Origin of the sequence: Cupriavidus sp. IDO, assembly GCF_000812465.1 — a bacterium.
GTDB lineage: Bacteria > Pseudomonadota > Gammaproteobacteria > Burkholderiales > Burkholderiaceae > Cupriavidus.
The window spans coordinates 56,513-112,965 of record NZ_JWMA01000001.1 but is presented as its reverse complement, the minus strand read 5'-3'; the positions used below and the strand labels follow the sequence as shown (position 1 = coordinate 112,965).

Below are 56,453 nucleotides of genomic sequence, written 5' to 3'. Positions count from 1 at the left end.
AGTGCCAACCCCTGTCGGCGGGCTTTTGCCAGTCGACGCCAGAACATTCCACGACCGCCGCCATGTCTCAGGATCTGGATCAAATTGTCGCCGACGCCCAGGCCGCTTTCGCTGCCGCCAACGACAACGCCACGCTGGAAAACGAAAAAGCCCGCTTCCTGGGCAAGACCGGTGCGCTGACCGAACTGCTCAAGGGTCTGGGCAAGCTCGACCCGGAAACGCGCAAGGCCGAAGGCGCCCGCATCAACCAGGTCAAGCAGCAGGTGGAAGCCGCGCTGCAGGCACGCCGCCAGGCACTGTCCGACGCGCTGATGAACGCGCGCCTGGCTGCCGAAGCCATCGACGTCACGTTGCCCGGCCGCGCGGCCAGCCGCGGCAGCCTGCATCCGGTGATGCGCACGTGGGAGCGTGTCGAGCAGATCTTTGGTTCGATCGGATTCGATGTGGCCGATGGCCCCGAGATCGAAACCGACTGGATGAACTTCACCGCGCTGAACAACCCGGACAACCATCCGGCGCGTTCGATGCAGGACACCTTCTATGTGGACGGCCGCGACAGCGACGACAAGCTCCTGCTGCTGCGCACGCACACCAGCCCGATGCAGGTCCGCTACGCGAAGATGCACGTAGAAAAGTATGCCGGCAAGGCGATGCCGCCGATCAAGGTGATCTGCCCGGGCCGCACCTACCGCGTGGACAGCGATGCCACCCACTCGCCGATGTTCAACCAGGTCGAAGGCCTGTGGATCGGGGAAGACGTGAGCTTTGCCGACCTGAAGGGCGTGTACACCGACTTCCTGCGCAAGTTCTTCGAGCGCGACGACATCCAGGTGCGATTCCGCCCGTCGTACTTCCCGTTCACCGAGCCGTCGGCCGAGATCGACATGGCCTTTGGCAGCGGGAAATGGCTGGAGATCTCCGGTTCGGGCCAGGTGCATCCGAACGTGCTGCGCAACATGGGCCTGGATCCCGAGCGCTACATCGGCTTCGCGTTCGGCTCCGGCCTGGAGCGCCTGACGATGCTGCGCTATGGCATCAACGACCTGCGCCTGTTCTTCGAGGGCGACGTGCGCTTCCTGCGCCAGTTCGCCTGACGCGCCGCCGTTTCCCGGCCATCGTCCCATTCGTCACCGACTACACAGAATACTTACCGGATCAGAAGCGCCATGCAATTCTCGGAATCCTGGCTTCGCACCTTCGCCAACCCTGAAAAGATCTCCACCGACGCGCTGTCGCACAGCCTGACCATGGCCGGGCTGGAAGTGGAAGAGGTGGGCCCGGTTGCGCCGCCGTTCGACAAGGTGGTGGTCGCGCACGTGCTGTCGACCGAACGCCATCCCAACGCCGACCGCCTCAATGTGTGCCAGGTCGATGCCGGCACCGGCGAGACCCTGCAGATCGTCTGCGGCGCGCCTAACGTCAAGCCCGGCATCAAGGTGCCGTGCGCGCTGGTCGGCGCCGTGCTGCCGCCGGCCGAGGATGGCGGCAAGCCGTTCGAGATCAAGGTCGGCAAGCTGCGCGGCGTGGACAGCTACGGCATGCTGTGCTCGGCACGCGAACTGAAGCTGTCGGAGGAACACGGCGGCCTGCTGGTGCTGCCGGAAGACGCGCCGGTCGGCCAGAACATCCGCCAGTACCTCGATCTGGATGACCAGGTCTTTGTCATCAAGCTGACACCGAACAAGGCGGACTGCCTGTCGATCCACGGCGTCGCGCGTGAAGTCGCCGCGCTGACCGGCGCCGCGCTCACGCTGCCGGCAATGAAGCCGGTGGCGGTGACGATCGAGGACAAGCTGCCGGTCAAGGTGTCGGCGCCGGATCTGTGCGGCCGTTTCTCGGGCCGCATCATCCGCGGCGTCAATGCACGTGCGGCCACGCCGGCATGGATGGTCCAGCGCCTGGAGCGTTCGGGCCAGCGCAGCATTTCGGCGCTGGTCGACATCTCGAACTACGTGATGCTCGAACTCGGCCGTCCGTCGCACGTGTTCGACCTGCACAAGATCCATGGCGGCCTGGACGTGCGCTGGGGCCGCAAGGGCGAGCAGATCAAGCTGCTCAACGGCAACACCGTCGAGGTGGACGAGCAGGTCGGCGTGATCGCCGACGACAAGGAAATCGAGAGCCTGGCCGGCATCATGGGCGGCGACAGCACCGCCGTGACGCTGGACACCACGGATATCTACCTTGAGGCTGCGTTCTGGTGGCCGTCCGCGATCCAGGGCCGTGCGCGCCGCTACAACTTCTCGACCGATGCCGCGCACCGCTTCGAGCGTGGCGTGGATTACGCGACGACGGTCGAGCACATCGAACGCATTACCGCGCTGATCCTCGAGATCTGCGGCGGCCAGGCTGGCCCGGTCGATGACCACGTGGTCAACCTGCCCGTGCGCAAGCCGGTCTGCCTGCGCGTGGCACGCGCCGAGCGCGTGCTCGGTATCGAGCTGTCGCCGGCGGCCATTGCCGATGTCTTCCAGCGCCTGCAGCTGCCGTTCACGCGCAAGCAGGGCGCCGACGGTGAAGTGTTTGAAGTTACGCCGCCGAGCTACCGCTTCGACATCGAGATCGAGGAAGACCTGATCGAGGAAGTCGCGCGCATCTACGGCTTCGAGCGCATTCCCGCCCGCCCGCCCGTGGCCGAGAGCGAGATGCGGCCAACCAACGAAGCGCGCCGCTCCACCCACACGGTCCGTCATGCGCTGGCCGCGCGCGATTACCAGGAAGTCATCAACTTTGCCTTCGTGGAAGAGAAGTGGGAGCGTGACTTCGCGTCGAACGACAACCCGATCCGCCTGCTGAATCCGATCGCGAGCCAGCTGGCCGTGATGCGTTCCACGCTGATCGGTGGCCTGGTCGACAAGGTGCGCTACAACCTGAACCGCAAGGCGGCGCGCGTGCGCCTGTTCGAGGTGGGCCGCGTGTTCCATCGTGACAGCGATGTGAAGGACGGCGGCCTGACCGTGGCGGGCTATCGCCAGCCGATGATGGCAGCGGGTATCGCTTACGGCCCGGCGTTCGAAGAGCAGTGGGGCATCGCCACCCGCAACGTCGATTTCTTCGACATCAAGGGCGACGTGGAAGCCCTGTTCCATCCGCGCGTGGCGCGCTTCGAGCCGGTTTCGCATCCCGCGCTGCATCCGGGCCGCGCCGCGCGCGTGCTGGTAGACGGCAAGGCGGTTGGCGTCGTCGGTGAACTGCATCCGCGCTGGCTGCAGGAGTATGAGCTCGCACACGCGCCGGTGCTGTTCGAACTGGAGCTCGACGCGTTGCGCGACGTCGGCCTGCCGGCATACACCGAAGTGTCGAAATTCCCGGCGGCCGTGCGTGACCTGGCTGTGGTGGTGAAGCAGTCGGTACGCGTGCAGGACCTGATCGACGCCATGCGTGCGGCGCTGGAAAAGCAGGGCTTCGGGCGCTACTGCCAGAGCCTCGTGCTGTTCGACGAGTTCCGTCCGAAGGCGGCTTCCGCGGCCATTGGCGCTGACGAGAAAAGCCTTGCGTTCCGGGTGACCTTGCAAGATACTGGGTCGACCCTTCAGGACGAAACGGTCGACAGCGCCGTGCGCTGCATGGTCGACGCGCTGGGCGAGGCCTTCCAGGCCCGTCTGCGCGGCTGAACCGACGGCCGATACGATGAACGGGCGCCCGGGCAGAGTACCCGGGCGGATCGCCAGACAGAACCACATCGAGCGATCTACATGAATGATCGAGACGCGAATTCCATGACCGCTGCAGCACTGGGTGAGATGAGCGACCGGCAATCTTCCTCACTTGACGACGCTACGCCGGATGCCCGCGCGACCGAGGTGCCCACCCTGACCAAGGCCGAACTTGCCGAGATGCTGTTCGACCAGGTGGGCCTCAACAAGCGTGAATCGAAGGACATGGTCGAAGCCTTCTTCGACGTCATCCGCGAGGCCCTGGAGCAGGGCGACAGCGTCAAGCTGTCCGGCTTCGGCAACTTCCAGTTGCGCGACAAGCCGCAACGCCCGGGGCGCAATCCCAAGACCGGCGAGATCATCCCCATTACCGCGCGCCGCGTGGTGACATTCCACGCCAGCCAGAAACTCAAGGGGCTGGTCGAGGAGCGTGCCGGCCTGGCGCTGCCCGGCTGAGCGCAGTCACCCGAATGGCGGATTGCCGGCGGTAGCGGGCGGCTGTATCCTTCTGCGCGCGCAAGCCGCGCGCCAACCACGACCGGCCGGCATGGCCTGACGCCTGTCACCACCACAAATGTCGGACAAATCCAGCGAACGCATCGCGTTGCCGCCGATCCCCGCCAAGCGCTACTTCACCATCGGTGAGGTCAGCGAGCTTTGCGCCGTCAAGCCGCACGTACTGCGCTACTGGGAGCAGGAATTCACGCAGCTCAAGCCCGTCAAGCGGCGCGGCAACCGGCGCTATTACCAGCACCACGAAGTCCTGCTTATCCGCCGGATTCGCGAACTGCTGTACGAGCAGGGCTTCACCATCAACGGTGCGCGCAATCGCCTCGACGAAGGCCGTCATCACGCGCATGCGGCCGCTGGTGCGGAGCCCGAAGAGCGGGTCGAGCCGGCGTCTGAGGCACCGCTGCTCTGCGTGGATATTACGAGCCTGCGCGGTGAATTGCTCGAAGTGCAGCACCTGCTCGCCCAGCTTCGCGAGATCGTGCGGCACTCATAATTTCTGCGTGTGCCGCTGGTCATTTTGGAAATGCTTCTGTTATAATCTTTTGCTTCGGGGCGTAGCGCAGCCTGGTAGCGTACCTGCATGGGGTGCAGGTGGTCGGAGGTTCAAATCCTCTCGCCCCGACCAGATCGAAACCCGCACAGTCATTGGCTGTGCGGGTTTTTTGTTGTGCGTTCGGGCGCGTGGGCATGGGTTTGCGGCGCGCCGAATACATCGGATCACGTGGCAAGCCTGTCCCGTCAGGCCGCATGTCATGCGCATGCGGTCTGGCACGCAATGCAAGCCCGCAGTCTAGTTGCAGACAGTCCCGGGAATAGGTTTGCCGGACGCCGTTGCGCCTTGGCAGGTGTCGCCTGGACTGGGTGTTCCGTCACCGGGCTGGCCGGGGAGGAGTCTCAGCTTTCCGGCAACCGTGCAGCAGCGCTGAACGCCGGCGGGGGGCTGAGCCTTGCTGCTGGTGCTGGTGCTGGTGCTGGTGCTGGCTGCGGACTTCGCAGATGCCGGTTCCACCTGCTCGTCCGCGTCGGGGGAGACGCACTGGCCTTGCTGGCAAATCCGTTCTCCTTTGCACTGCATGTCGTATTGACATCCGGCGGCCACCGAGAGCGATGGCCATGCAATTGCCAGCGAAGCAGCCAGCAGTAACTCCGGTGTTTTCATGTTGGCTCCTGCGTATCGCAGCAACACTGTCGACGCTGCCAGCACGGCCGGGTACATGCTGAGGGACAACTCACGATCATCCCTCAGCCGGCGTGTGTGATCGACATCTTCAGAATATGCCAACGCCCGCGGCAAGGGGAAGGATGCGAGTGTGCCGGAGGTGCGGTTTCTCACTCGCCTGTCTGGTGGGTTGCAGGCAGAGGCGGCGGTGTGCACGCGATTGATGTCTGACTTGCATGCGCGGCAGGTCTGGCTGAGGCCGCCTACGCGGACTTCGGTGCCAGCCGCCGGATCAGCGCAGCATGGTTGGGATGGGCTGCGAGTAGTGCTGCCGTATCGCCCAGTTCGAATTCGCTGAATTCGAAGCCGGGCGCAACCGTGCAGCCCAGCAATGCGAAATCTTCGCTGCCAATGTCCTGCACGCGCTCGGCAGCGAACCAGTGATTGGCGGGCACCAAAGCCTGGAAGACGGCTCCGGCATGCGCCAGCGGATTGCCCAGGCGGTGTGTGACTACGCTGCCGTTGTCGCCGAGCACATGGACGTCCAGCGGCGTGCCGGCATGGAAGTGCCAGAGCTCGTCGGAGCGGATGCGGTGCCATGCGGAGTAGTCGCTGGACTGCAGCAGGTAGTAGATCGCAGTCGATGCGCTGCGCTCGCGATTGTCGGAGCGCAGGATCCGTTCCGGGCTGCGATAGGTCTCCCGGAAATAGCCGCCTTCAGGGTGGGGCTGGAGGTCCAGCGCCTGGATCAGCCGGCTTGTTGCTGAATCGGGAATCGGCACGGGCGAGGGCTCCTCGGTGTCAGGCGCGGATCAGAGCAGGGCAAACCGTGCTTCGCCCGGGCCGACCGCAGCAGGGCGGCTGACGGGGTAGCGGTAATGCGTGCCGCCGGCATCAAAGGAGAGGAAATCCGGGGTCCAGCGCATGGATTGCAGGTGCCTGAGTTCGACGCCGTGAACGACGATGGCGCCCGCTCCCACGGTGACGTGCTCGCATGGTAGGCGCAGGCATTCCGAATCGTCACCGAAGTAGTGGGCTTCCAGGAGGATGGAATCGGAGTGGTAGAGGGGCATACGGCGTCAGGCAATGAATACTGTATGAATATACAGTATAAACGGCTTTTGGCGAACGGTCACTCTCGTTTTGGCCTCGTCTCGAGCCAGCCGTTATTGCGTTCCGCGTCGTTCGCGTTCCTTCCTGGCCAGGAACTCTCCGATCTCTTCCTTGCTGACCGCGCCCCGCTTCGCCGTATCGATTTCATCGAAGTGCTTGAAGATGTTGGGCATGCCGGCTTTGGCTTCTTCGCGGCTAAGCTTGCCGTCGTGGTTGGCATCGGCGGCATTGAAGCGGGCATCGAAGCGTTCCCGCGCCTGCTCGCCGCGGCCTGGTTCCTGGGCGCCGGCGAGGCTCGCCGCGCAGAACAGCGCCAGGACGGTACAGGGGAGGCAGACAAGGCGTGTGGACATGCAGGGCTCCTTGGTGTGCGTTGACGCAGCCCTCGGAAACAGGCGCCTGAAAAGTATAGCGGCCAGCAAGGCGCTCCTGTCGCGCTGGCGGGGCTTTGGTATAACCTGAACCAGATGCCGGACACAGAGGGCTCCCGCATCGTTCCCCGGAGACCGTCATGGCGCATTGCGATAGCAGGGCCTGCTGGTTTGGAACCGGCCTGCTGCTCGGTGCCGCGGCGGCGGCCCTGTGCGCCATGCTGGTGCGCGCTGAACGGCACGGCGCCATGTCCGTTGGGGGGACTGCGGGAAGACTCGACGAACCATCTGCCGAATTTGATCCGCAGCCGGAGGTGGCAACGGATGTGGTCGAATACCGCGGCTTTGTGATCCATGTGTTCTGCCACGCGCTGGGTGCGGGGCGCTACAAGGCCAAGTGCGACATATGGGAATCGGGGGCCGTAGCGCTGGAAGGCGGCTCGCCGCCGGCGATCTACGCCACGCCCAGCGAGGCGCGGGTGGCAGCGGTCGCATGGGCCCGGCACTGGGTGCAGAACAACGGCTGACGGGCTGTGCCGCCGTCATTGCCTCGTCTGAAGCGGCAACAACGGGAGATATTGATGCACGCCTGTGACCTTTGCCATCAACTCGTGGGAGAACCTTCGACCGTGCCGCCGCACGAGAACCTGGCGGCTTCCGGCATCGGTGCCATGAGCAATCGCTGCAAGGTGGACAGCCGCTGGCATTGCACCGGTTGCGGCGCCTGGATGTACCAGAGCACAGCGCTGGGCGAGCCGCCGAATATGTGGCGGATGGGCGCCCGGCCGGCCGACTGGCCGGAAAACCGTAGCTGAAAACCGGCGGCCGCATGCCGCGATGTGGCATGCTGTCCGGTTTTGTCTTGCGCTGGTCTTGCCAGTCACTTAATTTACAGGAGTCAGGATGTTTGTTTGTGGGAATCAGGCCTGCGGAGCTCGTTGGAAACCGTCCGAGGTGGAAATTCGGAACGAGGGGCAGGGCCCCATCTTCCGGTGCCCGCAATGCGGCGCACGCAATGCGGTGGTGGGCCGCACCAGGCGCGACGGCTCGCTGGAGTACCGGCAGGTGCAGGCAAAGCACCAGGGTACGGCCGCGAAATAGGGCGAAACAGCACGAAACCCTACGCAGGTAGGGGTAATCCTGCGCCGTAGTTGCCTAAAGGCGGCTATTAAGGGACCGTTAAATACGAATGGACATTAGCGACCTCCCACAAGATTCAGCCTCCAACGCCGAACTCATCGGTTGGGCGGGGGCATCGCCGCAGGTCATCGCGAAGGTATTGAACGCGGCGCTGGACGCGCAGGATCTGTCCGGATTCGCCGCGCTGCTTTCGGATATCGCGCGCGACCGCGGCCTGAAAGGCCAGCGCGCCGGCCATCAGTCGATCTACGACATGCCTTACGCGAGCCTGCTGCCACGGCAGACGCACCTGCTCGCCGATGCATTCGAGCTGCTGATCCTGCTCGGCCTCGAGCTGCAGCCGCGCCAGCCGGATGCCGATGACTGACGCGGGATCAGCCGCGTTCCAGCATCCCGATTTCCCGGACCGCCACTGACAGCATCGACAGCCCGGCCGCGCCCGACGCACGCTGGTCTGCCAGCATGCGCGAGAAGCGGTCGAGCGTGGCATGGCGGTTGCCGCGCCACGCTTCGATCAGCGCTTCCGGCGCATCGATGCCGGCCGATTGAGCGAGCACGCTGGTCGTCAACGCACGCTTGAGCCGGCCGAGGTCGTCCAGCGTGGTAGTGCGGGCGAGCAGGTCCCAGTGCGTGTCGGCGGGCAGCGCCAGCGCTCGCTCGCGCAGCCAGCTGAAGTTGAGGTGGCTGTCCAGGGCGAAGTAGACGCCCGCCACCAGCTCCAGGCTCCGGTCGCAGGCCGCGGCCACTTCAGCAATATCGAGTGCGGCCGCGGAAATCTCGCTGCTAGCCACGCGCTGCGCCAGTTCTGCATCGACGCCTGCGTCGGTGAACGCGCGTGCGCGCTCGGCCAGCGCCGCTGCATCGGCCTGCGGCAACAGCTTCGGCAGCTGCGGCGTGAGCCATTGCGCGGCTTGCGCAAAGCGGGCGGTGCTGGCGTCGGCCTTGCCGCCGGTGCGCAGGTATCGGATGAACCACAGGCTGGCACGTTCCAGCAGCAGGCCCACCGATCCGAACATGCGGGCCTGTTCAACGTCGGCTACGCGGTTGTCGAGCGCATCGATGGATTCCCACAGCGCCGTGAGTCCGAACACGTCCCGCGCGATCAGGCAGGCCCGCACGATATCGGCCGGGCTGGCATCGGTTTCTTCCATCATGCGATGCACGAAGGTGGCGCCGATGCGGTTGACCAGCATATTGGTCAGGTGCGTGGCCAGGATTTCCCGCCGCAGCGGGTGGCGCTGCATGGCGTCGCCGTAGCGCTGGCGCAAGGGCACGGGAAAGTAGTCGGCCAGCAGGCCGCCGACCAGCGGGTCTTCCGGCACGTCCGAGCCCAGCAGCTCGTCATAGAGCCACATCTTGCTGTAGGCCAGCAGGACCGCGCGTTCGGGCGATGTCAGGCCTTCACCGGCAGCCTTGCGCTCGGCGATATCGTCTTCGGAAGGCAGGAACTCCAGCGCGCGATTCAGGCGGCCGGCGCGCTCCAGCCAGCGGATCTGCCGTGCTTCGCCGTCAAGCAGCGCTGTACTGCTGCGGCCCGCCACCGAGAGCGCCTGGGTCTGATAGTAGTTGTCCTGCAGCACCAGCAGGCCGACTTCGTCGGTCATCTCGGCAAGCTGCTTGTTGCGCTGCTTTTCCGTCATCTCGCCATCGGCCACCACCAGCCCGAGCAGGATCTTGATGTTGACCTCATGGTCCGAGCAATCCACGCCGGCCGAGTTGTCGATCGCATCGGTGTTGATGCGTCCACCCTTGCGGGCGAACTCGATGCGGCCGAGCTGGGTAAAGCCGAGATTGCCGCCTTCGCCAACCACCTTGCAGCGCAACTCGGCGCCGTTGACGCGCACTGCGTCGTTGGTGCGGTCGCCGGCCTGCTGGTGGGATTCCTGGCTGGATTTGACGTAGGTGCCGATGCCGCCGTTGTAGAGCAGGTCCACCGGCGCCATCAGGATGGCGTGGATCAGCTCGGTCGGTGCGAGCGAGGTGGCGGTGATGCCGAGCACTGCCTGGACCTGCGGCGAAAGCGGGATGGTCTTGGCGGTGCGCGGATAGATGCCGCCGCCCGCCGAGATCAGCTTGCTGTCGTAGTCCGCCCAGCTTGAGCGTGGCAAGGCAAACAGCCGCGAGCGCTCCTGCAGGCTGCTGGCTGTATCCGGGTCGGGATCGAGGAAGATGTGCCGGTGGTCGAATGCGGCCACCAGCCGGATGTGGGGCGAGAGCAGCATGCCGTTGCCGAACACATCGCCGGACATGTCGCCGATGCCGGCCACGGTGAAGTCCGTGGTCTGGGTGTCGATGCCCATCTCGCGGAAATGCCGCTTGACCGACTCCCATGCGCCGCGGGCGGTGATGGCCATCTTCTTGTGGTCGTAGCCCACCGAGCCGCCCGAGGCGAAGGCATCGCCCAGCCAGAAGCCATACTCGGCGGAAATGGCGTTGGCGTAGTCGGAAAACGTTGCCGTGCCCTTGTCGGCCGCCACCACCAGGTAGGGGTCGTTGTCGTCCAGGCGCACCACGTCTGGCGGCGGCACCAGTTCGCCGGCGACCAGGTTGTCGGTGAGATCGAGCAGGCCGCGCAGGAAGGTCTGGTAGCAGGCCACACCCTCCTGCAGAAAGGCGTCGCGATCCGCCGGCGGTGGCGGACGCTTGACCACAAAGCCACCCTTGGAGCCGACCGGCACGATCACCGTGTTCTTGACCATCTGCGCCTTCATCAGGCCGAGCACTTCCGTGCGGAAATCCTCGCGCCGATCCGACCAGCGCAGGCCGCCGCGCGCTACCCGGCCGCCGCGCAGGTGGACGCCTTCCACGCGCGGCGAATACACCCAGATTTCGAACATCGGCCGCGGTTCCGGCAGGCCGGCCACCAACGCCGGATTGAACTTGAACGACAGGTAGGGGCGCGGCTTGCCGTCGGTGTCGCGATGGAAATAGTTGGTCCTCACCGTCGCATTGATCACACCAAGGAAGAGCCGCAGGATGCGGTCTTCGTCCAGGTTCGGCACCTGGTCCAGCGCCGCTTCGATGTCGGCCAGCAGGCGCTCGCAGCGCGTTTCGCGCGTGCTGGCGGTGGCCACGTCGAAGCGGGCGACGAAGAGCCCGACCAGCATCGCCGCAATGGCCGGGTTGCCGGTCAGCGCCCGCTCGATATACGCGTCGCTGAAGGTTGACCCGACCTGCCGCAGGTACTTGGCGTAGGCGCGCAGGATGGTGACGTCGCGGGCGGCCAGCTCGGCGCGCAGCACCAGGCGGTTGAAGTCGTCGTTCTCGATCTGGCCGTCCCAGGCGCGCGCAAAGGCGTCTTCGAAGAGCGCCTTGATGCGTTCGATGTCGACGTCGGCTTGCGTGCCGGACTGGTCGGCGATCTCCAGCCCGAAGTCATGGATCCACACCGGCGTGCCATCGTCTGGCTCGATCAGGTACGGGCGTTCTTCGTCCACGCGCACGCCCAGGTGCTCGAGCATCGGCAGGCTGAGCGACAGGGCGATGGGCTCGCCGGCCCGATACACCTTGAAACGGAACGCGCCTGGTTCCGCTTCGATCGGCCGGTAGAGGTTCATGGCCATGCCATTGCCGTGCAGGGCGTGTTCCATGAGATCAATGTCCCGCACGGCAGTACGCGCCGGATAGTCCTCGCGATAGCCGGCCGGGAACGATGCGCCGTATCGCCGCAACAGGCGGTTGCCATGTTCCTCGCCGCGGCTTTCGTGGAGGGCCTCGGCCAGGTCGTCCTGCCAGCGGCGCGTGGCCTGAACGATGCGCTCTTCGAGTTCGTGCGTATCGACCTCGGGCATGGTGCCCGGCTCGCCGCGCACGGTGATCTGGATGCGTGCCAGCGGGGATTCGGACAGCAGCGGGTTGAACTCGCAGCTCGTGCCGTGGAAGGCGCCGGTCAGCAGCTTCTGGATGCGCTGGCGCAGGTCGGTGTTGTACTTGTCACGCGGCACGAACACCAGGCAGGAGACAAAACGGTCGAAGCGGTCGCGCCGTACGAACAGCCGCGTGCGTTGATGTTCCTGCAGCCGAAGGATGCCGATGGTGATGTCGAACAGCTCGTCCTCGTCGGCCTGGAACAGCTCGTCGCGCGGGTACTGTTCGAGGATGGTGACCAGCGACTTGTACAGGTGCCCCTTGGTGAGGAAGCCCGCACGCGTCAGGATGTTGGCGCACTTGCGCCGCACCAGGGGAATCTCCGCGATTGGCGCCGTATATGCGGTGGAGGTGTACAGGCCCACAAAGCGCCGTTCGCCGAACAACTTGCCGTTGGCGTCGAGCAGCTTGACGCCCACATAGTCGAGATACCCCGGCCGGTGCACGGTCGCGCGCGAGTTGGCCTTGGTCACGAAAATCGGCGAGCTGCCTTCGATGATGCTGGCGGCGGCGGCCGGCAACGGCGTCAGGTCCCCGGATTCCGGCTCGCGCAGGCTTTCGCGCAGAATGCCGGCGCCGGAGCCTGGCACGCCGCGCAGGAAGTAGCGGCCGTCCTGCGCGACGAGTTCGTAGTCGCGCTGGCCAAGGAAGGTCAGGTGGTCGTCCAGCATCCATTGCAGGAAGGCCCGTGCCTCGGTGCTGTCAGGGCTTGCGGCGTTCGGCACGCGTTCCATGTCGGTGATGGTGGCCTGCGTGATATCGCGCATCGGCTGCCAGTCCTCGACGGCGGCACGCACGTCGCCCAACACATTCGCGATACCGTTGCGCAGGGCCTCCAGCCGAGCCGGTTCGCCACTGCGGTCAATCTCGAAGTGAATGAAGGATTCCAGCCGGGAGGCATTGCCACCTTCGCCTTCGCCGCCGAGCGCTATCTTCTCGATGCCGCCGCGCGCGCCGCGCCAGACGCGGAACACCGGATGGATCGCCGAGTGCAGGGCCAGTCCCAGCCGGTTGATTTCCATCGTCACCGAGTCGACCAGGAAGGGCATGTCGTCGTTGACGATCTCGACCACGGTGTGGTCGGAGTGCCATCCGTGCTCTTCCAGGTTGGGGTTGTAGACCCGTACCCGCGCCGTGCCAGGAACGAATTTCTGTGCCGTCTGCCAGTGCGCCATGACCGCACCGTACAGATCCGCCACATCGCGCTGGAGCAGGACTTCGGCGTCAGTCTGGTCGTAATAGTGGCGCAGAAACGGCTCGACCACGGCGAAGCCGGCCGATGGCAATCGTTCTCGTGCGAAGGCGACCAGTTCTTCCAGCAGGTGGGCGACTTTCTCTTCGTTCTCCTGCGGCATGATCCCTCCTTGCGGGTCAGGGTTGGCCGGCAGCCCCCTGGCTATCCCGAACGGCGAGCGAGCAAGGGGGCATGTGCTGGCACATGCTCATACTTTAGGAAAAAACGGCGCACTGGGCGTGACAAAGTGATGATGCTGCGCGCAAGAGCCGGAGCATCGCCAGCCGGACCGGCAAGCGATACCAGGCTGGGTTCAGGCGTGTGTGCGGTGATTGCTGCCGGGCGGTGTGGTCCGGCAGGCCGCGGCCGCCTCCGCGCTTGCCGCGCATTCGCTCCGGCTGCGGCGTGCGGAGTGGTCGCTCAGCGTCAGTTGCATGCGCTGAAGCAGGCTGCCGAGAGCCACGCGCTCCTGGGAGCTGAACGGTGCCACCGACACGGAATGCAGCGCCTTGACGGCCTGCCAGGCGCGCTCCACGCGCGTCGAGGCGGCCTCGGCGATACGGGGTGCGACGGTATCCGAGTATTCCACCCAGCCGTCCTGCGCCAGCTCGCTCAGCATGCGCTCGGAGCAGGCAACGTCGATCGGCATCGCGCCAAGGAATGGTTGATGGCGAACGAACGCGTTCTGCCTGATGGCGCGCAGCAGGAGCCATTTGGCATAGCTCAGTCCGGATACGGACAGGGTTTGTTCCAATGCACCCTGCCAGGCGGTAACGGCATCGACCAGGGCAAGGACAACCGGCTCGTTGGGCTCGAGTGGTTTTGGCTGCATGTAATGGCGTCTCCTTGTGTGTGTTTTGCCGCCATTGCAACGCTGTCGGGCCGGTGCATTGCCGGCCCGGGCGGCACAGGCGCCGCGCCCTCATTGCCGGGGCCAGTCGTCCTGATGTCGCAGACACTAACAGAAAGCCGCGGCGACTGTATGTCAGCAAGCAATTTCCCTGCAGCCGCACAGGGACATAGTGGCGTCTGCGCCACCAATTGCCGCGAGCGCGCCACAGCCGGGCGAGTGAATGCCTTCGGTCGCCTTTGTGCATTCCTTCGTGTTCCATGAGAAAAGCGACTCGGAACCATGACTTTAAATCCATGTGGGAATAGGCGGGGCTGGCTACACTGCCTTTCCAACACCCGATGCCAAGAGCGAAGGGGGCGCACGGCGCGGGTTGGGCCCGCGGCCGGCAGAACGGAGATCATGATGTACAAGGAACGCATTCGCCTGGCCAGGCTCCTCGATAAAGTCGTGTCGGCCGACGAAGCCGCTGCACTGATCCGCGACGGCATGACGGTAGGCATGAGCGGCTTCACCCGGGCAGGCGACTGCAAGGAAGTGCCCTTCGCGCTGGCGCGCCGCGCCGCGACCGAACCGCTGCGCATCACGCTGATGACCGGCGCGTCGCTGGGCAACGATATCGACAAGGTGCTGGCACAGGCCGACGTGATCGCGCGCCGCCTGCCGTTCCAGTCAGACGAAACGCTGCGCCGCAAGATCAATGCCGGCGAGGTGATGTTCATCGACCAGCATCTGTCCGAGACGGTAGAGCAGTTGCGCTCCGGACAGATTGCCCCGGTCGATGTGGCCGTGGTGGAGGCAGTGGCCATCACCGAGCAGGGCGGCATCATACCCAGCACGTCAGTGGGCAACTCGGCCAGCTTCGCGATGCTCGCGAAGAAGGTGATCGTCGAGATCAACCTGAACATGCCGCTGGAGCTGGAGGGCCTGCACGACATCTACTTCCCGGTGCAGCGCCCTTACCGCCAGCCGATTCCGCTGATTTCCGCAGAGCAGCGCATCGGCCTGCCCTACATCCCGATCGATCCGGAGAAAATCGCCGCGATCGTGATCACCGCCAAGGACGACAGCCCGTCCAATGCACTGCCGCCGGATGCCGGCACGCGCCAGATCGCCGGCCATCTCAATGGATTCCTCGCGCGCGAGGTCAGCGCAGGGCGCCTCTCGCCGGCGCTGCAGCCGCTGCAGGCGGGTATCGGCACAATCTCCAACGCGGTGCTGCACGGCCTGGTCGACTCGCCGTTCCATGACCTGAAGATGTATTCGGAGGTCCTGCAGGACAGCACCATCGAACTGCTCGACTCTGGCCGGCTGGCGTTTGCCTCGGCCTCGTCGGTGACGCTGTCAAAGCAGGTCTACCAGCGCTTCCTGTCGAACCTGGAGCAGTACCGCTCGCGAGTCCTGCTGCGGCCGCAGGAGATCAGCAACCATCCGGAGATCCTGCGCCGGCTGGGGCTCATCACCATCAATACGGCGCTGGAGTGCGACATCTACGGCAACGTGAATTCCACGCACGTCAGCGGTACGCACATGATGAACGGCATCGGTGGCTCGGGCGACTTTGCGCGCAATGCGCACCTGTCGGTGTTCGTGACGAAGTCTGTCGCCAAGGGCGGGAATATTTCGAGCATCGTGCCGATGGTGGCGCACGTCGACCATACCGAGCACGATGTCGACATCATCGTCACCGAGCACGGCCTGGCCGACCTGCGCGGGCTGGCGCCGCGCGAGCGAGCACAACAGATCATCGCCAATTGCGCCGACCCGGAGTATCGCGAGCTGCTGTGCGATTATTTCCGGCGCGCCGCACGCAATGGCGGCCATACGCCGCACCTGGTGGAAGAAGCGCTGTCCTGGCACCTGCACTACCGTGATCAAGGCACCATGCGACCGGCCCAGCCAGTCCAGCCTCTGGCAGCCTGAGCCGCCTGCCTCGGCCGTGCAGCAATGTAAACAGCCCGCCGAAGCGGGCTGTTTTCTTGACAGTGGTGAGAACGCCTTACTTGGCCTTGTCGGCGTCAGCGGCCTTTGCGCCGTCGGTGTAAGTGTCGAACTTGCCGGACTTGGCACCGTCAGTGTTCGGATCAAACTTCTTGCCGCTGGCGTTCAGGTCCGATTGGGTCGACTGCTTGGCGCCGTCGGTGTACGGATCGAACTTGCCGGACTTGGCTGCGTTCTTGTGCGGGCTTGCCTTCTTTGTGTGGCTGCCGCTGTAAAGGTCGCCGCCCTCCGTGTAGTTCTTTTGCGCATACGCAAGCTGCGCGGTGCCGATGGCCGCGAGCGCAGCCACGATCAGGGTCGGAACGGTCTTTTTGAGCATCTTCATCCTCGCGTGTGACGGTCGCGCAGCGCCTGTGCGATCCGGTTGAGCCGAATTGAGCGGAATCCCCGGTTAATGTACCGAGCCGGCGCTTGTCCGCAAAGTGAAAGTTTCTTCTACTTGTATTTAACGCGTCCTGCGCGGTCCGGAACCTGTCCTGGATCAAGATATCGCCAGAGGCCTGATTCCGGTTCGAGCCAATGCGCAGTGGCCGGCTCACCAATAAAAAATGCCGGCAGCCACGTGTGGCAACCGGCATTTTCGCCCACTGAAGCGCGCCAGGCGATCTTATTCCAGTGTGATGTTCTGGTCGTGTGCGATCTTCTTGCGCAGGTCAAGCTCGCGCTTGATCTGCGCCGCAAATTGCGCCGACGTGTTGCCGTCGGTATAGGCGCCGCTGTCAGCCAGGCGGCGCCTGGCGTTCGGGTCCTGCAGGGCCTTTACCGCGGCATCGTGCACGCGCGTAATGATCGCGGCGGGGGTGCCGGCCGGCGCCACCAGGCCGTACCAGGCCATATTGTTCATGTCCTTCATGCCGGCCTCGGCGAAGGTCGGCACATCAGGCAGGCCTTCTACGCGCTTCGGCGCCGCCACAGCCAGCGCGCGCAGCTTGCCGGCCTGGATATGGGGCATCGACGACGGCAGGTTGTCGAACTGCGCGTTGACCTGACCGGCCAGTGTATCGTTCAGCGCCGGGCCCGATCCGCGGTACGGGATATGGACCATGTCGGTCTTGGTGATGTCCTTAAACAGCTCGCCGTCCAGGTGCGAGATGCTTCCCTTGCCGGCCGAGGCGTAGCTGTATTTGCCAGGATTGGCCTTCAGCAGTGCAACGAAATCCTTCAGGGTCTTGGCCGGCACCTTCGGGTTCACGGTCAGTACATTGGGCACATTGACCAGGTTGGTGACCGGCGCAAAGTCCTTGATCGGGTCGTACGGGTTCCTGGCGTTGGTGGCGGGGTTGGTCGCCATGGTGCTCACGGTGGCAATGCCCAGCGTGTAGCCGTCCGGCGCGGACTTGGCCAGGGCGTCGGCACCGATTACGCCGCCGCCGCCGCCGCGGTTTTCCACCACCACAGGCTGGCCGAGTTCGCGGCCCAGCGCGTCGGATACGGCGCGCGCCACGATGTCGGTGGTGCCGCCGGCCGCAAACGGGACGATCAGCCGGATCGGCTTGTTCGGGTAGGCCTGGGCCTGGGCCTGGGCCAGGCCGGGCTGCGTCAGGCCAAGGGCGATAATGCAGGCGGCGGTGCCTGCGTGGATAAATGCTTTCAAGGGTGCCTCCGTTCTTCTTTCACTGATTCCGGCCAGCAAGCGGCTGCAGGCGTTCTGTGGGGCGATGCGATCGCCCGGCGCCGTCAGTGTCTGCCCGCTGCTGGCACAACCGGGCCGCCTGGCCATTTTGCGGGAAGGCGGCCGGCACACCGTGGTTTGTTCCGCGATACGGAACCATGTTCCACAATGTGCGCCGGTGGCCATTCAACAGGGAAAGGGCGGGAAACGGAATTGGTGAGAACCCGCGTATCAAGAAATGCAGGGCAATGCCGTGCGCCGATGGCGCGCGCAAATGAAAAAGGCCAACCTGTGCAGGCTGGCCTTTTCGGGAATTCGCTGGTGGGGCGTGAGTGACTCGAACACTCGACCTACGGATTAAGAGTCCGCTGCTCTACCAACTGAGCTAACGCCCCAACGAAGAAAAAGATTGTAGCAAGGTATCGATTAAGACGCAATAGCTTGCCGCACTTTTCTTGCGGTCGGGGCGGCTACAATGCGCGGCAATCCATTGCCGGGAGTACTCGCTCATGCACGCCAGAGTCTTGCGCTATCTCGACGAAGTCGTTCGTCGCGGCTCGATCCGGAAAGCCGCGGAGACCCTGCATGTGGCGCCGACCGCGGTCAATCGCCAGATCCTCGACCTGGAAGCGGAACTCGGTGCGCCGTTGTTCGAGCGGATCAACAAGCGCCTGCGGCTGACGCCCCTGGGCGAGATGGTGCTTGCCCATGTGCGGCAGACCCTGCGCGAGCACGATGCGCTGCGCGACCGGATCGAAGAGTTCAAGGGCGCGCGGCGCGGCGAAGTGACGGTGGCGGCGACTGCCGGCCTGGCGGGCTCGCTGATGCCCTCGCTGGTCCATGATTTCCGGCAGCGTTTTCCGGGGATCGTGGTCCGCGTGGTTGACCTGCCGGTGCTGGAAATCATCGCCGCGGTGGAGCAGGGCGACGCCGACCTGGGCCTTGGCTATGACCTGCCCGAGGTCCCGGCCTTCCGCACGATTGCCACCAGCGACTGGCAGATCGGCGCGGTAGTGCCGCCAGGGCATGCGCTGGCGGCGCAGCCGTCAACGATGTTGAGCGAGTGCGTGGGATATCCGCTGATCCTGCCGGCGCGGTCCTTGTCGATCCGTTCGATCCTTGACGACGCCTTTGCGCGTAACGCCATTGAGGTATCGCCAACTGCCGAATCGACCTCGACTGCGCTGATCCAGCGTCTGGTTATGCTTGGCTCGGGGATTGCCCTGCTGAACCCGCTGGATGTGATGGAGGAGCGGGCCAGGCAGGCACTGGTCTTTGTGCCGCTGCGCGACCGGCATCTGCGGCGCCAGACCCTGGCACTGGTGTCGCGTGCGCGCGGGCAATTGAGCGCGGCCGCAGAGTTGATGGCCGGCACGGTTGCTTCGGCACTGGCCGCCCTGTTCGCGCAGGCGCACTAGCATCAAGTGGGTATGTCCACATTTTGTGGACACATTGGGCGAAATTCTATGCTTTGGGGATGACGGCGGTACACCGTAGACTGCCTGTGCCAACTACCACTGCAGCCGGATATCAACCATGACCCTGATTGCCTTGAACGCCGACGTCCTCGTCACCATGGACGCCCAGCGGCGCGAAATACCCGATGGCGCGCTGGTGGCCGATGGCCCGGCGCTCCAGTGGGTCGGCGCGACGTCTGATCTGCCGCTGGAATATCGCCGCATGATCGACGAGGGCACGGCGCAGGTGATCGAAATGCGCGGCCACGTCGTGATCCCCGGCCTGGTCAATACGCACCACCATATGTATCAGAGCCTGACCCGTGCGGTTCCCGCCGCCCAGGATGCCGAGCTGTTCTCGTGGCTGACCAACCTGTACATGCTGTGGTCGCATCTCACGCCCGAGATGATCGGGGTGTCCACCAAGACCGCGATGGCCGAGCTCATGCTGTCGGGTTGCACGACCACGAGCGATCACCTCTACCTGTATCCCAACGGCTCGCGGCTGGACGACTCAATTGCTGCCGCGCAGGAAATGGGCATGCGCTTTCACGCTGCGCGCGGCTCGATGAGCGTCGGCCGGAGCAAGGGCGGACTGCCGCCCGATGTGGTGGTGGAAGAAGAGGCCGCCATCCTGCGTGACAGCCAGCGGCTGGTGGAGCAGTACCACGACGGCTCGCGCCACGCGATGCTGCGCATGGTGCTGGCGCCGTGCTCGCCATTCTCGGTGTCGCGCGACCTGATGCGCGAATCGGCGCTGATGGCGCGTCACTATGGCGTCTCGCTTCATACGCACCTGGCCGAGAACGACAACGATATCGCCTACTCGCGCGAAAAATTCGGCCTGACGCCGGCGCAGTACGCCGAGGATCTTGGCTGGGTCGGCCATGACGTCTGGCATGCCCACTGCGTCAAGCTCGATGAAGAGGGGATTGCCCTGTTCGCGCGCACCGGCACGGGCGTGGCCCATTGCCCGTGCTCCAATATGCGGCTGGCTTCGGGCATCGCGCCGATCCGGACCATGCGCGATGCCGGCGTCAAGGTCGGGCTGGGCGTGGACGGCAGTGCTTCCAACGATGGTGCACACATGCTCGGCGAGGCACGCCAGGCGATGCTGCTGCAGCGTGTCGGGTTCGGGCCCGCGGCCATGAGTGCGCGCGAGGCGCTGGAGATTGCCACGCTTGGCGGCGCGCGCGTGCTCAATCGTGACGATATCGGCGCGCTGGCGCCGGGCATGTCGGCGGACTTCGTCGCATTCGACATGTCGGCGGTCGGCTTTGCCGGCGGTGGGCACGATCCGGTCGCGGCACTGGTTTTCTGCACGCCAGCCAATGTGGCGACGAGTGTCATCAACGGGCGCGTGGTGGTGCGCGACGGCGAATTGCTGACGACAGACCTGCCGAGCGTCCTGTCGCGCCACCGGCAGCTGTCGCGGACCCTGTTCGAGCGCGCCCGCGACAGCGGCGTCTGAACAGGCGGGCACCAGGGGTGCCCGGCGCACCCGCCCGCCGAGTGCGAAGGCGCGAGGAGAAAAGCAAAAGGCCGGAAGCATTGCTGCTTCCGGCCTTTCTGAATTCGCTGGTGGGGCGTGAGTGACTCGAACACTCGACCTACGGATTAAGAGTCCGCTGCTCTACCAACTGAGCTAACGCCCCAACGAAGAAAGAGATTCTATCATTATTTTTGGCGTTGTCAAATACTTGTCGATGATGGGCGCATTTCACGCGAGATCCGCGGGCGAGCGTACCGACAAGGTGCGTTGCCGCCATCGCGTGCGGCGAAGCCTGCCCGTGTCTGCCCGTGGAACTTCGATGGGGTCGGCCCGGTCATCCATTTGAGCGCTTTCGCATGGGCTCATTCCATACGAATCGCCCGAGCCATGTTAGGATGTTTCTCCACTTGCATATGGAGGGCTGCACCGATGGATATCAAATTCCAAGAGCAAGAGCGCTACGACATCAATAACGAAGGCTTGCTGTTCCAGGCGATTGTCAATGGTGAGAAGGTGACTTGCGTGGTGACACGCGAAGCACTCTGGGAGGGCTTCAGCGCCGACCAGGTACTGTCACTGGAAGAAGCATTCCGCGCTGGTCGCGACACGATCGAACGTGCGGCAGTGGTGCTGATCGAGCAGGGCGTCCCGCAACCGATCGTCGTCAAGCGCGCACACGTGGCGCCAGTCTGATCCGGATGGATGCCCCGGTCCGCCGTCGGCATGCCGTGGGCGCCCATCTCCGGTCATCGCCAGCCTCGCTGGCCACAAATCCGCTTCACCAGCCGTGCCGGTTCCCGCCGGCGAATCCGGCTCATCCCGAAATTTCGTAGCCTGTTTCTGTGACGCTTTCGCGGCGCATTGCATTGGAAGCATGCCGCCGAAGGGCAACCGCTGCGCGGTCAGACTTGCGGCGAACCAGTCGCGTGCGCTGACGGCCCGGTTCCCGGACGCTGCGCGCATTCTTCGAAAATCCGCACGCTGCACTGGGCACAGATCTCCGGTGATAGCTGTCCGATGATCGTGTGAAGCGCCTGCCGCTTCGTCGAGAAAACATGATCAGGCCCCAGCTTCGCGCCGAAGCCGGTCTGTTCCCAGGTCTGCAGTACCTGCGTGCGCGGCCGGTGGAAGTAGAGGTCGCCGCCGGCTGCGCGGCGCTCGGCGAGTTCGCTTTCCCACATCTCGGCGCCGGCCAGGTCGATGAAGTTCATGCTCTTGGTCATCGCCAGCAGATGGGTCTGGCTGGCATTGACCGTGCGCAGCCAGTGGAGCCGGTCGGTCACGTACTGGACCGCGCCAAAGTAGATGGCGCCTTCCATGCGCAGCAGCTTCAGTTGCGGGCATTCGGGCTGCGGGCGCTGCAGTTCGTCCAATGGCGTGAAGCGCCGGCCGGGATCGTCGGCGTCAGGCACCAGGCTGCGCACCGCGGGGCGCGAAGTGCGATACAGGTAGGCCACCAGCGACAGGATCGTGCCGAGCAGCACGGCCATCTCGAGCCGGATCACCAGCGTGGCGGCGAAGGTGCCGACCGCAATGGCGAACTCGGTCCGGCTCAGGCTGGCAATGCGGCGGAACCGACCGAAATCGAACAGGCCCCAGGCCACCAGCATCAGCATGGCGGCAATGGCGGCGAGTGGAATCTGCGCCAGCAGCGGTGCGCTGACACTGACCAGCGCCACCAGCAGCAGCGCGGAAAACACGGCCGCCAGCGGCGTCCTGGCGCCGCCCTCGAAGTTCGGGACCGAGCGGTTGAGCGAGCCGCAAGAAATATAGCCAGAGAACAAGCCGCCGGCGATATTGGACAGGCCCTGGCCGATGAACTCTCGGTTCGCGTCGATGTGCTGGCCCGAGCGCAGCGCCACCGCCTTGGCAATCGAGATCGACTGGCCGAGTGCAACGATGGTCAGCGCCGATGCAATGCCAAGCAGGTCGGGCACGGCGCGCCACGATATGTCCGGCACATGGAAAGGCGGAATGGCCGACGGAATCGGGCCGACCACATTGACGTGGTGGCCGCCGCCCCAGCCGGTGGTGTTGAGCAGCAGGGCGACGCCATAGCCTGCCAGCAGACCGAGCAGCATGAACGGCAGTCGGCGCCACAAGCGCTTGCAGAGTAGCGTCGCGACGAGCGTGACCGCGCCCACCGTGACTGCGCCCCAGTTGATTTCATCAAGGTTGCCGAACAGGAAGCGCACGACGCCAAAGGCGCTGGTGCCGGTCGGCACCGCCAGTCCGAACAGGTCCTTGAGCGCGTACAGGCCGATCAGCGTAGCGGCTCCGCAGGTGAAGCCGAGCAGCACCGACGGCGAGATGAAGTTGGCCAGCGAGCCCAGCCGCAAGGTGCCCACCGCCAGCTGCAGCACGCCCACCAGTATCGTCACGCCCAGCGCCAGGCTGATGTAGGCGGGACTCCCGGCCAAGGCGATCGGGCTCAGCATGGCGAAGAGCGCCAGCGAATTCGCATTGGTCGGCCCCGACATCACATGCCAGCTCGACCCGAACAGCGCGGCGACGATGCACGGCACGACGGCGGTATAGATGCCGTACTGCGGCGGCAGCCCGGCCAGCGTGGCAAAGGCAACGCCTTGTGGCAGGACCAGCACGGCGCCGAGCAGGCCGGCAATCAGATCCGCGCGCAGCGTGGCCGCGCTGACGCGCTGGCTCCAGCGGAAAAGACGGCGCAGGCCGTGGTCATGGCCGTTGGCGGGCACGGTCATGGGGCGATAAAGAGTGGTCGGCTATCGGGGCCGGCGCCGTGCGCGATGGGGTGCATGAAGGCGGAGTGCTGAAGCGCCGCGGCTACGTGGCCGCTGGCGTCGTTGGTGTCTGCGCTCATGATAAGCGATACGGGCAGCGGGGCGCGCGCTTCAGCGGCTCGTTCCAGTCCTTGAGACGGGCGCGCGATGCCGCCCGTCAGCTCTCGCTGCCTGTAGTCCCGCCCGGCGGTAGTGGCGCGAAGCTGCCCAGCAGATCGTCGAGCGCCCCGTAGACCTGGCGAAGCTGCTCGGTGCCGACCTGCTGCTCCAGTTCCCCGTAACGGGCATCGATCAGCGGTTCTATTTCCGCGATCAACCCCCGGCAATGGCCTGTCAGGCTGATCAGCTGGCGGCGCTGGTCGGTCGCGGAGCGTTCGCGCAGGACAAGGCCGGCTTCTTCCATGCTGGCCAGCATCCGGGTCAGGCTCGGACTCAGGATCAGGCAGGCGTCGGCCAGCTGGTTGGGTTCCATCGGACCCCGCTCGTTGAGCGTGCGCATGACGCGCCATTGCTGCTCGGTGACGCCGAACTGCCGCAGGATCGGGCGAAAGCCGGCCAGCAGGTGCTCGCGCGCCTGCAGCAACAGATGGGGAAGATTGCGATGGCGGAGCATGGCCGAGGTCATGGGGGGAGTGTAGCCGCAGCCGGGCGCCGCCGCGAGCCGCAAATGCTCCCGGCTCGCGGTGATTGCTTTCTGCAGGAACTGCGTCAGCCGCAGTTGAGTGTGGCTACCACCGGCGTATGGTCGGACGGTTGTTCCCAGGTCCGCGGCACGCGGTCGATCACACAGGCGGTGCAGCCGCTGGTCAGCGCCGGCGACAGCAGGATGTGGTCGATACGCAGGCCCGCATTGCGGCGGAACGCCAGCATGCGGTAGTCCCACCACGAGAACGCTTTCTCGGGGTGCTCGAACTTGCGGAATGCGTCAGCCAGGCCGAGCTCCACCAGCGCCGCGAAGGCGGCCCGCTCCTGCGGCGAAACCAGGTTCTGGCCTTCCCACTTCTTGGGGTCGTGCACGTCGCGGTCTTCGGGGGCGATATTGAAGTCGCCCAGCAGCGCCAGCCGCGGATAGCGCGTCATCTCCTCGCGCAGCCAGGCCGTCATCGCTTCCAGCCACTTGAGCTTGTAGACGAACTTGTCCGAGTCCGGCGCCTGTCCGTTGGGGAAATAGGCGCAGACCAGGCGCAGATCGCCGTACGTGGCGGCGATCACGCGCTGCTGCACATCCTCGAAGCCGGGGATGTTGCGCACCACGTCGGTGGCGACCGGCATGGTGGCATTGCGCGCCAGGATGGCCACGCCGTTGTACGTCTTCTGTCCGGTGTAGACGCTGTGGAAGCCAACGTCCTCCAGCTCGGCCAGCGGGTACTTGTCGTCCGGCAGCTTCAGTTCCTGCAGGCACAGCGCGTCGATGGGCGCGCCGGCCTGCTCCTGTTCGGCCAGCCACTGCAGCACCTGCGGCAGGCGCACCTTGAGCGAGTTGACGTTCCAGCTGGCAATGCGCAGCGGGCCGGTGGAAGGCAGCGCCGCGCTCATGCCGCCATCCCGCCGTGGCGCAGCAGCGCGTCGATCTGCGGCGCGCGTCCGCGGAAGGCGACGAAGGAATCCATGGCCGGCCGGCTGCCGCCGACGGACAGGATTTCGCGCTGGTAGCGTGCGCCGGTTTCGCTGTCGAGCACGGTGCCGGACAGCTGGGCGGCTTCCTCGAACGCAGCATAGACATCGGCGGACAACACTTCGGCCCATTTGTAGCTGTAGTACCCCGCCGCATAGCCGCCGGCAAAGATATGGCTGAAGGTATTGGGCCAGCGCGACAGCGGATGCTGCGGCACGACGTGCACGTGGTCGTTGATCTCGCGCGACAGGCCGAGCACGGACTTTCCGCCGAGCGGATCGAAGTCGGTATGCAGGTGCATGTCGAACGATGAGAACACGATCTGGCGCAGCGTCATCATGCCGTTCTGGAAGTTCTTGGCTGCCAGCATGCGGTCGAACAGCGCGCGCGGCAATGGCTCGCCGCTGTCGACGTGGCGCGTCATGCCGGCCAGCACTTCATACTCCCAGCAGAAGTTTTCCATGAACTGCGAAGGCAGCTCGACCGCATCCCACTCAACGCCGTTGATGCCGGACACGCCCAGCTCGCCCACCTGCGTCAGCATGTGGTGCAGGCCGTGGCCGAATTCATGGAACAGCGTGATGACTTCATCGTGCGTGAAGAGCGCGGGCTTGTCGCCCACCGGCGCCGAGAAATTGCAGGTCAGGTAGGCCACCGGCGTCTGCACGCGGCCATCGGCCAGCAGCTTGCGTCCGCGCGCATCGTCCATCCATGCGCCGCCGCGCTTGCCTTCGCGGGCATAGAGGTCGATGTAGAACTGGGCGAGCAGGGCGCCGTCGGGCGTCGTCACGCGGAAGAAGCGCACATCCTTGTGCCAGGTCTGCGCCGGCTCGGGCTCGATGCGCACCGAGAACAGCTTCTGCACGACCCCGAACAGGCCTTCCAGCACCTTCGGCTCGGGGAAGTATTGCTTGACCTCGTGTTCCGAGAAGGCGTAGCGCTGCTGGCGCAGCTTTTCGGAGGCGTAGGCCACGTCCCATGGCGCCGGTTCGGCAATGCCAAGCTCGGCGGCGGCAAACGCCTTCAGTTCGGCCCAGTCCTTCTCGGCATAGGGGCGCGCCTTCACGGCGAGTTCATCGAGGAACTTCAGCACCTCGGCGGGCGATTCGGCCATCTTCGGCACGAGCGACACTTCGCCATAGCAGTTGTAGCCGAGCAGCTGGGCCTCCTCGCGCCGCAGCGAGAGCTGCTCGCGCATGTTGGCGGTATTGTCCCACTCGGCCTTGCCTTGGCCATACTGCTGCGCCAGTTCGGAAGCACGCGTGACGCTCGCCTCGTACATGGTCTGGCGCAGCGCGCGATCATCGGCGTACTGCACCACCGGGAAATAGGACGGGAAATGCAGCGTGAACTTCCAGCCCGCCTTGCCTTCCTTCTCGGCGGCGTGGCGGGCGGCTTCCTTCGCATCTTCGGGCAAGCCTGCCAGACGCGCCGGGTCTTCGACGTACAGCGCGTAGGCGTTGGTGGCGTCCAGTACATGGTCCGAGAACGCCTTGGACAACTGCGCCTGCTGCTCCTGGATCTCGGCAAAGCGCGGCTTCTTGTCTTCGGGCAGCTCGGCGCCGCCCAGGCGGAAGCCGCGCAGCTCGTTCTCGATCAGCTGGTGGCGCGCCGCGCTCATGGCCGCGAACTCCTGGCTGGCGGCCAGCGCCTTGTACTTTTCGTACAGCGCCAGGCTTTGTCCCAGCGACGACCAGAACTCGGTCATGCGGGGCAGGTTTTCGGCGTGCGCCTGGCGCAGTTCCGGCGTGTCGACGACGGCGCTCAGGTGGCCGACCACGCCCCAGGCGCGGCCCAGCGGCTCGGTGGCGGCTTCCAGCGCCTGTACGGCATTGGCCCAGTCGGGCGTGGTGGCGGGATCTTCGGCGCGCGTGACCGCGGCCTGCGCCTGTTCGAGCAGGACGTCGAGCGCCGGCCCGATGTGCTCGGGGCGGATCTCGGCGAATCGGGGCAGGTCGGAAAAGTCGAGGAGCGGGTTAGTGGCGTTGGCGGCTTGGTCCATGGCGGTTCTCGGTTGGCTGGCCTCGATTGGGGCAATGTCCCTCAGATTGGGCCGGGGCAGGATTTTTCCAATGCCCCGGGTGATGCTGCGGCCGCTCAGCCGGCAGCGCGCTCGGCGGCTTCCAGCGTATTGACCAGCAGCATGGTGATGGTCATCGGGCCCACGCCGCCCGGCACCGGCGTGATGTAACCGGCCACTTCACGCACGCCGGTGAAATCGACGTCGCCGCACAGCTTGCCATTGTCGTCGCGGTTCATGCCCACGTCGATCACCACCGCGCCCGGTTTGACCATGTCGGCGGTGATCAGGTTGCGGCGGCCGACGGCAGCAACGATGACGTCGGCTTCACGCGTGTGGGCGCCGATATCGCGGGTCTTGCTGTTGCAGATGGTGACGGTGGCGCCGGCCTGCAGCAGCAGCATCGCCATCGGCTTGCCGACGATGTTCGAGGCGCCCACCACCACGGCGCGCGCGCCGCGCAGCGGGTACTGGACCGATTCCAGCATCTTCATGCAGCCGTAGGGCGTGCAGGGGCGGAACAGCGGAGCGCCGGTCATCAGCGCGCCGGCATTGGCGACGTGAAAGCCATCGACATCCTTTTCCGGGGCGATCGCCTCCAGCACCTTGTGGCTGTCGATGTGCTTGGGCAGCGGCAGCTGCACCAGGATGCCGTGGATGTTCGGGTCCTGGTTCAGCGCGTCGATGCGGGCCAGCAGTTCCGCCTCCGACAGGTCGGCCGGGTAGCGGTCGAGCGAGGAGTGAAAGCCATTGTCCTGGCAGGCCTTGACCTTATTGCGCACGTAGACCTGGCTGGCCGGGTCTTCGCCGACCAGGATCACGGCCAGGCCGGGCCGGTGACCGCGCTCGGTCAGGCGGGCGGCGCGCAGGGCGGCTTCGGAGCGGATTTGCTTGGCAAGGGCGTTGCCGTCGATCAGTTGGGCAGACATGGGGAAATGGGCCGGGAGGTGAAGAAAGGCGAACTCAGAGCCGGACTCTGGCGCGGATGCAAAGGCGAATTATAAGGGGTGAAGGCGGCCCTCAAGGGGCTCGATGGCGGCTTGATCGCATGCAAGCCGCAGATGCCGCCAGCGCTGGTAGCATCGGCCCATGCACACCGCACTCCCGTCCCTGCTGTCAGATCCCTGGCTGGTCATCGCCTCTGTGTTCGGGCTTGGCTGGGCGCTGAGCCGCCAGCCATGGCGGCTGCTGCGGCGCCATGCCCTGCAGAACGCGTGGCTTGGCGCGATGGTGCTGGTGGCGCTGCTGTGGACTGTTCGCGCCACCCTGGTCGGCGGCGTGGTGATCCAGCTGCTTGGCGCCACGCTGCTGGTGACGCTGTTCGGGCTTCCGCTGGCGGTGGTTTCCCTGTTTATTGTCGACCTGGTCTCGCTGTTCGGACTCGAGTATCTCGCCGGCCACGACTGGGCTGAGTTTGACTGGGCGTCGCTGTGGGTGCGCTACGTGTGGCTGGCGTTGCTGCCGGCGTTCATTTCAGCCGGTCTGCAGGCGATCATGCGCAGGCTGCTGCCGCGGCATCCGTTCGTCTTTATCCTGGGACACGGTTATTTCGCCGCAGGCCTTGCTGCCCTGGGCGCCGGTGCGGCCGAGGCGGGGTGGCGTTACTGGATGGCGCCCGGGTTGCCGTTCAGCTTCGCGGATACACTGGCGGCGACTGTCATCCTCGCGTTCGGCGAGGCCTTCCTGACCGGGATGCTGGTGGCGATTTTTGTGGTCTACAAGCCGCAATGGGTGGTCACGTTCCGCGACGAGGAATATCTGCGGGACTGACTGCAGGGAGGAGAGGAGGGGGCGCTGCGCCGGACCAGGCCGGCGCAGGCAGGGGCGCAGCGGCCGCTCAGCTGTTGCGCGAGAGCGCCAGGCGCAGCAGGTCGGCCACCGTGTTGACGTTGAGCTTTTCCATGATGTTGGCGCGGTGCGCCTCCACGGTCTTGATGGAAATGCCCAGGTCGTCGGCGATCTGCTTGTTCAGGCGGCCGGCCACGATGCGCTCCAGCACCTGCTGCTCACGCGTGGTGAGCTTGCCGAGCAGGTCCTTGGCGGCGCGCTGTTCGCGTGCGGCGGAATGGTCGGTGCGCGCCTTCTGCAGCATGCGCTCGACCAGCGCGCGCAGTTCGGACTCGTCGAACGGCTTCTCGATGAAGTCGATCGCGCCGCGCTTCATGGTCGAGACCGCCATCGGGACGTCGCCGTGGCCGGTGATGAAGACGATGGGGATGTCGATGTTCTCGGCGATCATCCGCTCCTGCAGTTCCGGCCCGCTCATGCCCGGCATGCGGACATCGAGGATCAGGCAAGACACCTGGCCCGCGTCATAGGCGGAGAGGAACTGCTCGGCGCTGCTGAAGCTGCGAACCTGATAGCCATTGCCCTCCAGCAGCCAGGTCAGCGAGTCGCGCATCGCTTCATCGTCATCGACGATGAATACGGTCTCGCCGCGGTGGGGAGTGGGGTTTGGCGTTGCGGTCATGAAGTCTCCTGGGACAACAAATCATTTGCTGCGAAGTGTAACCGGGCCGGGCGCGATGTAACAGCCTGCGCACCCTACCGAGGTGGGGTTATTGCTCCGTCATCCCCGGCTGCAGCGGCAGCATGATTTTAAACGTACAGCCGATCCCGTCGATGTTGTTCTCGACCCACAGGCGGCCCTGGTGCGACTCGATGATCGAGCGGCAGATATTCAGGCCCATGCCCATGCCGTCGGACTTGGTGCTGAAGAAGGGCTCGAACAGCCGTTCCTTGGTAGCCTCGTCCACGCCCGGGCCCTGGTCGATGACGTCGATGTGCACGTTGTTGCCGAACTCGCCCGGCTCGACGCGCGCGTGCAGGCGCACCACGCCGCCGGCGCGCAGGGCAGGCAGTCCGGACATGGCTTCCACGGCGTTCTTGAGCAGGTTGACCAGCACCTGCTCGATCAGCACCGGGTCCACGTACACCAGCATCGGCGGGGGCGGCAGGCGGGTCAGGATGGTGACGCGCCGGCGCGTGGCTTCGAGGTCGGCCAGGCCGACGGCGTCGGCCACGATGTCGTGCAGCGACGCCTCGCGCCGCTGTGGCTGGCTGCGCTTCACAAAGCCGCGGATGCGGCTGATGATGGTGCCGGCCCGCACCGCCTGTGCCGAGGTTTTCTCCAGCACCGGAATCAGATCTTCCGGCGTGCTGCGGCCCGAATGAAGGCGCGCCACCGCACCCATGCAGTAGTTGTTGATCGCGGCCAGCGGCTGGTTGAGTTCGTGCGCCAGCGAAGAGGCCATCTCGCCCATCGTGGTCAGGCGGCTGGTGAACTGCAGGCGTTCTTCGTGCTGGCGGGCCATTTCCTCGGCCGCCTTGCGCACCGTGATGTCGGTGGCGATCTGCATCTGCGCCAGGTGGCCGTCCACCCACTGGATATAGCGGCGGCGCACTTCGAACCACTTCTGCATGTCGGGTACGAAGACTTCACGCGCATCCGAGGTGTATGGCATCAGCTCCGACGCCGGCAGGCCGGCGTAGCCGTCGACGTAGTCGGTGTTGTCGCCCGACACCTGCTCCTTGTCGAGGTCGTCGCCGGCCAGCTTCATGTGGCCTTCGGCTTCCCAGCCGAACAGCTGCCGGTAGTAGCGGTTGGCGAACAGCAGCTCGGCCTTGTCGGTGGCCAGCACCGAGACCGCGGCGTCCAGGCTTTCCAGCACGGTGGTGAAGCGGTCGTGCGCGGCGGCCAGTTCTTCGCGGGCCCGCTTGGGCTCGGTGATGTCCGTCATCGAACTCATCCAGCCGGTATGGCGGCCGCGGCTGTCCACCAGCGGCGAGACATACATGCGGGCGAAGAAGCTGCTGCCGTCGCGGCGCATCACGCGCATTTCATAGCCGCCGGCGGGCGACTTGCCCTGCAGGGTCAGGTCGATCTGCTTCTGCATCTCCTGCTGGTCGTTGGGCGGCCAGTAGGGGAAGGGCGGCAGGCGGCCCACCAGGTCGTTCTCCTGCCAGCCGGTCAGGCGGCAGAACGCCGGGTTGACGTAGGTGATGCGTCCGTTCAGGTCCAGCGCGCGCAGGCCGATCAGCATCGAGTTTTCCATCGCGCGGCGGAACGAGGTCTCGGCCAGCAGCGCGCGCTGCGCCTCGGAGCGGCGGCTGGTGTGCCGCCACATGCTCCACAGGCTCCACAGCAGGAAGCAGGACAGCCCCACCACCAGCCACAGCAGCATGTTGTTGGGCAGGTTGGACGGCGGCGGATACGCGTCGGCGCGCAATGACAGCGAATGGCCCGGCGGATCCAGCAGCACCTCGTACGACAGCGCATTGCCCGGCACCGGGCGCAGTGAGGTGCTGGCGCGGATCTGGTTGTTCTTGTCGATCAGCGAGAAGCGGTAGCGCTCGGTCAGCTCGGGCGGCAGCAGGTGGGTCAGGATGCCGTTGATCGAGTACAGCGCGCCCAGCGTGCCGAGGAACTCGTTGTCGCGCACGATCGGCACTTCCACCAGCATGAAGCTGTCGCCGCGGTCGTTGACCAGCGGGCGCGAGTAGACCACGCGCTGGGTTTCGCGCGCGGCGTCGAAGGTGTCGAGCACTTCCGGCTCGAGCGGCTGGTCCGCGTTTTCGCGCAGCCGCCCGGCGAATTCCGAGGTGGATGGCAGCGACCAGCGCCCGCGGCGCGTGGCATCGAGCCAGTTGATGAAGACGATCTCGGGGTTCTCGCGCAGGATTTCCTGTGCCGCGGTGCGATACGCGCCTTGCTCCAGCTGCGCGGCGGCAATGTCGCGCGCGAGCGAGGCAAGCTGGTCCTGGTTGCTCAGCAGGGACAGGCGCACGCGCTGCTGCGCCCAGGCGGCGTCGCGGTACAGCGCGTCGCGCTGCTGCTGGCGCTCGGTTTCATGCAGGGACCACAGGATGACGCCCATCGCCACCGTGAAGAGCACAATGGCAACCAGCGGAATGAACATAAACCAGCTGGTTGCAACCAGGTTGCGCCAGCGCAGCCACCACAGCCCGCGCGGCGGGGCGGTGACGGTGCCGCCGTCGTCGCCGGCCGCCAGCGTCTCGAGCGCGCCCAGGGTGCTGTGCGGCGGGGCGGCGTGCGCGGCATCGCCTCCGGTCGCCTTGGCCGTGCCCGAAGCGGTGGGGGGAAGAATGGCTGCGCGCAGGCTGGAAAGGAATCGATCGAAAAACGACATGACGGGGATTGACGGCTGACCGACCAGTGTATCGGGATTATTGCGGTGCGTCGCTTGGGGAAAGCGCCTATGAAAATACGGTGTCGCCGGTCCTGGCGGCGCGGCTTGCGGGTTGCGGCCTGCCGGGATCGATGTGTTTCTTGATGCGCTGCCGCAATATTTCACATTGTAAGAAACGATATCGCAATTTGAAAATTTCGCTTGTGTTGCACTTTCTGCTTCCATAGAATCGGCTCGACCAATAAATGCGGGCGGTAGCCATGCGCCTGCCGCGCGGAGGGTTCGGAACAGAGCCCCCGGCGGCGGCCCGATGCAAGGCGCGGCAGCGCCGCATCCGCGAGTCAACCCGTCAGACCCCGGCCCGAAGCCAGCAGCTCGGGAGCGGGGGCAGGAATTCACCAGGAGACAGTCATGTCAGCTGTACCAGAGCAGATTCTCGGCGCGTCCAGCGCCAACGATGCAGACCCCCAGGAAACCCATGAATGGCTGGACGCCCTGCAGGGCGTCCTCGCCGCCGAGGGTCCCTCGCGCGCCGCGTTCCTGATCGACAAGCAGATCGAATACGCACGCGTGAATGGCGTGACCCAGCCGTTCCACGCCGAGACGCAGTACATCAACACGATCCCGGTCGAGCAACAGGCCCGCATCCCCGGCGACCAGGACGTTGAGCACCGCATCCGCTCGTACACCCGCTGGAACGCCATGGCGATGGTGCTGCGCGCCAACAAGCACACCAACGTTGGCGGCCACATCTCGTCGTTCGCCTCGGCGGCCACGCTGTATGACGTCGGCTACAACCATTTCTGGCGCGCCCCGTCGGAAGCGAGCGGCGGCGACCTGGTCTTCGTGCAGGGCCACTCGGCTCCGGGCGTGTATTCGCGCGCCTTCCTGCTCGGCCGCCTGACCACCGACCAGCTCGACAACTTCCGCCAGGAAGTGGACGGCAAGGGCATTTCGTCCTACCCGCACCCGTGGCTGATGCCGGACTTCTGGCAGTTCCCGACGGTGTCGATGGGCCTGGGCCCGATCATGGCCATCTACCAGGCCCGCTTCATGAAGTACCTCGACAGCCGCGGCCTGGCCAAGGCCGGCGACCGCAAGGTCTGGGCCTTCCTCGGCGACGGCGAGACCGACGAACCCGAATCGCTGGGCGCGATCGGCATGGCCGGCCGCGAGAAACTCGACAACCTCGTCTTCGTCATCAACTGCAACCTGCAGCGCCTGGACGGCCCGGTGCGCGGCAACGGCAAGATCATCCAGGAACTGGAATCGGAATTCCGCGGCGCAGGCTGGAACGTCATCAAGGTGGTCTGGGGCAGCAAGTGGGATTCCCTGCTGGCGCGCGACACCAAGGGCCTGCTGATGAAGCGCATGATGGAATGCGTGGACGGCGAGTACCAGACCTTCAAGGCCAAGGACGGCGCCTACGTGCGCGAGTTCTTCTTCAACACGCCTGAACTGAAGGCGATGGTGGCCGACTGGTCCGACGACGACATCTGGCGCCTGAACCGCGGCGGCCACGATCCGCACAAGATCTACGCCGCCTACAAGGCTGCCAGCGAACACAAGGGCCAGCCCACGCTGATCCTGGCCAAGACCATCAAGGGCTATGGCATGGGCGACGCCGGCCAGGCCATGAACGTGGCCCACCAGCAGAAGAAGATGCCGCTGGACGCGATCCGCAAGTTCCGCGACCAGTTCAACATTCCGGTGCCCGATGACAAGCTCGAAGAGGTGCCGTACCTGACCTTCGAGGAAGGCTCGAAGGAACTGGAATACATGCGCCAGGCGCGCATGAACCTGGGTGGCTACCTGCCGGCCCGCCGCCAGAAGGCCGAGGCGCTGCCCGTGCCCGAGCTGGCCGCCTTCGACGCGCTGCTCAAGCCCACCGGCGAAGGCCGCGAGGTGTCGACCACCATGGCCTTCGTGCGGATCCTGAACACGCTGCTGAAGGACAAGCAGATCGGCAAGCACGTGGTGCCCATCGTCCCGGACGAGTCGCGCACCTTCGGCATGGAAGGCCTGTTCCGCCAGGTCGGCATCTGGAACCAGGAAGGCCAGAAGTACGTGCCGGAAGACCATGACCAGCTGATGTTCTACAAGGAATCGCAGACTGGTCAGGTGTTGCAGGAAGGCATCAACGAAGCCGGCGCCATGTGCGACTGGATCGCCGCCGCCACGTCGTACTCGACGCACGGCGTGCAGATGATCCCGTTCTACATCTACTACTCGATGTTCGGCATCCAGCGTATCGGCGACCTGTGCTGGGCCGCTGCCGACATGCGTTCGCGCGGCTTCCTGCTGGGCGGCACCGCCGGCCGGACCACGCTGAACGGCGAAGGCCTGCAGCACGAAGACGGCCACTCGCACGTATTCCACGCCGCCATCCCGAACTGCATCTCGTACGACCCGACCTTCCAGTACGAACTGGCGGTCATCATGCAGGACGGCCTGCGCCGCATGTACGCGGAACAGGAAGACATCTATTACTACCTGACGGTGATGAACGAAAACTACGAGCACCCGGCCATGCCGGCTGGCGTAGAGAAGGACATCGTCAAGGGCATGTACCAGTTCCGCAAGGGCGTGGAGAACAGCAACGCACCGCGCGTGCAGCTGCTGGGCTCGGGCACGATCTTCCGCGAGGTGATCGCCGCCGCCGACCTGCTCAAGAAGGACTGGGGCGTGGAATCGGACCTGTGGGGCTGCCCGAGCTTCACCGAGCTGGCCCGCGAAGGCCATGATGTCGAGCGCTTCAACCTGCTGCACCCGACCGAAACGCCGCGCGAATCGCATGTGGCCAAGAGCCTGAAATCGGCCCGCGGCCCGGTCGTCGCTTCGACCGACTATGTGCGTGCGTTTGCCGAACAGATCCGTCCGTTCGTGCCGCGACGCTACGTGGTGCTGGGCACCGACGGCTTCGGCCGCTCGGATACCCGCGAAAAGCTGCGTCACTTCTTCGAGGTGGATCGCCACTGGGTCACGCTGGCCGCGCTCAAGGCGTTGGCCGACGAGGGCGCGATCGGCCGCGACAAGGTGGCCGAGGCAATCAAGAAGTACAACCTCGACCCCAGCAAGCCCAACCCGATGTCGGTCTGATCCGGCAGCCTGCACCAACCCCCCAGCAGTACGGCGACGCCGTGCCGCGGGCGCCCCGGCTACAGCCGGTAGCGTCTTGCGGCATGGCGGCGTGACAGAAGCGGGCGACGAGGGTAACCTCGTCGCCTGCGGATGAACGCGCGTGCCGGCCTGCCCAGGAGACACTGAATGAGTCAAGCGATTGAAATCAAGGTGCCGGACATCGGCGATTACGACGCCGTTCCCGTCATTGAAGTGCACGTGAAACCCGGCGACAGCATCAACGCGGAAGACGCGCTGGTGACGCTGGAGTCGGACAAGGCCACCATGGACGTGCCCTCGCCGCAGGGCGGCGTGGTCAAGGATGTCCGCATCAAGGTGGGCGACAACGTGTCCGAAGGCACCGTCCTGGTGATGCTGGAAGCGGCTGGCCAGGCCGCCGCCGCGCCGGCACCGGCCGCGGCTGCTCCCGCTCCCGCGCCCGCCGCCGCGCCGGCACCCGCTCCTGCAGCAGCGCCGGCCCCCGCCGCAGCGCCTGCCGCCGGCGGTGGCACCATCGAGGTGAAAGTCCCCGATATCGGCGACTACGACGCCGTTCCCGTCATCGAAGTCCACGTCAAGGCCGGCGACACCATCAAGGCCGAAGACGCCGTGGTGACGCTGGAATCCGACAAGGCGACCATGGACGTGCCGTCGCCGCAAGGCGGCGTGGTCAAGGAAGTCAAGGTCAAGGTTGGCGACAATGTGTCCGAGGGCACGCTGCTGCTGATCCTTGAAGGCGCGGCCCCGGCTGCCGCCCCGGCCCCGGCTGCCGCCGCTGCGGCACCGGCCCCGGCCGCCGCCAGCGCTCCGGCGCCCGCACCGGTTGCCGCTCCGGCTCCCGCCGCGGCCCCGGCCGCTGCGCTTTCCGGCGTGACCGGCAAGGCCGCCCACGCCAGCCCGTCCGTGCGCAAGTTCGCGCGCGAACTCGGCGTGGATGTGTCCCGCGTGGCCGGCACCGGCCCCAAGGGCCGTATCACCCAGGAAGACGTCCAGAGCTTCGTCAAGGGCGTGATGAGCGGCCAGACCGCAGCGCCGGCCCAGGCTGCCGCTGGCGGCACGGGTGGCGAGCTCAACCTGCTGCCATGGCCGAAGGTCGATTTCACCCGTTTCGGCGAAATCGAAAGCAAGGCGCTGTCGCGCATCAAGAAGATCTCCGGCGCCAACCTGCACCGCAATTGGGTCATGATCCCGCACGTCACCAACTGTGACGAAGCGGATATCACCGAACTGGAAGCCTTCCGTGTCCAGCTGAACAAGGAATACGAGAAGCAGGGCACCAAGGTGACCATGCTGGCCTTCATGATCAAGGCTGCCGTGGCTGCGCTGAAGAAATTCCCGAGCTTCAACGCCTCGCTGGACGGTGACAACATCGTCTACAAGAAGTACTTCAACATCGGCTTTGCCGCTGACACCCCCAATGGCCTGGTGGTGCCGGTGATCAAGAATGCCGACAAGAAGGGCGTGATCGAGATCGGCCAGGAAATGGGCGAACTCGCCAAGCTGGCCCGTGACGGCAAGCTCAAGCCGGACCAGATGCAGGGCGGCTGCTTCTCGATCTCGTCGCTGGGCGGCATCGGCGGCACGTACTTCACGCCGATCATCAACGCGCCGGAAGTGGCCATCATGGGCGTGTGCAAGTCGTACCAGAAGCCGGTGTGGGACGGCAAGCAGTTCGTGCCGCGCCTGACGCTGCCGCTGTCGCTGTCGTGGGATCACCGCGTGATCGACGGCGCCGAAGCGGCCCGCTTCAACACGTACTTCGCGCAACTTCTGGCTGACTTCCGCCGGATCCTGCTCTAAGCGGCCGCAACGCACACCGGCTTTGCCGGTGTGCGAACAGCGGTGCGCTTGCGCTGAACGATTGGGGCGAGCCATGACTACCTGTGTTGTCGTGAAGAAGGGCGCCGAGGTGGCGATCGCGGCGGACGCGCTGGTCACCTTTGGCGACACGCGGCTGTCCCGGGCCTATGAGCGCAACCAGAAGGTGTTTCCGGTCGGCGACAGCTTTATTGCGCTGGCCGGGACCACGGCGCACTTCCCGGTGATGCGGAATCTGCTGTCGGGCATGGGCGACGAATGCCGCCTGGGATCGCGCGACGACGTGTTCCGGACTTTCCTCAAGGTGCATGAAAGGCTCAAGACCGAGTACTTCATCAACACCAAGGAAGACGAGGACGATCCCTACGAGTCGTCGCAGATTGTCTGCCTGATCGCCAATCCGGCCGGCATCTTCGGTGTCTATTCCTACCGCGAGGTGTTTTCGTTCGACCGGTTCTGGGGCATCGGCTCGGGGCGCAACTATGCGCTGGGCGCGATGCACGCGGTCTATGACCGTCCGGAGCTGGATGCGGGGGAGGTTGCCCGCATCGGCGTCGACGCAGGGATCGAGTTCGACAAGAGTTCAGCAGGTCCGATTGAAGTCCATACGGTGCGGTTGCAGGGGGCGGACGGCTCGACAGCCGTGGCCGGCAACGCGGCAACCAACAACGACGGCGCGGCCTGACGCCAGCTGGGCCAGGCGCGCATTGAGGAGCAAAGCATGAGTGTGATCGAAGTCAAGGTGCCGGATATCGGCGATTTCGACGCGGTGGAAGTGATCGAGGTGCTGGTCAAGGCCGGCGATACGGTCGAGCAGGAACAGTCGCTGATCGTGCTCGAATCGGACAAGGCCAGCATGGATGTGCCGTCGTCGGCCGCCGGCAAGGTGGTCGAAGTCCGGGTCAAGGTGGGCGACAAGGTCGGCCAGGGCGCGGTGATCTGCACTGTCGAGGCGCAGGCCGCGGCAGCGCCGGCGCCCGCGCCCGCTCCGGCACCAGCCGCAGCCTCCGCCCCCGCGGCGGCCCCGGCCCCGGCGCCCGCCGCTGCAAGCCACGCCGGTGGCGCCGACATCCAGTGCGACGTGCTCGTGCTGGGCGCCGGCCCCGGCGGCTACTCGGCGGCATTCCGCTCGGCCGACCTGGGCATGAATACCGTGCTGGTCGAGCGCTATGCCACGCTGGGCGGCGTCTGCCTGAACGTCGGCTGCATTCCGTCGAAGGCGCTGCTGCACAACGCAGCGGTGATCGACGAAGCCAAGGCACTGGCCGCGCACGGCATCCTGTTCGGCGAAGCCAAGATCGACCTGGACGGCCTGCGCCACTACAAGAATTCGGTGGTCGGCAAGCTGACCGGCGGCCTGGCCGGCATGGCCAAGGCGCGCAAGGTGCAGGTGGTGCGCGGCGTGGGCACGTTCCTAGATCCGCATCACCTGGAAGTGGACGCGACCGAAGGCACCGGCAAGGACACCACGGGCAAGAAGACCGTGATCCGCTTCGAGAAGGCCATCATCGCCGCCGGCAGCCAGGCGGTGAAGCTGCCTTTCATTCCGGAAGATCCGCGCATCGTCGATTCGACCGGCGCGCTGGAGCTGCCCGAAGTGCCGAACAAGATGCTGGTCATCGGCGGCGGCATCATCGGCCTGGAAATGGCGACGGTGTACAGCACGCTCGGTGCCGAGATCGACGTCGTGGAAATGCTCGACGGCCTGATGACCGGCGCCGACCGCGACCTGGTCAAGGTCTGGGAAAAGAAGAACAAGGACCGCTTCGGCAAGGTCATGCTCAAGACCAAGACCGTCGGCGTGGAAGCCAAGCCGGACGGCATCTACGTCAAGTTCGAAGGCGAGCAGGCCCCGGCCGAGCCGGTGCGCTACGACCTGGTGCTGGTGTCGGTGGGCCGCGCGCCCAACGGCAAGCGCATCGGCGCCGAGAGGGCCGGCGTGGCCGTGACCGAACGCGGCTTTATCGATGTCGACAAGCAGATGCGCACCAACGTGCCGCACATCTTCGCGATCGGCGATGTCGTCGGCCAGCCGATGCTCGCCCACAAGGCCGTGCACGAGGCGCACGTGGCCGCGGAAGCTGCGCACGGCGAGAAGGCTTACTTCGATGCCAAGCAGATCCCGTCGGTGGCGTTCACCGATCCGGAAGTGGCCTGGGCCGGCCTGACCGAGGACGAGTGCAAGGAGAAGGGCATCAAGTACAGCAAGGGCGTGTTCCCGTGGGCCGCTTCGGGCCGCGCCATCGCCAACGGCCGCGACGAGGGCTTCACCAAGCTGATCTTCGATGAGGAAACCCACCGCGTCATCGGTGGCGGCATCGTCGGCACCCACGCCGGCGACCTGATCAGCGAAGTCTGCCTGGCGATCGAAATGGGCGCGGATGCCGTCGATATCGGCAAGACCATCCATCCTCACCCGACGCTGGGCGAGTCGATCGGCATGGCCGCCGAGATCTACGAAGGCACCTGCACCGACGTGCCGCCGCCGCGCAAGCGCTGATCGCGCTTGTTGCCGGACAAAGGAACCCGCCAATGGCGGGTTTCCTTTTGGGTAGTTATGCAATTAACCGCCTAAAATTCGTCCCGTCCGCCTAGCAGCGGCCGGCAACCAGGTGGGTCCGGTTCGGCTGGCTCCGTGAGCTTTTCCAAGGCAAAACCGGCATCGGGCTCGCCAGCTTGCGCCTGATTGTCTACGCTGGTAATTCAGCGCAGACGCCTGCACGCAAGGAGCGACCGATGACTGCCGGAGCCTTCAGAACGGAACACGACCTGCTTGGCGACCGCGAGGTGCCACAGGACGTCTACTACGGCGTACATACGCTGCGGGCGGTGGAGAACTTCCCGATCACCGGCACGCCCATCTCGATCTACCCGGAACTGATTCGCGCCCTGGCTTCCATCAAGCAGGCCGCCGCGCTCGCCAATCATGAGCTCGGACTGCTGGACAAGCCCCACTGCGACGCCATCGTCGGCGCCTGCGCCGAGTTGCTGGCAGGCAAGCTGCACGACCAGTTCGTGGTCGACGTGATCCAGGGTGGGGCGGGCACCTCGACCAATATGAACGCCAACGAGGTGATCGCCAATCGCGCCCTCGAACTGCTTGGCCACCAGAGGGGCGAGTACCAGTTCCTGCATCCCAACGAGCATGTCAACATCGGCCAGAGTACCAACGATGTCTATCCGTCCGCCCTGAAGATTGCCACGTGGTTCGGCATCGCCGGCCTGGTGGATGCCATGGGGATCTTGCGGCGTGCCTTCGAGGACAAGGCAGAAGCCTTCAAGCATGTGCTCAAGATGGGGCGCACCCAGTTGCAGGACGCCGTTCCCATGACGCTCGGGCAGGAGTTCAGCACCTACGCGGTGATGCTGTCCGAAGACGAGCAGCGCCTGCGCGAGGCCGCGCTGCTGATCTGCGAGATCAACATGGGCGCAACGGCCATCGGCACCGGTATCACCGCGCATCCTGACTACGCGCCGCTGGTGCTCAAGCGCCTGCAGGAGATCACGGGGATTCCGCTGATCACCGCGCCCAACCTGATCGAGGCCACCCAGGACTGCGGCGCGTTCGTGCAGTTGTCCGGCGTGCTCAAGCGCGTGGCGGTCAAGCTGTCCAAGACCTGCAACGACCTGCGCCTGCTGTCCAGCGGGCCACGTGCCGGCCTGGGAGAGATCAACCTGCCGCCCATGCAGGCGGGCTCCAGCATCATGCCGGGCAAGGTGAACCCGGTGATCCCGGAGGTGGTCAACCAGATCGCCTTCGAGGTGATCGGCAATGACGTCACGGTCAGCTTCGCGGCCGAGGCCGGCCAGCTGCAGCTCAATGCCTTCGAGCCGATCATTGCCCACAGCCTGTTCAAGAGCGTCAGCCACCTGCGCAACGGCTGCCTGACGCTGGCCGAGCGCTGCGTCAAGGGCATCACCGCCAACGAGGCGCGCCTGCGGGCATCGGTGGAGAACTCGATCGGCATCGTCACCGCGCTCAATCCCTACATCGGCTACGCCAATGCCACGGCCGTCGCGCAACAGGCGCACGCCACCGGCGCGAGCGTGTACGACGTCGTGCTGGAACGCGGCCTGCTGACCAGGGAGCAGCTTGACGAGATCCTGCGTCCAGAGACCCTTACGCAGCCGACGTCGCTGCATCTGGGGCATTGACCTAATCCGGCTGCTCCGGCGTCGCCTGGATGACGTCCTCGAGTTGCCCGCTCATGGGAATGCCCAGGCGCTCGCCGGTGGGCAGCCGGTTCAGGAACCACTGTTTGTACAGGCGTTCGAGTTCCCCGGACGTGATCAGATCGCGCACGGCCTTGTCCACGACGGCCTGGAACTGCGGATCGCCTTTTCGCAGCATGATCCCGTAGGGGTCGTACGAGAGGAAATCGCGGGTGATGTCGTACTTTTTGCCCGCGCCGTACTTGGCGAGGAAGCCATACAGGAGGACGTCGTCCCCCGCATAGGCATCGGCGCCGCCATGCCGCAGGACTTCGAATGCATCCGCGTGATCGCGTGCCCGGATGATTGTCAGGCCCAGCTTGAACTGAGTGGACAGGCGTTCGATCGCATCCACGTTGGTGGTGCCGGCCGTGGCAACCACAGTCTTGCCCTTCAGGTCACGGAACGACTTGATCGGCGAGCCGTGCGGCACCATCAGCTTGGTCCCGGCAATGAAGACCACGGGTGAGAACGCCACACGTTGCTGGCGCTCTGCATTGCGCGTTGTCGATCCGCACTCGAGGTCGATCCTGCCCGAGGTGATGGCATCGAAGCGGTTCTCGGACGTCACCGGTACCCACTTGATCGCCAGCTCGCGGCCGACCTCGGCCCCCGCGGCCTGCACAATGGCTGTGCAGATATCGATCGAGTATCCGATCGGCCGGCCGATCTGGTTCAGGTACGAGAACGGCAGCGATGATTCCCGGTACCCGATGGTCAGTGCACCGGTTTCCTTGGCCTTCTTCAGCGTGCCGGACAGTTCGATGGGCTCTTGCGCCAAAACGATGCCAACAGATGCCGCAAGGCACAATGCCATCGCCATCCGCAGCACCGGGCGGCCGGGCCGGCCTGGCCGGCGAGCTTGCGTGAAGTACATGAGCGCTCCTCCAAGGTGGGTGCCCGGCTGGTCACGCTTGCGCGGTGTCTGGCTTGTGCAGCGAGGCCGGCTCGCCGCCGGTATCGCCCTGATCCCCCTGGTCGAGCGTGGACTCGCTGGCCAGCTGGCCTTCCCATTTGGCCACGACCGCCGAGGCGATCGAGTTGCCCACGGCGTTGGTCGCCGACCGGCCCATGTCCAGGAACTGGTCCACCCCCATGATCAGCAGCAGGCCGGCCTCAGGCAGGTTGAACTGGTTCAGCGTGGCCGCAATCACAACCAGCGACGCACGCGGCACGCCGGCCATTCCCTTGGATGTCAGCATCAGCAGCAACAACATGGTGATCTGCGTGCCCAACGGCAGGTGGATGTCATAGGCCTGGGCGATGAACAGCACCGCGAACGTGCAGTACATCATCGAGCCGTCGAGGTTGAAGGAGTAGCCCATCGGCAGCACGAAGCTGGAGATCTTGCGGTTGACGCCGAACTTGTCGAGCGCCTCCAGCATCTTGGGATAGGCGGCTTCCGAGCTGGCGGTGGAGAACGACAGCAGGAACGGTTCGCGGATCAGCTTGATCAGGGTGAAGGCGCGCTTGCCAAGGAACACCACGCCCGCCAGGGTCAGCAGCCCCCACAGCACAAACAGGGCCAGGTAGAAGCTGCCCATGAACCTGGCAAACGTCACCAGGATGCCCAGGCCCTGCGTTGTCACGGTCGAGGCGATGGCGGCGAAGACCGCGATCGGCGCCAGCCACATCACGGCGCCCGTGATCTTCAGCATCACATTCGCCAGGTCTTCGATCACGCCGGCCATGCGCTTGCCGGCTTCGCCAAGCGTGGACAGCGCCGTGCCGAAGAAGATCGAGAAGACTACGATCTGCAGGATCTCGTTGTTGGCCATCGACTCGGCCACGGATTTCGGCACAAGGTGGGTGACGAAATCCTTCAGCGTGAAGGCATTGGTCTTGAGATTGGTGGCAGCGCCGACCTCCGGCAGGGGCAGGCCGATGTTCTGCCCTGGCTGCAGCAGCGTTGCCATGATCAGGCCCAGCGTCAGGGAAACCAGCGAAGCGGTGATAAACCAGCCCAGCGCCTTGACGCCGACGCGCCCCACGGTGCTGGCGTCCCCCATATGCGCGATGCCCATCACCAGCGTGGAGAACACCAGCGGCGCGATGATCATCTTGATCAGCCGCAGGAAGACATCCGTGAAGATCGAGATGTAGCCGGCGACGTCTTTCGCGATCCTGGGATCCGGGAAGGCAACATGGCACGCGTAGCCGACCACGCCGCCAAGGATCATTGCGATGACAATGTAGGTCGTGATATGGCTGTGCTTCTTCATGACTTCTCCCTGATGGAAATGTCTTGCGCATGACAAGCCATTGCGCCTCGATGCGCGGGCCATGGCCTGGCCCCGGGTAGCTCAGAATGCCGGGGTCGGCACCTAGCTAACGATAGTCGCCCGGTCTGGAATTGGGCAAGCAGAACCCCTCGGGACTATGGTGTGGCGTTCCGGATGGGCGGGGGAGTGAAGCGGGTGGACGCTGTGGGGTGGTATTGCGGGCAGTCTCAGTTGCGGGAGCGGGCAGAAAAGAGGGCTCTTCGCCGGATTGCGGGTCTGGGTTCTTGGATGCGCTGCTGTTTCGCCGGCGTAGCCGGCGACCTCCTTTTTGACGGCGCCAAAAAGGAGGCAAAAAGCGCCTTTCTGCCCGCCGGGCGGGAGTCTTATCGTAGTCTGCCGGCGTTTTTGTACGGGTATGGGCTTCAGGGCATAGCTACGATGCCTGCCGCGTGGTAACGAGACGGCGCGAGGCATTGACAGGCCGTCCTCCCGACCTGGTGAGAGCGGAGTGGTACGAAGCTTGAGGCTCGTCGGTATGCGCAGCCGAATCGCGCACCACGGTTGTGGTCCAAAAACTCTTGCCGTAGGCACGCCGCTCGCGGGCCGTCGACCTTCGACAGCAGCCAAGCCGCAGCCACCACCCTCAGACACATCAGCACCCAGCCCCACAAATCGGCAAAAAAACCAAAAAAAAGCCCGACCATGGGGTCGGGCTTAACGATACCTTTGGAATACAAGGAGACCGGGGTACCGAGGAGACATCGGCACGTGGATGCAGCACGGCAGAGTCCGGTACTGCAGTCATCGTTGGGGAAACGCACCGGAGGTCCGGTGCGCTTTGCCAACGGACCGGCACGGGGCCGGTCCATCGGAGCTGTCAGTCGCTTGCGCGATCAGGCAGCGGTGGTCTTCTTGGCAGCAGCGGTGCGGGCCGATGCGCTGGCTTGCTGGGCAGCCTTGGTAGCGGCGCTGGCGGCGGCCTGGAAGTTGGTTTCGGCCATTTCAACAGCCTGCTTGGTGGCCTTCTGGACCGACTCGTAGGCGTTGTTGGCAGCCGAGATGGCCGACTTCACGATGGCGACGGTCGATTCCGAACCGGCCGGGGCGTTCTTGGCGAAGTTGTCGACCAGGGCTTGCACGTTCTTCGAACCTTCGGCCAGCTGGGCTTCAGCAACCTTGGTGAACTCGCTTTGGGTTTCCGAAGCGATTTCATACAGGTGGCGGGTGTAGGCCAGGGTCTTTTCGGCAACCGGCTGAACCAGCGAAGCCTGGATGGCCAGCAGTTCTTGGGCATCCTTGGCCGACAGGGCCTTCTTTGCGTTGTCGACGTTCTCGGCGAAGGTCGTCTTGACAACCTGCAGGTTCAGTTCGACAAGCTTCTCAACGCCTTCGAAAGCCTTGGTGGTCAGGCCAAACAGCGTTTCGAGGTTTGCCTTTTGCGCTGCTGCAACTTGTTCCGGGGTGAGGATCATTGCTGGTCTCCAGTGGTGAACTTCAAGGTCAAGCAAAATAGAAAATTAAGCCGCCCAGATGTCAATGCTGTGACGGTCTCGTATCCCGTTTCAGCCGGCCCAGGCGATGTATGGGTTGGGCGCTTTCCGATCGATTTGGTGCGCCGCAACAATTGCAATTCTAGGGAAACAAAAATCCGTGTCAAGGAATATTTGGTGCATTGCACAAGAGGGCGGGAAAACCCTGATTCCGGTGTGCTTCGGGGGATACGTGCCGCGCCCGGAGCGACCCTGACTGGCAGCGGTGCTACCATCGCAGACTTCCTGCGCGCCGGATATTAATGCCACAGCCGACGCCTTCACCCGCCCGACCCCCCATGTTTGCTTTCTACACCGACCACTTTGTGCTGCCGCTGCCACTTGGCCATCGGTTTCCGATGCGCAAGTACAGCATGCTGCGCGATGCCGTAGCCGGGCAGGTGCCCGGGGTGGAACTGGTGGAGGCGCCGCGGGCCGGTGACGACGCCTTGCTCCTGGCGCATACGGCCGAGTATGTGGCAGCCGCGTCCGCGGGTACGCTCGATGCGGCCCGCCAGCGCGAGATCGGGTTCCCGTGGTCCGCCGCGATGGTCGAGCGCTCCCGGCGTTCGGCAGGTGCCACCATCGCCGCCTGCCGCACCGCGATAGAAGACGGCGTCGCCGTCAACCTGGCGGGCGGCACCCATCACGCCTACGCGGACAAGGGCGGTGGTTTTTGCGTCTTCAACGATGCGGCGATCGCGGCGCGCGTCCTGCAGCGGGAGGGGAGCGTCGGGCACGTGGCAGTGGTCGACCTCGACGTGCACCAGGGCAATGGCACGGCCTCGATCCTGCGCGGCGATCCCACCGTGTTCACGCTGTCGCTGCACGGCGAGAAGAACTACCCGTTCCGCAAGGAGGCCAGCGACCTCGATGTGGGCTTGCCGGACGGCTGCGGCGACGAGGCCTATGCAGCTGCGCTCGAGACGGCGCTGGAGACCCTCTTTGAGCGGTTTGCGCCAGACCTGATCATCTACCTGGCCGGCGCGGACCCGCACGAGGGCGACCGCCTGGGGCGCCTGAAGCTCACCATGGCGGGCCTTGCGCAGCGTGATGCGCTGGTCTTCGAGGCGGCACTGGCGCGCGGCCTGCCCGTGGCAGTCGCGATGGCGGGTGGTTATGGCAACCAGATCGAGGACACTGTTGCGGTCCACGCCCAGACCATCCGGCTGGCCGCGCAATATCACGTGCGCTACGCGCAACAGGTAGTGGCTTCATGAGGGCCGCCGCGGAGGAGCGTGGCGTGGTCGGCGGCGGCCGCGCCACGCTGTGGATGGTCAGCATGCCGTGGCTGTTCGTGCTGATCTGGAGCACCGGCTTCATCGTCGCCAAATACGGCATGCCGCACGCCGAGCCGATGACCTTCCTGTTCCTGCGCTTTGTTGGCGTGCTGGTGCTGATGGTGCCGTTCGTGGTGGTCGCGCGCGTGCCGTTGCCGCAACACAAGGAAGGGGCGGCAACACGCACCGATTGGCGAATGGTCTGGCATATTGCGGTAGCCGGGCTCTTTCTGCAGGCTGGCTATCTCGGCGGGATATGGGCAGCGGTCAAGCTCGGCATGCCGGCTGGCGTGTCGGCGCTGATCGCCGGCATGCAGCCGATCCTCACAGCACTGGTGATGGCCCGCCTGGGCGAGCGCGTCACCGGGCGCCAGTGGCTCGGCCTGTTGCTCGGCATTGGTGGTGTAGGCCTGGTCGTCGCCAACAAGCTGAGCGCAAGCGGCCTGTCGCCGGCCAGTCTGTTGCTCGCCAGCGGGGCGCTGCTCAGCATCACGATCGGCACGATCTACCAGAAGCGCTTTTGCCCGGTGTTCGACCTGCGCATGGGGTCGGTGATCCAGTTCGCCGCGGCGGCGCTGGCCTGCGTGCCGTTCATGTTCCTGTTCGAAACCCGCCAGGTGCAATGGACGCCCGAGATGATCGGCGCGCTGGCTTGGTCGGTGGTTGCCCTGTCGATCGGCGCGATCTCGCTGCTGTTCCTGCTGATCCGGCGAGGCGCGGCCACAAGGGTTTCCAGCCTGATGTACCTCACGCCACCCACCACGGCCGTGATGGCGTGGCTGTTGTTCGGCGAACGCTTTCCGCCGTTGGCGGCACTCGGCATGGGACTTGCCGCTGCCGGCGTAGCACTGGTCATCCGGCGCTGACGATGCCGGTCGCCGGGTAGCGCATCCGATCCATTCCTGCTCTTGTCACGTTCATGAAACCGCATGCCGAACACCGCAGTGCCTATTTGCACTTCCAGCCAATCACAACCCGCTGGATGGATAACGATGTCTATGGCCACGTCAACAACGTTGTCTACTACAGTTATTTTGATACCGTCGTAAACAGCTACCTGATCCGGCAGGGCGTGCTCGACATCGAGTCGGGATCCACCATTGGCCTGGTGATCGAGACACAGTGCAACTACTTCTCGTCGCTGAGCTTCCCGGACACGGTAATGGCGGGCCTGCGCGTGGCGCGGCTGGGCACGTCCAGCGTGCGCTACGAGGTCGGCCTGTTCAGTGGCGACAACGAGATCGCGGCGGCGCAGGGGCATTTCGTCCATGTCTATGTCGACCGCGCCACGCGTCGTCCGGTGCCATTGCCCGAGCCGCTGCGTCGGGCGCTGGAGCCGCTGCTGGCCGGCGGCGCGCACGCGCACGGCTGATACGGTATGGAGAAGACGCAGATGTCGCAGGCGACACAACAAGCATGCCCGGACGCAGCAGAGGTCGTGGACCGGGCCATCCTGACGCGCCGTTCGGTGCGCGCGTTCCTGGACACGCCGGTGCCGCGCACGATGGTGGAAGAGATCCTCGCCGTGGCCAGCCGTGCGCCGTCAGGCACCAACACGCAACCGTGGCGCGTCTACGTGTTGTCGGGCGAGGCCAAGGCAAAGCTATGTGCCGACGTGCTGGCGGCGTACGACGATCCGGAGCGCGACAGCAAATACCTGGAAGAGTATCCGTACTATCCGCGCGAATGGGTCAATCCTTACCTGGAGCGTCGCCGCAAGGTTGGGTGGGACTTGTACGGCCTGCTGCAGATCAGCCGCGAGGACAAGGCGCGGATGCGTGAGCAGCACGCGCGCAATTTCCGTTTCTTCGATGCGCCGGTCGGCATGATCTTCACCATCGACCGGATCATGGAGCAGGGCAGCTGGCTGGACTACGGCATGTTCCTGCAGAGCATCATGATCGCGGCGCGAGCGCGCGGCCTGGACACGTGCCCGCAGGCAGCTTTTACTCAATTTCACAAGGTAATTGCCGATCACCTGAGATTGACGGGCGATGAGATGGTGGTATGCGGGATGTCCCTTGGCTATGCGGATCCCGCTGCGATAGAGAATAAGTTGAGTACGGAACGTGAACCGGTAAGCGGGTTTGCGCGTTTCCTCTCATAGAGATGTTTGTATCAATGTGTAACGATATACATACTAGGGAAGTGAGATATTGGGAGTGTTTGGTTTGGCAGGCTTGTTCCTGAAGGGTATGTAGCGGAAAAGCCGGAGCGCTTTCGATTGTGCGCGTGACGTAATGTCAATATTTTCCGCAATGTGGAAATGTTTGCAAATCGAACTTTAAGTAGCTTCTGTAAGTCTTTAATCTTGCTAACAATTTCGTTATTTCCTACACTAGCGCCATCCTTAAGCGCTGAATGAATCATGTTCCGGTCTGATTCCTTTTTTTCCAGATTCTTCGGCTCCATGCCCCTGAGTGCCGTCGCCACCACCGTGCTGGTGTCTGCGTCGATGCTGGCGGTGCCCGTTGCCAATGCGGCGAGCACGTCGACTACTACTCAGAAAACTGCCAAAAAGCAGACAAAATCGGTTAAAGCCGAGAAAAAGACGGCCAAGGCAGAATCCTCCAATGCCGGTTCCACGCGCAAAGTCGTGGTACTGAAGCATGGCAGGCGCCAGGTCGTTGTCATGCAACGGGCAGCACCTGTGCGTGCCGTCTTCACGCCTGCCAAGCCGTCGCTCGGCGAAGCGATGGGCCTGCGTGACACCGCAGACGCACTCGCGCTGCGTTCCAGCGTGGCGCTGGTGATGGACCAAAGCACCAACGAAGTCCTGTTCCAGAAGAATCCCACCGCGGTCCTGCCGATCGCTTCGATCACCAAGCTGATGACCGCGCTGGTGGTGATGGACTCGCAACTGCCGATGGACGAGGTGCTCACCATCAGTGAAGACGACCGCGATACCGAAAAGCACAGCAGTTCGCGCTTGCGCTTTGGCACGCAGCTGACCCGTCAGGAACTGCTGCTGCTGGCGCTGATGTCGTCCGAGAACCGTGCCGCCTCGGCACTGGGCCGCAGCTATCCGGGCGGCCTGCCGGCATTCGTGCAGGCGATGAACCGCAAGGCTCGCGAGCTGGGCATGAACGACAGCCACTTCGTGGATTCGAGCGGCCTGTCGAGCAGCAACGTGTCGAGCGCCATGGATCTGGTACGCATGGTCAATGCGGCCTACCGCAACCCGACTATCCGCGAGTTCTCGACGCAGACCGAGCATGAGGTCAATGTGCTGGGCCGCACGCAGCACTATGTCAGCACCAACCGCCTGGTGCGTGGTGGCAACTGGGACATCGGCCTGCAGAAGACCGGCTTCATCTCGGAAGCCGGCCAGTGCCTGGTGATGCAGGCCAAGGTCAACGGCCGCAATGTGGTGATGGTGTTCCTGGATTCGGTGGGCAAGCTGTCGCGCTTTGCTGATGCCACCCGTGTCAAGGACTGGCTGGAGCATTCGCCGTCCACGCCGCAGCCTCCGCACTCCTTTCCGTCCTCGCCGAACCTCACACAAGCACCGGGCGGCGCGCATGCCATCCTGGCATCGCAGCAAGCGCGTGGGATCTGACCCGAGTCTTCCGGTCTGAAAAAAACGCGCCGTCACCGGTGCGTTTTTTTCGTCTCTTCGAGATACGGCTCAGAGCAGCTTGCCGGGGTTCATGATTCCGGCCGGGTCGAACACGCGCTTGATCTCTCGCATCAGCCGCAGCTCCAGCGGGTCCTTGTACTGCAGGAAGGCATGCCGCTTGAGCTGGCCAATACCGTGCTCGGCGCTGATGCTGCCGCCGTAGCGCATGACCTCATCCAGCACCGCGTCGGTCACGGCATCGCCCTGCGTGGCAGCCCAGTCCTTCGCGGCGCCAGCCGGGCGCGACAGGTTGTAGTGCAGGTTGCCGTCGCCGAAGTGCCCGAAGATAAAGGGCCGGATGGCCGGATCCTGAGCGCGCAGCCGTGCCTGCATCGAAGCCATGAAGGCCGGGATCTGCTCGATCGGCAGCGAGATGTCGTGCTTCAGGTGCGGCCCGTCGGCGCGCTGCGCCTCGGAGATCTCTTCGCGCAGTTTCCACAGTGCCTGCAGCTGGGCCAGCGAAGCGGAAACCGCGGCGTCCAGGCACAGGCCGCGCTCCAGCGCGTCGCCGATGACGCGTTCGAGCAGCGCGTTGAGTGCGTCTTCATCGGTAGTGTCCGCCAGTTCCACCAGCACATACGCCGGGTAGCGCTCAGCGAACGGTTCCTGCACGCCTTCCGCATGTGTCAGTACCAGGTCGAGGCAGTCGCCGGTAAAGAACTCGAAGGCCTGCAGCCGTGCGCCGCATTGCTCGAACAGCAGCTCGTAGAGCTCCAGCGATTGCGCGGGCGAGGCGACAGCCGCCAGCACCACGCTGCGCGTGTCGGTGCGTGGAAAGAGCCGCAATGCCGCGGCCGTGATGACGCCGAGCGTGCCTTCGGCGCCGATCAGCAATTGCTTGAGGTCATAGCCGGTATTGTCCTTGCGCAGCGTGCGCAGGCCGTGGAAGACCTCGCCATTCGGCAGCACGGCTTCCACGCCGAGCACCAGCTCGCGCGTCATGCCGTAGCGCACCACGTTGACGCCGCCGGCATTGGTCGAAAGGTTGCCGCCGATCTGGCACGAGTCTTCGGCGGCCAGGCTCAGCGGCAGCAGGCGATGGGCGTCCGCCGCGGCGCGGCGCAGATTGCCGAGGATGCAGCCGGCTTCGGCCACCAACGTATTGGCGATGGTATCCAGCGAACGGATGGCATTCATGCGATCCAGGCTCAGCACCACGTTGGCCGGCTGGTCGCCGGGGGTGGCACCGCCGCACAGTCCGGTATTGCCGCCGCGCGGCACCACCGGCACCGCGGCCTGCTGGCACAGTGCGAGGCAGCGCGAGACTTCGTCCACCGTGCGCGGACGCACCACGGCCTGCGCGTGGCCGTGGTAGATGCCGCGCCAGTCCGACAGCCAGGGGGCGATGTCGTCGGGTCGTATGAGGACGGTATCGGCGCCCAGGGTTTCGGTGAGTCGCTGAAGCAAGGTGCCAGTTTCCATGGGAAGGCTCGGATCAGGGTTGGGCGTCGGAGGCGCGTGCGCGCAGGGTCAGGCCGAGCCGCGCGGCGGCGCATTGCAGGTGCGTCACGGCAGCCGCGCGCGCCGCTGCGGCATCGCCGGCGCGGATGGCCTCGAAGATGGTTTCGTGTTCGCGATGAACGGTCTCGGGCAGCCGCTCCTGCCGCAGCGTATTGGCACGCGCCGTGGCCACGGCCTGGTGCAGCTGCAGGTTCAGGTATTGCAGCAGCTGGCGGAAATAGGGGTTATGCGTAGCGGCGGCAATGCCGATATGGAAGGCCGCGTCGATATCCGCGGCAGGCTGCGGATCGTAGAGATGTTCACGCAACCGCTCCAGCAGGGTGGACAGGTCCTGCAAATCGGCTTCCGTACGCCGCACGGCCGCCAATGCAGCCGCGGAGCCTTCCAGGTCCAGCCGAAGGTCATACAGGTCCGCTAGCGCGGCACGATCGATGTCCGGCTCGCGCGGCAACTGGAACCCGGCTGCGCCGATGCGCGAGCGCACCGTGCAGCCCACGCCCTGGCGCGTCTCGACAAAGCCCTGCGAGCGCAGGTGCTCGGTGACCTCGCGGATGACCGCCGCACTGACACCGTACTGCTGCGCCAGCTGCTTGCCGGTCGGCAGGCGGCTGCCGACCGGGTAGGCGCCGCTTTCGATGTCGGCGCGAAGCTGGCGGGTGACCTGCTCGGTGAGTGTGACGGCTCGGGTTCGCATGGCCGTCGATTATAGGGTTTGCTGGTTATCTGAAAACTACGAGTAAACCCTTGATTGTCCGATGTATTTGACTCGCGCAGAAAGCAAAACGCGCGGGGCGCCTGTTGCAGCGCACCGCGCGTCGTCGCGCTTCGGTCAGCCGAGGGTCAGGCCGCGGCTTCGGTTGCGTAGCCCATGCCGCGCGAGATCTGCAGCGCGGTGTCCTTCAGGTTCTGCAGCCAGCTGTCCTGCAGGCGGTCGGCCGGCGCCGACAGCGACAGGCCTGCCACCAGCCGGCGCGAGTCGTCGTAGATGCCGGCCGCGATGCAGCGCACGCCCAGTTCCAGTTCTTCGTTGTCGCGCGCATAGCCGTTGGTGCGCACCCAGTTCAGTTCGCGCTCCAGCTTGGCCAGGTCCGTGATCGAGGTGCGCGTGTGTCCGGCCAGCCCGGTGCGGGTGGCGTAGTTGCGCACGCGCGTGGCCTCGTCCGCCGCCAGGAACAGCTTGCCGACCGAAGTCAGGTGCAGCGGCGCGCGGCCGCCGATGGCGCGCACCACCTGCATGCCGGAGCGCTCGCTGTAGGCGCGTTCGATGTAGACGATCTCGTCGCCCTGGCGTACCGACAGGTTGACGGTCTGCCCCGTCACGCGGTGGAGGGCGCGCATCGGCGCCAGCGCGGCATCTCGCACCGACAGGCGCGCCTTGACCAGGTTGCCGAGCTCAAGCAGGCGCATGCCGAGGCGGTAGCTGCCCGGGTCCGAGCGATCGACGAACCGGCAGGCCACCATGTCGTTCAGGATGCGGTGGGCGGTGGAAGGATGCAGGCCCGTGGTCAGCGACAGCTCTTTCAGGCTGACCGGGTCGGCGTGCTGGGCCAGCGCGTCCAGCAGCGTCATCATGCGCTCGATGACCTGGATGGACGTCTTGCCGGGTGATTTGTCTGCTTCTGACATAGGAAATTGTTGCCCTGCGGCATTTTAAGCGTTTGCCTGATTCTATCTCACATCGTGAAAATTTCAATAGGTGAAATGACATTACCGTAAGAAACCTCTAACCCGAATGGGCTGGAGCGGGATACCGGATGAGCCGCTTTCACAGCGCCCCTGAATGGTTTGTGCGCCACCCTGCGTCGCAAACGCGCATAATTGCGGGGTTTCGGGGCCTGGAGAAGGGAAACAATGCGCGTTGGTCTGTTCGCCACCTGCCTGGTGGACCTCATGCGTCCGGAGATCGGTTTCTCCGTGCTCAAGCTGCTGGAGGGTGCCGGCTACGAAGTCATGGTGCCGGAGGCGCAGACGTGCTGCGGCCAGCCGGCCTACAACTCGGGCGAGCGTGCGGTGTCACGCGACCTGGCCGAGAAATTCCTGCGCGAATTCGAGATGTTCGACTACGTGGTGGTGCCATCCGGCAGCTGCGGCGGCATGATCAGCCACCACTATGCGGACCTGCTGCGGGACGATCCCGAGCTCAATGGCCGCTACGAGAAGCTGCGCGAGCGGGTATTCGAGCTGACCGATTTCCTGGTCAATGTGGCGAAGATCGACACGCTCGACTCGAACTTCTCCGGCCACATCACCTATCACGACTCGTGCTCGGGGCTGCGCGAGCTGGGCGTCAAGAGCCAGCCGCGCGCGCTGCTGGGCAAGCTGCCCGGCGTGCAGCTGACCGAGATGAAGGACTGCGAGGCATGCTGTGGCTTTGGCGGCACCTTCTCGGTCAAGTACGGCAATATCTCGACGGCCATCGTCGACGAGAAGTGCGCCAACATCAAGGCCAGCGGGGCCGATGCCGTAGTGCTCGGCGACCTGGGCTGCATGCTCAATATCGAAGGCCGCCTGCGCCGCACCGGTGACACGCAGACCCGCGTGCTTCATATTGCGCAGGTCCTGGCTGGCGACGCCTGACAACGAGAGACGCCCCGATGCAAGTCCAAAGCATGGAATTCAAGGCGCGCGCCGGCCAGAAGCTGGCCGACCAGCGCCTGCAGCAGAACCTCAAGAAGCTCTCGACCAAGTTCGTCACCGCGCGTGCCGATGCCGTGCGCGACATCGATTTCGACGCCACGCGCGAAGCGCTGAAGGAGCGGCGCAATCGCGCGCTGGAGAACCTCGACGTCTGGCTGGCCACCTTCGAAGAAAACGCGACAAAGCGCGGCGCGACCGTGCTGTTTGCCGAGACCACTGCCGATGCCGCGCGGCTGGTGGCCGAGATCGCGCAGAAGCATGGCGTGAAGAAGGTCATCAAGAGCAAGTCGATGGTGACCGAGGAAATGCGCCTGAACCAGGTGCTGGGCGAGATGGGCGTGCAGAGCATCGAGACCGATCTGGGTGAGTACATCCTGCAGATCAACGACTCGGAGCCGCCGTCGCACATCATTGCGCCGGTGGTGCACAAGGACAAGGACGAGATTGCCGACCTCTTTGCCAGGGTGCACCACAAGCCCAGGCTGACCGACATCCCCGAGATGACCCGCGAGGCGCGCGAAGTGCTGCGCCCGGAATTCCTGTCGGCCGATATGGGCGTGACCGGCGGCAACTTCATCATTGCCGAGACCGGCTCGGTGGCGGTCGTCACCAACGAAGGCAACGAGGGCATGTGCACCGTGATGCCGCGCGTGCATGTGGCCGTGACCGGCATCGAGAAGGTGCTGCCGACGCTGGAAGACCTGGCCACGGTGATGCGCCTGCTGCCGCGCTCGGCAACCGGGCAGGCTATCTCGAACTATTTCTCGCTGCTCACCGGCCCGCGTGCGGAGGGCGAGCGCGACGGCCCCGGGCATATGTACTTCGTGCTCGTCGACGGCGGCCGCAGCGGCCTGATCGGCGGCGAGTTCCAGGAGATGCTGCGCTGCATCCGCTGCGGCGCCTGCATGAACCATTGCCCGGTCTACCAGAAGATCGGCGGCCATGCTTATGGCTGGGTCTATCCGGGGCCGATGGGGAGTGTGCTGACGCCCAGCTATGTCGGCCTGGCCAACGCGGTGGACCTGCCGCAGGCGGCGACGTTGTGCGGCGAATGCAATCGCGTCTGCCCGGCATCGATCCCCCTCTCGGACCTGCTGCGCAAGCTGCGCGAAAAGCAGCTGGAGCGCGGACTGCGGCCGTGGCAGGAAAAACTGGCGCTGCAGGTTTGGGGCTACGTGGCAAAGCGCCCGGCGCTGTATGCCTTCGCCAGCCGCATCGGCGCGCGCCTGCTGACGCGCATGGGCGGCACCAGCAAGCTGATTGCCAGCCTGCCGATGGCCGGCAAGGGCTGGACCGAAACCCGCGACATGCCGGCGCCGTCGGGCCGCACGTTCCGCGAACTGTACAAGGAAAGGAGGGCGCGTTCATGAGCGCAGCCAATCAGGAAGCACTGGCGCGTATGCGCACGGCCCTGGATCAGCATGTGGCCGGTTCGCAGCCGGCCGACGGCCTCGTGCGTGCGTGGCGCGAGGCCGCCCCGGGGCTGACGCTGCCGCCGGTGTTCGGCCAGGCGATGGAGGAACTGCTGCGTCGGATGGAGATGTCGGCGGTCTTCGCGCAGGACAGCTGCTCGTTTTCGAGCACGGCGGTGACCGATCAACTGACGCGTTGGCTGGACAAGGCGGCAACGGTCTGAGGCTTCAGGGCATCGCCGCTAGCACTTCATCATCGCCGTCAGCGTATCGACGAATTCCAGCGACAGCCGCGACAGCGGTTCGGTCTGCACATGGAAAATCTGCACCGAGGCATTGACCTTGGTGCGCACCGGCACCGCGACGATATTGGGCCAGCTCTGGCCGAAGACGGTCATGGCATCAACCAGCGCGATGCCGGCGCCGGCCTGCGCCAGCGCACGCGCCACATGCGCCTGCTCCACCTGCACCCGCATATCGGGCTGATTGCCCTCGTTGCCGAACATCTCATGCACTAGTAACCCGAACGGCACATCCGGTCCGTAGCCGATCAGGTCTTCGCCGATCAGCTCGGCCGGGCGTACCCAGCTGCGCGTGGCCAGGCGGTGCCCCACCGGGACCAGTGCGACGATCGCGTTCTTCACCAGCAGGCGTGCCTCCAGGTTGGGGTGCGCAAGCGGCATGTTCGACACCGCCAGGTCCACCTGCCCCGATAGCAGTGCGCGCAGCATATTTCCCGGAATCTGCGTACGGACCACCACGCGCACCGCCGGGTGCGCGGCGCGGAAGCTGGCAATGGCGCGCGGCAGCACGGTCTGGCCCAGGTTAGGGCTGCACGTGATGCGCAGGCTGCCGGTGCGATTGGCCGCGAGGTCCTCGGCGATCTCGTTGACGCGCTCGATGCCTTCATAAACCACATTCACTTCACCCAGCAAGCGCCGCGCTTCCGGCGTGGGGTAGAGCCGGCCCTTGGTGCGCCGGAACAGTTCCAGTCCGAGCCGCTGCTCGGTGTGCGACATCAGCCGGCTGATGGCGGGCTGTGACACATACAGCAACTTGGACGCGCCGCTGATCGAGCCGGTCAGCATCACTGCGCGGAACACCTCGATCTGGCGCAGGTTCATTTTCATGGGATTA

The 56,453-nt window shown here is 65.1% G+C and carries 48 protein-coding genes and 3 tRNA genes; 28 read left to right on the top strand and 23 right to left on the bottom strand.

Annotated elements, in window-relative coordinates; translation table 11 throughout:
• Positions 1–62: 62 nt before the first annotated feature.
• The 5 genes from pheS (at position 63) to RM96_RS00495 (ending at position 4,794) form a co-directional block, all read left to right on the top strand.
• Positions 63–1,094 carry a phenylalanine--tRNA ligase subunit alpha gene (gene pheS, locus RM96_RS00515; protein ID WP_039006510.1) on the top strand — a complete coding sequence of 344 codons (1,032 nt, stop codon included), beginning with the start codon at positions 63–65 and terminating at the stop codon, positions 1,092–1,094.
• A 72-nt stretch (positions 1,095–1,166) separates the two neighbouring features.
• Complete coding sequence (gene pheT, locus RM96_RS00510) at positions 1,167–3,614, top strand: phenylalanine--tRNA ligase subunit beta (protein ID WP_039006509.1); 2,448 nt, start codon at positions 1,167–1,169, stop codon at positions 3,612–3,614.
• A gap of 81 nt (positions 3,615–3,695) precedes the next feature.
• Complete coding sequence (locus RM96_RS00505; protein WP_039006507.1) at positions 3,696–4,112, top strand: integration host factor subunit alpha; 417 nt, start codon at positions 3,696–3,698, stop codon at positions 4,110–4,112.
• Between the two features lie 118 nt (positions 4,113–4,230).
• Positions 4,231–4,662, top strand: coding sequence for a MerR family transcriptional regulator (locus tag RM96_RS00500; protein ID WP_039006505.1), 432 nt, complete (start codon positions 4,231–4,233; stop codon positions 4,660–4,662).
• Positions 4,663–4,717: 55 nt separating this feature from the next.
• Positions 4,718–4,794: transfer RNA gene (locus tag RM96_RS00495), tRNA-Pro, on the top strand.
• A gap of 797 nt (positions 4,795–5,591) precedes the next feature.
• Here RM96_RS00495 and RM96_RS00490 read toward each other — a convergent pair.
• The 3 genes from RM96_RS00490 to RM96_RS00480 form a co-directional block, all read right to left on the bottom strand.
• Entirely contained in the window at positions 5,592–6,110 is a 519-nt protein-coding gene (locus RM96_RS00490) for a cupin domain-containing protein (protein WP_039006503.1), read from the bottom strand.
• A gap of 30 nt (positions 6,111–6,140) precedes the next feature.
• On the bottom strand, positions 6,141–6,401 hold the full coding sequence (locus tag RM96_RS00485; RefSeq protein ID WP_039006501.1) for a hypothetical protein: 261 nt from the start codon (positions 6,399–6,401) through the stop codon (positions 6,141–6,143).
• Positions 6,402–6,494: 93 nt separating this feature from the next.
• Positions 6,495–6,794 (bottom strand): hypothetical protein, encoded by a 300-nt coding sequence (locus RM96_RS00480; protein WP_039006500.1) that lies wholly within the window; start codon positions 6,792–6,794, stop codon positions 6,495–6,497.
• A gap of 158 nt (positions 6,795–6,952) precedes the next feature.
• On the opposite strand from RM96_RS00480, the gene RM96_RS00475 reads away from it, so the two are divergent.
• From RM96_RS00475 to RM96_RS00460, 4 genes are all read left to right on the top strand, one after another.
• A complete protein-coding gene (locus RM96_RS00475; protein WP_039006498.1) occupies positions 6,953–7,339 on the top strand; it encodes a hypothetical protein in 387 nt (128 codons plus the stop codon).
• A 54-nt stretch (positions 7,340–7,393) separates the two neighbouring features.
• Positions 7,394–7,627 carry a hypothetical protein gene (locus RM96_RS00470; RefSeq protein ID WP_039006497.1) on the top strand — a complete coding sequence of 78 codons (234 nt, stop codon included), beginning with the start codon at positions 7,394–7,396 and terminating at the stop codon, positions 7,625–7,627.
• 139 nt (positions 7,628–7,766) lie between these two features.
• Entirely contained in the window at positions 7,767–7,913 is a 147-nt protein-coding gene (locus RM96_RS00465; RefSeq protein ID WP_238587025.1) for a hypothetical protein, read from the top strand.
• An 88-nt stretch (positions 7,914–8,001) separates the two neighbouring features.
• On the top strand, positions 8,002–8,319 hold the full coding sequence (locus RM96_RS00460; RefSeq protein ID WP_039006493.1) for a hypothetical protein: 318 nt from the start codon (positions 8,002–8,004) through the stop codon (positions 8,317–8,319).
• Positions 8,320–8,326: 7 nt separating this feature from the next.
• Here RM96_RS00460 and RM96_RS00455 read toward each other — a convergent pair whose 3' ends face one another.
• Together RM96_RS00455 and RM96_RS00450 are read right to left on the bottom strand one after the other, a co-directional pair.
• Entirely contained in the window at positions 8,327–13,174 is a 4,848-nt protein-coding gene (locus RM96_RS00455) for an NAD-glutamate dehydrogenase (RefSeq protein WP_039006491.1), read from the bottom strand.
• 192 nt (positions 13,175–13,366) lie between these two features.
• Positions 13,367–13,885 (bottom strand): hypothetical protein, encoded by a 519-nt coding sequence (locus tag RM96_RS00450; RefSeq protein WP_039006489.1) that lies wholly within the window; start codon positions 13,883–13,885, stop codon positions 13,367–13,369.
• Between the two features lie 423 nt (positions 13,886–14,308).
• Here RM96_RS00450 and RM96_RS00445 point away from each other — a divergent pair, with 423 nt between their 5' ends.
• Complete coding sequence (locus RM96_RS00445; protein WP_039006487.1) at positions 14,309–15,826, top strand: acetyl-CoA hydrolase/transferase family protein; 1,518 nt, start codon at positions 14,309–14,311, stop codon at positions 15,824–15,826.
• 76 nt (positions 15,827–15,902) lie between these two features.
• Here RM96_RS00445 and RM96_RS00440 read toward each other — a convergent pair whose 3' ends face one another.
• The 3 genes from RM96_RS00440 to RM96_RS00430 form a co-directional block, all read right to left on the bottom strand.
• A complete protein-coding gene (locus RM96_RS00440; protein ID WP_039006547.1) occupies positions 15,903–16,223 on the bottom strand; it encodes a hypothetical protein in 321 nt (106 codons plus the stop codon).
• A gap of 288 nt (positions 16,224–16,511) precedes the next feature.
• Complete coding sequence (locus tag RM96_RS00435) at positions 16,512–17,498, bottom strand: Bug family tripartite tricarboxylate transporter substrate binding protein (protein WP_039006485.1); 987 nt, start codon at positions 17,496–17,498, stop codon at positions 16,512–16,514.
• Positions 17,499–17,835: 337 nt separating this feature from the next.
• Positions 17,836–17,911 (bottom strand) — tRNA-Lys (locus RM96_RS00430).
• Between the two features lie 114 nt (positions 17,912–18,025).
• On the opposite strand from RM96_RS00430, the gene RM96_RS00425 reads away from it, so the two are divergent.
• Positions 18,026–18,934, top strand: a complete 909-nt coding sequence (locus tag RM96_RS00425; RefSeq protein ID WP_039006484.1) for a LysR family transcriptional regulator — start codon at positions 18,026–18,028, stop codon at positions 18,932–18,934.
• A gap of 118 nt (positions 18,935–19,052) precedes the next feature.
• Positions 19,053–20,444, top strand: coding sequence for an 8-oxoguanine deaminase (locus tag RM96_RS00420; RefSeq protein WP_039006482.1), 1,392 nt, complete (start codon positions 19,053–19,055; stop codon positions 20,442–20,444).
• Between the two features lie 108 nt (positions 20,445–20,552).
• On the opposite strand, the gene RM96_RS00415 is transcribed toward RM96_RS00420, so the two are convergent.
• Positions 20,553–20,628: transfer RNA gene (locus RM96_RS00415), tRNA-Lys, on the bottom strand.
• Positions 20,629–20,894: 266 nt separating this feature from the next.
• Between RM96_RS00415 and RM96_RS00410 the strand changes: the two genes are divergently transcribed.
• The gene (locus tag RM96_RS00410; RefSeq protein ID WP_039006480.1) at positions 20,895–21,158 is read left to right on the top strand and encodes a DUF1488 domain-containing protein; all 264 of its coding nucleotides are present in this window, start codon (positions 20,895–20,897) and stop codon (positions 21,156–21,158) included.
• A gap of 209 nt (positions 21,159–21,367) precedes the next feature.
• On the opposite strand, the gene RM96_RS00405 is transcribed toward RM96_RS00410, so the two are convergent.
• From RM96_RS00405 to folD, 5 genes are all read right to left on the bottom strand, one after another.
• Entirely contained in the window at positions 21,368–23,182 is a 1,815-nt protein-coding gene (locus RM96_RS00405; RefSeq protein WP_039006479.1) for a SulP family inorganic anion transporter, read from the bottom strand.
• Positions 23,183–23,378: 196 nt separating this feature from the next.
• Entirely contained in the window at positions 23,379–23,834 is a 456-nt protein-coding gene (hpaR, locus tag RM96_RS00400; RefSeq protein ID WP_238587024.1) for a homoprotocatechuate degradation operon regulator HpaR, read from the bottom strand.
• 95 nt (positions 23,835–23,929) lie between these two features.
• Complete coding sequence (gene xth, locus RM96_RS00395) at positions 23,930–24,757, bottom strand: exodeoxyribonuclease III (protein ID WP_193752367.1); 828 nt, start codon at positions 24,755–24,757, stop codon at positions 23,930–23,932.
• On the bottom strand, positions 24,754–26,838 hold the full coding sequence (locus RM96_RS00390; RefSeq protein WP_039006477.1) for a M3 family metallopeptidase: 2,085 nt from the start codon (positions 26,836–26,838) through the stop codon (positions 24,754–24,756). The genes xth and RM96_RS00390 overlap by 4 nt, the downstream gene beginning before the upstream one ends.
• Positions 26,839–26,933: 95 nt before the next feature.
• Complete coding sequence (gene folD / locus RM96_RS00385) at positions 26,934–27,785, bottom strand: bifunctional methylenetetrahydrofolate dehydrogenase/methenyltetrahydrofolate cyclohydrolase FolD (protein ID WP_039006475.1); 852 nt, start codon at positions 27,783–27,785, stop codon at positions 26,934–26,936.
• A 160-nt stretch (positions 27,786–27,945) separates the two neighbouring features.
• On the opposite strand from folD, the gene RM96_RS00380 reads away from it, so the two are divergent.
• On the top strand, positions 27,946–28,626 hold the full coding sequence (locus tag RM96_RS00380; RefSeq protein ID WP_039006473.1) for a hypothetical protein: 681 nt from the start codon (positions 27,946–27,948) through the stop codon (positions 28,624–28,626).
• 67 nt (positions 28,627–28,693) lie between these two features.
• Here the strand turns inward: RM96_RS00380 and RM96_RS00375 are convergent, their stop codons facing one another.
• The gene (locus RM96_RS00375; RefSeq protein ID WP_039006472.1) at positions 28,694–29,326 is read right to left on the bottom strand and encodes a response regulator transcription factor; all 633 of its coding nucleotides are present in this window, start codon (positions 29,324–29,326) and stop codon (positions 28,694–28,696) included.
• 88 nt (positions 29,327–29,414) lie between these two features.
• Positions 29,415–32,006 (bottom strand): PAS domain S-box protein, encoded by a 2,592-nt coding sequence (locus RM96_RS00370; RefSeq protein WP_039006470.1) that lies wholly within the window; start codon positions 32,004–32,006, stop codon positions 29,415–29,417.
• Positions 32,007–32,417: 411 nt separating this feature from the next.
• On the opposite strand from RM96_RS00370, the gene aceE reads away from it, so the two are divergent.
• From aceE to aspA, 5 genes are all read left to right on the top strand, one after another.
• Positions 32,418–35,105 carry a pyruvate dehydrogenase (acetyl-transferring), homodimeric type gene (gene aceE / locus RM96_RS00365; RefSeq protein ID WP_039006468.1) on the top strand — a complete coding sequence of 896 codons (2,688 nt, stop codon included), beginning with the start codon at positions 32,418–32,420 and terminating at the stop codon, positions 35,103–35,105.
• 168 nt (positions 35,106–35,273) lie between these two features.
• Positions 35,274–36,926 (top strand): dihydrolipoyllysine-residue acetyltransferase, encoded by a 1,653-nt coding sequence (gene aceF, locus RM96_RS00360; protein ID WP_039006466.1) that lies wholly within the window; start codon positions 35,274–35,276, stop codon positions 36,924–36,926.
• Between the two features lie 73 nt (positions 36,927–36,999).
• Entirely contained in the window at positions 37,000–37,629 is a 630-nt protein-coding gene (locus tag RM96_RS00355; protein ID WP_039006465.1) for an MFS transporter, read from the top strand.
• Between the two features lie 36 nt (positions 37,630–37,665).
• The gene (gene lpdA, locus RM96_RS00350; protein ID WP_039006463.1) at positions 37,666–39,444 is read left to right on the top strand and encodes a dihydrolipoyl dehydrogenase; all 1,779 of its coding nucleotides are present in this window, start codon (positions 37,666–37,668) and stop codon (positions 39,442–39,444) included.
• Positions 39,445–39,680: 236 nt separating this feature from the next.
• Positions 39,681–41,099, top strand: a complete 1,419-nt coding sequence (aspA, locus tag RM96_RS00345; protein ID WP_039006461.1) for an aspartate ammonia-lyase — start codon at positions 39,681–39,683, stop codon at positions 41,097–41,099.
• A 1-nt stretch (position 41,100) separates the two neighbouring features.
• Here aspA and RM96_RS00340 read toward each other — a convergent pair whose 3' ends face one another.
• The 3 genes from RM96_RS00340 to phaP1 form a co-directional block, all read right to left on the bottom strand.
• Entirely contained in the window at positions 41,101–41,979 is an 879-nt protein-coding gene (locus tag RM96_RS00340) for an amino acid ABC transporter substrate-binding protein (RefSeq protein WP_039006541.1), read from the bottom strand.
• 85 nt (positions 41,980–42,064) lie between these two features.
• Positions 42,065–43,378, bottom strand: a complete 1,314-nt coding sequence (locus RM96_RS00335) for a dicarboxylate/amino acid:cation symporter (protein WP_039006459.1) — start codon at positions 43,376–43,378, stop codon at positions 42,065–42,067.
• 893 nt (positions 43,379–44,271) lie between these two features.
• Positions 44,272–44,850, bottom strand: a complete 579-nt coding sequence (gene phaP1 / locus RM96_RS00325; protein ID WP_039006455.1) for a TIGR01841 family phasin PhaP1 — start codon at positions 44,848–44,850, stop codon at positions 44,272–44,274.
• Between the two features lie 15 nt (positions 44,851–44,865).
• Between phaP1 and RM96_RS39755 the strand changes: the two genes are divergently transcribed.
• From RM96_RS39755 to pbpG, 6 genes are all read left to right on the top strand, one after another.
• Positions 44,866–45,171 carry a hypothetical protein gene (locus RM96_RS39755; RefSeq protein WP_238587022.1) on the top strand — a complete coding sequence of 102 codons (306 nt, stop codon included), beginning with the start codon at positions 44,866–44,868 and terminating at the stop codon, positions 45,169–45,171.
• Positions 45,172–45,206: 35 nt separating this feature from the next.
• Entirely contained in the window at positions 45,207–46,127 is a 921-nt protein-coding gene (locus tag RM96_RS00320) for a histone deacetylase family protein (RefSeq protein WP_039006453.1), read from the top strand.
• Complete coding sequence (locus RM96_RS00315) at positions 46,124–47,053, top strand: DMT family transporter (protein WP_052279244.1); 930 nt, start codon at positions 46,124–46,126, stop codon at positions 47,051–47,053. The genes RM96_RS00320 and RM96_RS00315 overlap by 4 nt, the downstream gene beginning before the upstream one ends.
• 53 nt (positions 47,054–47,106) lie before the next feature.
• On the top strand, positions 47,107–47,559 hold the full coding sequence (locus RM96_RS00310; protein WP_039006449.1) for an acyl-CoA thioesterase: 453 nt from the start codon (positions 47,107–47,109) through the stop codon (positions 47,557–47,559).
• A gap of 21 nt (positions 47,560–47,580) precedes the next feature.
• Positions 47,581–48,294, top strand: a complete 714-nt coding sequence (locus RM96_RS00305) for a nitroreductase (protein WP_039006446.1) — start codon at positions 47,581–47,583, stop codon at positions 48,292–48,294.
• A gap of 261 nt (positions 48,295–48,555) precedes the next feature.
• Complete coding sequence (gene pbpG, locus RM96_RS00300; protein WP_039006444.1) at positions 48,556–49,746, top strand: D-alanyl-D-alanine endopeptidase; 1,191 nt, start codon at positions 48,556–48,558, stop codon at positions 49,744–49,746.
• A gap of 69 nt (positions 49,747–49,815) precedes the next feature.
• On the opposite strand, the gene RM96_RS00295 is transcribed toward pbpG, so the two are convergent.
• The 3 genes from RM96_RS00295 to RM96_RS00285 form a co-directional block, all read right to left on the bottom strand.
• Positions 49,816–51,228, bottom strand: coding sequence for an FAD-binding oxidoreductase (locus RM96_RS00295; RefSeq protein WP_039006442.1), 1,413 nt, complete (start codon positions 51,226–51,228; stop codon positions 49,816–49,818).
• Positions 51,229–51,241: 13 nt separating this feature from the next.
• Positions 51,242–51,961, bottom strand: a complete 720-nt coding sequence (locus tag RM96_RS00290; protein ID WP_039006441.1) for a FadR/GntR family transcriptional regulator — start codon at positions 51,959–51,961, stop codon at positions 51,242–51,244.
• 146 nt (positions 51,962–52,107) lie between these two features.
• Positions 52,108–52,893: an IclR family transcriptional regulator gene (locus RM96_RS00285; RefSeq protein ID WP_039006439.1), complete on the bottom strand. Its 786-nt coding sequence runs from the start codon at positions 52,891–52,893 to the stop codon at positions 52,108–52,110.
• A gap of 225 nt (positions 52,894–53,118) precedes the next feature.
• Here RM96_RS00285 and RM96_RS00280 point away from each other — a divergent pair, with 225 nt between their 5' ends.
• Genes RM96_RS00280 through RM96_RS00270 form a run of 3 tightly spaced genes read left to right on the top strand, consistent with a single transcriptional unit; the run spans position 53,119 to position 55,540 of the window.
• Positions 53,119–53,844: a (Fe-S)-binding protein gene (locus RM96_RS00280; RefSeq protein WP_039006437.1), complete on the top strand. Its 726-nt coding sequence runs from the start codon at positions 53,119–53,121 to the stop codon at positions 53,842–53,844.
• 17 nt (positions 53,845–53,861) lie between these two features.
• Entirely contained in the window at positions 53,862–55,274 is a 1,413-nt protein-coding gene (locus RM96_RS00275; RefSeq protein WP_039006436.1) for a LutB/LldF family L-lactate oxidation iron-sulfur protein, read from the top strand.
• Positions 55,271–55,540, top strand: a complete 270-nt coding sequence (locus tag RM96_RS00270) for a hypothetical protein (protein WP_039006434.1) — start codon at positions 55,271–55,273, stop codon at positions 55,538–55,540. Before RM96_RS00275 ends, RM96_RS00270 begins: the two co-directional genes overlap by 4 nt.
• Before the next feature lie 18 nt (positions 55,541–55,558).
• Here RM96_RS00270 and RM96_RS00265 read toward each other — a convergent pair whose 3' ends face one another.
• Complete coding sequence (locus RM96_RS00265; protein WP_039006433.1) at positions 55,559–56,446, bottom strand: LysR substrate-binding domain-containing protein; 888 nt, start codon at positions 56,444–56,446, stop codon at positions 55,559–55,561.
• Positions 56,447–56,453: the final 7 nt, after the last annotated feature.

What these genes read in the sequence shown, in the direction of transcription:
- pheS (WP_039006510.1), top strand. Translation starts at nt 63, where the DNA reads ATGTCTCAGGATCTGGATCAAATTGTCGCCGACGCCCAGGCCGCTTTC.
- pheT (WP_039006509.1), top strand. Translation starts at nt 1,167, where the DNA reads ATGCAATTCTCGGAATCCTGGCTTCGCACCTTCGCCAACCCTGAAAAG.
- RM96_RS00505 (WP_039006507.1), top strand. Translation starts at nt 3,696, where the DNA reads ATGAATGATCGAGACGCGAATTCCATGACCGCTGCAGCACTGGGTGAG.
- RM96_RS00500 (WP_039006505.1), top strand. Translation starts at nt 4,231, where the DNA reads ATGTCGGACAAATCCAGCGAACGCATCGCGTTGCCGCCGATCCCCGCC.
- RM96_RS00485 (WP_039006501.1), bottom strand. Translation starts at nt 6,401, where the DNA reads ATGCCCCTCTACCACTCCGATTCCATCCTCCTGGAAGCCCACTACTTC.
- RM96_RS00480 (WP_039006500.1), bottom strand. Translation starts at nt 6,794, where the DNA reads ATGTCCACACGCCTTGTCTGCCTCCCCTGTACCGTCCTGGCGCTGTTC.
- RM96_RS00475 (WP_039006498.1), top strand. Translation starts at nt 6,953, where the DNA reads ATGGCGCATTGCGATAGCAGGGCCTGCTGGTTTGGAACCGGCCTGCTG.
- RM96_RS00470 (WP_039006497.1), top strand. Translation starts at nt 7,394, where the DNA reads ATGCACGCCTGTGACCTTTGCCATCAACTCGTGGGAGAACCTTCGACC.
- RM96_RS00460 (WP_039006493.1), top strand. Translation starts at nt 8,002, where the DNA reads ATGGACATTAGCGACCTCCCACAAGATTCAGCCTCCAACGCCGAACTC.
- RM96_RS00455 (WP_039006491.1), bottom strand. Translation starts at nt 13,174, where the DNA reads ATGCCGCAGGAGAACGAAGAGAAAGTCGCCCACCTGCTGGAAGAACTG.
- RM96_RS00450 (WP_039006489.1), bottom strand. Translation starts at nt 13,885, where the DNA reads ATGCAGCCAAAACCACTCGAGCCCAACGAGCCGGTTGTCCTTGCCCTG.
- RM96_RS00445 (WP_039006487.1), top strand. Translation starts at nt 14,309, where the DNA reads ATGTACAAGGAACGCATTCGCCTGGCCAGGCTCCTCGATAAAGTCGTG.
- RM96_RS00440 (WP_039006547.1), bottom strand. Translation starts at nt 16,223, where the DNA reads ATGCTCAAAAAGACCGTTCCGACCCTGATCGTGGCTGCGCTCGCGGCC.
- RM96_RS00425 (WP_039006484.1), top strand. Translation starts at nt 18,026, where the DNA reads ATGCACGCCAGAGTCTTGCGCTATCTCGACGAAGTCGTTCGTCGCGGC.
- RM96_RS00420 (WP_039006482.1), top strand. Translation starts at nt 19,053, where the DNA reads ATGACCCTGATTGCCTTGAACGCCGACGTCCTCGTCACCATGGACGCC.
- RM96_RS00410 (WP_039006480.1), top strand. Translation starts at nt 20,895, where the DNA reads ATGGATATCAAATTCCAAGAGCAAGAGCGCTACGACATCAATAACGAA.
- RM96_RS00405 (WP_039006479.1), bottom strand. Translation starts at nt 23,182, where the DNA reads ATGACCGTGCCCGCCAACGGCCATGACCACGGCCTGCGCCGTCTTTTC.
- hpaR (WP_238587024.1), bottom strand. Translation starts at nt 23,834, where the DNA reads ATGCTCCGCCATCGCAATCTTCCCCATCTGTTGCTGCAGGCGCGCGAG.
- xth (WP_193752367.1), bottom strand. Translation starts at nt 24,757, where the DNA reads ATGAGCGCGGCGCTGCCTTCCACCGGCCCGCTGCGCATTGCCAGCTGG.
- RM96_RS00390 (WP_039006477.1), bottom strand. Translation starts at nt 26,838, where the DNA reads ATGGACCAAGCCGCCAACGCCACTAACCCGCTCCTCGACTTTTCCGAC.
- folD (WP_039006475.1), bottom strand. Translation starts at nt 27,785, where the DNA reads ATGTCTGCCCAACTGATCGACGGCAACGCCCTTGCCAAGCAAATCCGC.
- RM96_RS00380 (WP_039006473.1), top strand. Translation starts at nt 27,946, where the DNA reads ATGCACACCGCACTCCCGTCCCTGCTGTCAGATCCCTGGCTGGTCATC.
- RM96_RS00375 (WP_039006472.1), bottom strand. Translation starts at nt 29,326, where the DNA reads ATGACCGCAACGCCAAACCCCACTCCCCACCGCGGCGAGACCGTATTC.
- RM96_RS00370 (WP_039006470.1), bottom strand. Translation starts at nt 32,006, where the DNA reads ATGTCGTTTTTCGATCGATTCCTTTCCAGCCTGCGCGCAGCCATTCTT.
- aceE (WP_039006468.1), top strand. Translation starts at nt 32,418, where the DNA reads ATGTCAGCTGTACCAGAGCAGATTCTCGGCGCGTCCAGCGCCAACGAT.
- aceF (WP_039006466.1), top strand. Translation starts at nt 35,274, where the DNA reads ATGAGTCAAGCGATTGAAATCAAGGTGCCGGACATCGGCGATTACGAC.
- RM96_RS00355 (WP_039006465.1), top strand. Translation starts at nt 37,000, where the DNA reads ATGACTACCTGTGTTGTCGTGAAGAAGGGCGCCGAGGTGGCGATCGCG.
- lpdA (WP_039006463.1), top strand. Translation starts at nt 37,666, where the DNA reads ATGAGTGTGATCGAAGTCAAGGTGCCGGATATCGGCGATTTCGACGCG.
- aspA (WP_039006461.1), top strand. Translation starts at nt 39,681, where the DNA reads ATGACTGCCGGAGCCTTCAGAACGGAACACGACCTGCTTGGCGACCGC.
- RM96_RS00340 (WP_039006541.1), bottom strand. Translation starts at nt 41,979, where the DNA reads ATGGCGATGGCATTGTGCCTTGCGGCATCTGTTGGCATCGTTTTGGCG.
- RM96_RS00335 (WP_039006459.1), bottom strand. Translation starts at nt 43,378, where the DNA reads ATGAAGAAGCACAGCCATATCACGACCTACATTGTCATCGCAATGATC.
- phaP1 (WP_039006455.1), bottom strand. Translation starts at nt 44,850, where the DNA reads ATGATCCTCACCCCGGAACAAGTTGCAGCAGCGCAAAAGGCAAACCTC.
- RM96_RS00320 (WP_039006453.1), top strand. Translation starts at nt 45,207, where the DNA reads ATGTTTGCTTTCTACACCGACCACTTTGTGCTGCCGCTGCCACTTGGC.
- RM96_RS00315 (WP_052279244.1), top strand. Translation starts at nt 46,124, where the DNA reads ATGAGGGCCGCCGCGGAGGAGCGTGGCGTGGTCGGCGGCGGCCGCGCC.
- RM96_RS00310 (WP_039006449.1), top strand. Translation starts at nt 47,107, where the DNA reads ATGAAACCGCATGCCGAACACCGCAGTGCCTATTTGCACTTCCAGCCA.
- RM96_RS00305 (WP_039006446.1), top strand. Translation starts at nt 47,581, where the DNA reads ATGTCGCAGGCGACACAACAAGCATGCCCGGACGCAGCAGAGGTCGTG.
- pbpG (WP_039006444.1), top strand. Translation starts at nt 48,556, where the DNA reads ATGTTCCGGTCTGATTCCTTTTTTTCCAGATTCTTCGGCTCCATGCCC.
- RM96_RS00295 (WP_039006442.1), bottom strand. Translation starts at nt 51,228, where the DNA reads ATGGAAACTGGCACCTTGCTTCAGCGACTCACCGAAACCCTGGGCGCC.
- RM96_RS00290 (WP_039006441.1), bottom strand. Translation starts at nt 51,961, where the DNA reads ATGCGAACCCGAGCCGTCACACTCACCGAGCAGGTCACCCGCCAGCTT.
- RM96_RS00285 (WP_039006439.1), bottom strand. Translation starts at nt 52,893, where the DNA reads ATGTCAGAAGCAGACAAATCACCCGGCAAGACGTCCATCCAGGTCATC.
- RM96_RS00280 (WP_039006437.1), top strand. Translation starts at nt 53,119, where the DNA reads ATGCGCGTTGGTCTGTTCGCCACCTGCCTGGTGGACCTCATGCGTCCG.
- RM96_RS00275 (WP_039006436.1), top strand. Translation starts at nt 53,862, where the DNA reads ATGCAAGTCCAAAGCATGGAATTCAAGGCGCGCGCCGGCCAGAAGCTG.
- RM96_RS00270 (WP_039006434.1), top strand. Translation starts at nt 55,271, where the DNA reads ATGAGCGCAGCCAATCAGGAAGCACTGGCGCGTATGCGCACGGCCCTG.
- RM96_RS00265 (WP_039006433.1), bottom strand. Translation starts at nt 56,446, where the DNA reads ATGAAAATGAACCTGCGCCAGATCGAGGTGTTCCGCGCAGTGATGCTG.